Here is a 56610-nt window from a genome sequence, read left to right as displayed (position 1 = left end):
GAGTCGGTGCCGTACCTGTTGGCCCCGCTGACTGACGGAACCGGTGTGTGGTTCGTCGTGAAAAGTGAAGTTGCGGAGAAGGTCACACGCAGTGTGTACGCGAGAGTTCGGGAGAATTCACGCCGGAGTATCAACGGTGGAATCGGTGGCGTCCGGCCGATGAGCGGTGTTGCGGCCAGTCTGCGCGAGGCCGTCTCTGCTGCCAAAGTGGGGCAGGTCGAAGGACACACGCTCGTTCCGTTCTCGGAGCTCGGGACTTTCAGTCTCTTGTTGAGTGTGCAGTCGAGCGAAGTTCTGCAGTCGATCGCGGCCGGTGGTCTCGGTGTGCTGGAAGGCTACGACGCCGAGAACGGTTCCCGTCTGGTGGACTCGATCGAAGCGTTCCTGCACCACAATGGTCAATGGGAATCCGCTGCAGCGCAATTGGGTGTTCACCGGCACACGCTGCGTAACCGCATGGACAAGGCTGCCGAGTTGATCGGCCGAGATCTCGATTCCGCCCACACCCGGTCCGAGTTGTGGATCGCACTCAAAGCTCGTGAACTGCTGCAGGCGGAATCGAATTCAGATCACGCTCGGCCGCCCCTGAGATAGACGGTGGTGGTGTGAGTGAAGAACTCTCGTGCCGCGTCGCCTTGTTCCTTGGGCCCGTATCCACTCCTCTTCGCACCGCCGAAAGGTACGTGGGGATCAGCGCCCGCCGATTCCGAATTGACGTGCAGGATCCCCACGTCCAGATCGTCGACACCGGCAAGTGCACTGGTCAGGTCTTGCGTGAACAATGCTGCGGACAAACCGAATTCGCCCTCGTTCGCCAAGCGGAATGCGTCTGCGGTTGTTGCTGCCCGCTGCACCGCCAGTACCGGGCCGAAGAGTTCCTCGAACCACAGTTCGGTGCTCGACGGTAGTTCCAGCACTGTCGGTTGGACGTAGTAGCCCGACTGCGGCGCTTCGGCGGTGGCCACAACCCTGGCGCCGCCGTCGACGGCTCGATTGATCCCCTCGATGATCGACTGCTGCGCGTATGCGCTGACCACGGGACCTGTCGTGACGTCGGGATCGAGTGGATCTCCGACTCTCAGTTGCTTGACTTCAACGGTCAGCCTGGCCAGGAATTCCTCGGCGATGGATTCATGGAGCACCAGACGTGAAGTGGCCGTGCATTTCTGGCCGCTTGACCGAAATGCGCCCAGCATCACCTGCTCGACCGCAAGCTCGAGATCTGCGTCGGCAAGTACGACGGCTGCGTTCTTTCCACCCATTTCCGCCTGTACCGGAACTCCGCGCGCTGCAGCAGATCCCGCGATCTTTCGGCCGACGCCGGTGGAACCGGTGAAGGTGACGGCGTCGAGGTCCGGGTGATCGACCAGCGCTTCACCGGCCGCGCTGTCGGCGAGGATCATGTTCAGGACTCCGTCGGGTAGGCCCGCTTCGGTCAGTGCCTGCGCGAGACGGAAGGCCAGAAGGGGCACCGCGGCAGCCGGTTTCCAGACGACGGTGTTTCCGTACACCAAGGCAGGCGCAATCTTCCATGCCGGGATCGCGATCGGGAAGTTGAACGGCGTGACGACGCCTACCACGCCGAGAGGTTTGCGAGTGACGAGAATCTGCTCGCTGCTACGTGGGGAGGAATACACCGTTCCGGTCTCGCGGTCGGCGGCGTTGCCGTAGTAACGCAGAATCTGCGCTGCGCGGCGCACCTCTCCGATACCCTCGGCCAGCGTTTTCCCTTCTTCGCGGGTGAGTTCTTCGCCCCAGGCCTCAGCGTTGGATTCGATGATTTCCGCTGCGCGAGTGAGGTATGCGCCGCGTGCGGACATCGGCAGGCGGGCCCAGTCATTCGCGGCGATGCGGGCGACGCGAACACCGGTCGCCATTTCGGAGGCACCGGCGCGGCCTCCGGTGGCGACAACCTCGTCGGGACGGGCCGGGTTGGTGTCCGTCAGTGTGCCGTCGCTGCCCGTGACCCAAGCTCCGCCGATCAAGCTGCGCACTGCGACGCTCATCGGACTGCGGCCACAGCGTCGCGAAGAATACCGAGTCCTTCGGTCAGCAACTCGTCGGAGATGCTCAGCGGCGGGAGGAAACGGACGACGTTTCCATAGGTGCCGGCGGTGAGCAGAAGGAGACCGTGCGTGTGGGCGTAGCTGACGATCTGGGCGACGGCCTCGCGATTCGGAGCCTTGTCCTCGTCGTGGACGAGTTCGATTGCAATCATGGCGCCGCGTCCACGAATGTCGCCGATTATGTCTGTGTCCGAAGCGATTTCGGACAAACCTGTGGTCAGAATGTCGCCGATGTCCTTGGCGCGGTCGAGGAGCCCTTCCATCTCGATCGTCTCGAAAACTGCCAGGGCGGCCTCGCAGGCAACGGGATTGCCGCTGTACGTACCGCCGATACCACCGGGATGCGCGGCGTCCATGACGTCGGCACGGCCGGTCACGGCGGCGAGTGGCATTCCGCCGGCGAGACCTTTTGCGGTTGTGATGATGTCGGGGACGAAGTCCTCACTCTCGCTGGCGAACCAGGATCCGGTTCGTGCGATACCGGTCTGGACCTCGTCCGCGACGACGAGAATGCCGCGCTCACGGCAGAATTCCGAGATTCGCTTCAGGAATCCCGGAGCGGGAACGATGAAACCGCCCTCACCCTGAATCGGTTCCACGACCACAGCGGCTACCGATTCGGCGCCGATCTGAGTGTCGATCGCAAGACGGAACTGGGCGAATGCTTCGTCGGCCGCGTTTTCGGGGCCGCTCGGCCAACGGTAGGGGTATGCCATCGGAACCCGGTAGACCTCTGGTGCGAACGGGCCGAATGTGGCCTTGTACGGCTGGTTCTTGGCTGTCATCGTCATGGTCATCAACGTGCGACCGTGGAATGCGTGGTCGAAGACGACAACTGCCGGGCGACCGGTGGCGGCACGTGCGTATTTCACGGCGTTCTCGAGCGCTTCGCTGCCGGTGTTGAACAGCGCTGTTCGCTTCTCGTGATCTCCCGGGGTCAGGCGGTTGAGCGCTTCGCAGACCTCGAGGTACCCCTCGTAGGGGTTTGCGAGGAAACACGTATGGGTGAACTGACCGAGCTGGCGCGTGGTGCGTTCGACCACGCGCGGCGCACTGTTTCCGACGGTGGTCACGGCGATGCCGCTGCCGAAGTCGATGAACGAGTTGTCGTCGACGTCGACGACAACTCCTCCGCCCGCTGCGGCAACGTAAATGCTGGATCCGCTGGTCAGCCCGGCCGGCAGTGCGGCGCTCCGGCGCTTTGCCAAAGCGCGCGAGTTGGGGCCGGGCACTTCGGTGACGAGGCGTCGTATCTGGGGAAGGGTCGGTCCACCGATGCACGTTTCCGTGCCGTGCTCGAGAATGGTCATCGCAGTGCCTCCAGTCGTTTTCCGAACTGTAGGACGGCGATGAATGATCCGGACATGGCCGGATTGTCGAGTGGCTTCTATCTCATAGGACGCCGCGTCCAGCAGGTTGTCCAGCAGGTTACTGTGCGAAACTGCCGAGGAATCGTTGCAACAGTGGGTTGTACACCTCAGGGGCTTCCCAGAACGCTGCATGCCCCACACCGGGAATCACGTGATACGTGCCCTCCCAGAGATTCGCGAAGGTCAACGACGCGACATACGACGTGTTCACGAACGGGTCCTCGGCGCCGTCGATCACCGCGAGAGGCACAGACGCCGCTGCAACCAGAGCCTTCTGATCCGATTCGCGGCCGGCGCCGAATGCGTCGAACATGATCTTGCGAGCGCGTCCGTCCGTGCGTATTGCGGCGTCGAGGGCAGCCTGCTCGAAGGGAACGGCGGTCATTCGTGCGTAGAGTTCGGCTTCTTGCACGGTGATGACCTCGGTGCCGCCGATGGACAATCCGTCGCCGGCATTGAAGGCGTCGCCGAGCGTCTCGGGATTTGCCGGCGGCGTACCGGTGATGACGATTCCGGTGAGCCCGGGGAATTTCGCGATCAACTCGAGAGCGATGTGTCCGCCGAGCGACCAGCCGACGACAACGGCTCTTTCGACGCCGAGTTCGGTCAGAACATCGACGATGGCGTCGGCGTAACCGTTCTGCGTGTATGCGGCTTCGGGATCGCTCGCGTCCTCGGAGTCGCCGTGGCCGAGTAGGTCCAGAGTGATCATGCGGTAGTCGCCGGCCCAGTCGGCGTCGACCTGATGACGGAAGATGGAGCGGCTGGCCGAGTTCCCGTGGATGAAGACAACCGGAAAACCGTCGGTGGCACTGTCGTCGACTGCCATGACGCCATGCCGGGTTTCGATCTTGGTGGTTGTCATCGGAATCCTCATCGTTCGAAGTGCACGGTCAGCGGGTATCCACGCTACCGGGCATATGCGGCATAGAGTTCACCCGTGGACTTCGCATTGCGCTCGTGCAGTTGGCACGGTCACGAGACCTACGCTCCGGACGAACCTGAGCTGCGGGATCGACTACATGTGGATACTGCGGTGGGTCAGGCGTGGCGGTGCCTACGTTGCGGCAACTTCGTCCCGGGAGCGCCCCGAGCATCGGGACCGGCGGACGCCGCCCCCGAGGTTCCGCGGGGGAGGCTGCTTCGCGACCGGTTGATCATGCGACTTCTCGCCACCGAGAGAATGTTCCGCGCTCTGGGTTTGGTTCTTCTGGCGATCGGTGTGTTCGAACTGAGATCGTCGAAGGGTCGCGCCGAGGACGCCTTCGAGAACGAATTGCCGTTGATCAGGCCACTTGCCCGTCAATTGGGCTGGAACATCGACGATTCCAAACTGGTCCATCACATCGAGCAGGCGTTTTCGTTGTCCGCTACGACGCTCACCTGGATCGCAGTCGGGCTGTTGGTCTACGCCGGCCTTCAAGTGATCGAGGCAGTCGGCCTGTGGATGGTCGAACGCTGGGGCGAGTACTTCGCGGTGGTGGCGACCAGCTTGTTCCTGCCCCTCGAAATCTACGAATTGACCGAGAAGATCACGTGGTTGAGGGCCGGGTTGCTGCTGGTGAACATCGCTGCCGTCGTATGGCTGATCTGGAGCAAGCGACTCTTCGGTGTCCGCGGCGGCGGCGCGGCGTATCACGCCGAACATTCGGAGGAGAGCTTGCTGACGGTGGAGAGGGCCGCGGTCAAGCAGGCTTCGTGAGACCAGCTTTCGACGCGGCAGCACCCGCCAGCGTTGCTGCACCGATCGTGATCATGGCGGCGAGGAGGATGGCTGCGGGTTCACCGTCGCCCATCACCCCCAATTGAGTGCCCACCGTAACTGCGGCAACCGGTACTCCCAGTTGTGCGGCGGACAGCACGCCGAGAGGGAGCGGGAGACCGAGGGCGCGTATCGCGGCGTGAACCACGAGAGTTGCTCCGCCCAAGACCAATCCGAGCCAGATGGCGGACGGATGGGTGACGAGGTCGCGCAGATTGATCGCCGCTCCCAACCAGACGAAGAAGAGGGGAGCGAAGAAGCCGTCGGTGATGGCGAAGAGCTGTTTGGCGAGGCGGCGGGGTTCACCGATCGCGGCAAGAACGAGCCCGAAGGCGAAGCCCGCGAGCATGATCGACACGTGAGTGCTCGACGCCAGCGCTGCCAGAGAAAAGAGGATCACCAGATTGATCCGGAGTTCGAGTGCAAACTTTCGTTTCTCCGAGAATTTGTGGAGCCTTCGCCAATGGCCGGACCGGTGGAAGGCTCGCAGTACGAAGAACAAGGCAACCGCACACGCCGCCACAGCCAGTGCGCCGACACCGGCACGAGGGGCATTGTCCGGATCGATCACCAAAGGCAGCGCAACAATGCAGACGGTGTCCGCGATCGCGACCTGGGCAGTCATCTGCAGAACCGAGGTTCCACCGAGCCCCAGCGAATCGACGATGGGGAGAATCAACGCCGCGGACGACGACGCGATCAGGACCGCGTACAGCGCGGCGTGACCGGTGCCGAATGCCGTCGCCGCACCGTAGCCGGCAACAACCGACAGAAGTCCGACGACAACCGAGCGAACGGCACCCTTGCCGATTGCCGCACGGACTGCCGGATCGCGGACCGGGACGTGTGAGCCGGCCACCATCATCGTGAGCGCGAATCCGATATCGGCCAGGAACGTGAAAGTCTGGTCCGAAGAGTCGAGCAGCCCGAAACCGGTGACACCGAAGACGACGCCCGCGGCAAGTTCGCCGACCACCACGGGGACATGCCAGCTGACGCGAGCGCCGAGCAGCGGGCCGAGAATGCCGGCCAGCGCGACGAGGGCAAGGATGCCGAAGGTCATCGACGACCTACGAGTTAACTGTCGAGGGTGCGATCTTCGCGGGGATGGCGGTGTTCTCGTCCACGTGGTAGCTCGCACAGACACGGTGGTAGCCGTCGGCGATCTGCGCCGGTACTCCGGCGCGGAAGTCTCCCTGCACCAGCAGGATCGGCGACAGCGCGATCCCCTTGCGGATCTTCAACAGGTCGGCAGCCACGTGTGGGTTGTCGACCGGAAGCAGAGGGAGCCCAGCAGCCCGCAGGATGTCTTTGGCCTTCTTCGAGACCAGCGTCGCCGTCTCGAGGGCGTACACGAGAGCTTGGACCTGAACCGGCGTCGCGCCCAACTGGAGGTAATCGCGGGCCGCCGGGTAGTCGTGCTCGTCCGGCAGGTCCTTCCAGAGAACGGCGGGAGCCTTCTCGGCTACCTTCGGCTCTGCTGTCTTGGGAGCCTTCGGCTGGGCTGCCTTCGACGTTTTGCTCTTGGCCATCTGTGCTGTTTCCTTCAGTGTCGGTCCGCGAGTGGAGCTGGTGCAGAAATCGTGCACCATCAGCGCCGCAGGCACCACATCGGAGCTGTTTGGCCCCCTAGGCGGCGGGTAATCAGCAGACTGCGGGGGAACGAGCAGGAGGCGAAGCAATGAAGCGGATTCTCGCAGTGCTCGCAGCGCTGATCCTGGCGGTGTTCGCACTGACCGCGTGCAGTGACAACAACGATTCGTCGGACAACGATTCGGCCGATCACGACGGCATGGCGATGACCAGTATGCCGATGACCAGCATGCCGACCAGTATGTCGATGCCGAGCATGCCTCTGGGTATGTCGACGCCGGGAGCGTCGTCGATGGGAATCGTGATCAGCGGTTTCGAATATTCGACGCCGGAGTCGGTGATGCCCGGACAGGTACTGACCATTCAGAACAACGACACCGTCGAGCACTCGGTCACGTCCGATACCGCGGGGTTGTTCAACGAGGACATCGAAGCGGGTGAGACGGAAACCATCACGGTGCCGAACGAGCCTGGAACGTACACGTTCCACTGCACCTACCACCCGAGCATGCACGGCACCTTGACGGTCAAGTAGAGGTCGGCCCGTCCGGCGTAGCTTTTGCTCCGGAAACTTCGGCGGCGCGCAGCCGATCAGGCTGGTGGAGAACAGATCCGGGTGTACGGTTTTCAGGTGCGCCGGAGAATTGCGATCAGTGTCGTCACGCTCGTGGTTTGCGCCCTCGGCTTTTCGCCGCCGGCGCTCGCGGATTCACCGAACGGCTCGTATTCGTCACAGCTGCTGTACTTCTCGGTCGATGTCGGGCCTGAACTCTCGACGCCGTGCACCGTCGTCGGTGAACTCTTTGTTCCCGATGGTGTCGACGCTGACAACCCAGCTCCCGCGATCCTGACCACCAACGGGTTCGGCGGTTCGTACAAGGACCAGATTCCTGCCCTGCAGAACTTCGCCGAGAACGGGTATGTCGGACTGACGTATTCGGGATTGGGTTTCGGCGGCACGAGTTGCAAGATCACACTCGACTCTCCCGCATACGACGGTGTCGCCGCTTCCCAGTTGGTCAGCTTCCTCGGCGGCCAAGAAGAGATTGCCTTCACGGATCAGGCTCTGACGCAGCCCTATCCGGCGCTCACCGCGGTGGTACAGGACTCCGTCGATCACACCGGTGCACCGTCGACGAACGACCCGCGGGTCGGAATGACGGGTGGCTCTTACGGCGGCGGCATTCAATTCGCCGCCGCGAGTGTCGATCCCCGCATCGACACCATCATCCCCATGATCACCTGGAACGATCTCTCGTATTCCTTGGCGCCCAACAGCACGGGAATCATCTCCGGTGTGTCGACAGCGGAGCCGGGAGCAGCGAAGGTGCTCTTTGCATCGCTGCTCTTCGGCGCGGGCATCGCGAATCCCGGTGTGGACGGTTACATCGCAGATCCCGCACGGCTACCCGGCTGCCCGAACTACGTCCCTTACATGTGCAACGCGATCGCCGAGGCAGTGGTGACCGGCGATATCGGACCGCAAGTAGTGAGTGAGCTCCGAGCGTCGTCGGTCTCGTCGTTCGTCGACCGGATCAACATTCCGGTACTGCTTGCTCAGGGGCAACAGGACACCCTGTTCGATCTGAACGAGGCAACCGCGACTTACGACGCGCTGAAGGATCGTGGCGTCGATGCCAAGATGATCTGGCATTCGTGGGGGCACAGCCACTTGGCCGCGGCGCCGGGCGAGTTCAGCTTCTCCGCACCCGACGAGGATACCCAGTACGAGACCGGTCGCTTCATGGACTGGTTCGATCACTACCTCAAGGACGAGAACACGGAGACCGGACCGGAATTCGCGTATTTCCGCAACTGGATCGACTACGAAGGAAACGCGGCCCCGGCCTACGCGACGTCCGACACCGTCGATGTCGGGACCGCCCGCGCCTTCCATCTGTCCGCTGACGGGGGACTGCTACCGGACGGCGCGCCGGTGATGCCGGGTTCGAAGACGATCGTCACCGCACCGGCTGGGCTGCCGACGGGCGTAGAGCCACTCAATATCAATCCGGCCGGAAACATTCCGAATGCGCAGATTCCGGGAACCGAGGCGCTCTGGACCACTGGGCCGATGACCGAGGCGATGGACGTGGTGGGAGCCCCCACTGTGACGCTGCGTGTTGCGGCGCCCGGACAGCCGGTGGTGTTCGCGAAACTCTACGACGTGGCTCCGGACGGAACTTCCTCGCTGATCAACGGACTCATCGCGCCCATACGCATCAGTGATCCGTCGCAGCCGGTGCCGGTGACGATGCCGGCGATAGTGCATCGATTCGAGCCGGGGCATTCTGTTCGTCTGGCAATCACCGGTGGCGACATCAGTTTCCGTGGGGGATTGCAGGGCATGCCGGTGACGATCTTCGCCGACGGGTCCGGCCCCCTCGAACTTCCCGTCGTGGGCTGAATTTCAGCGGGTGATGGTGCGACTGTCGCCGCGGAACTCGGCCACGACGGTGTCGCCATTGCGAACGGTCACGTCGTAGATCCCACTTCGGCCGCCTCGAGCCTTCTCGGTGGCGACCGCGGTCAAGGTGTCGCCGAGACGGGTCGGACGCAGAAATCTGATGTCCGCGCGCGCTGCAACGGCTGAATCCTCGTAGCCGTTGCAGGCGAGCGCAAACGCGGTGTCCGCGAGCAGGAAAACATAACCGCCGTGTGTGATTCCGTGACCGTTCACCATGGTTTCGCCCACGGTGACGGTCACGGTTGCGCTACCGGGCGCCAGCTCGGAAATCTCGATACCGAGTGCCTGCGATGCCTGGTCCGCGTCGAACATCTCTCTGGCGGTGATGCTTCCTGTACTCACGAGACAACTCCTGTGGGATCGGGAAATTGCAGGGGTCTAGAGGACCGAGACAACTTCCTGGACATACATGTCGACCGTGCCGGTGGCAAAGTTTGCGACATCTTTTCCAGCGGCGCCCATCTCCGGGGACTTCAGGCCGCTCTGCATCGTCTCGAGATCGGGAAACTCGAGGTTGGCGACGGCATAGAAGACGGGATCGGAGCCGTCCAGCGTCGAGCACTTGCTGAACGTGAAGTCCGAGAGCCCTGGCACTGCGCTGGCGAGCGGGACGTGGATCTCGTTGTAGTACTTGTCGAAAGCCTCCGGATCGGTGGGGCGTCCGTAACACACTGCTACTCGATAGGTCATGTGCTTTCAATTCCCTTCGGGGCGAGTCTTGGCTACCAGAGTCAGGACGTCGTATGTCGCGACCGGATCGTTGTCCTGGTTCGTCACCACGGCGTCCCAACGAACCTCACCGTAGTCGGCGCTGCTGCGAGGTGTGATGGTCTTGGCTGTGAGGGTGACCGTCAGGCTGTCTTCGGCTTTGACCGGAGTCAGGAACCTGAGGCTGTCCACGCCGAAGTTCGCGAGAACCGGGCCGGGAGCCGGGTCGACGAACAGGCCCGCAGCGAGTGAGACAACAAGATAGCCGTGCGCGACGATGCCGCCGAAGAGTGGATTCGCCGCAGCGGCCACCGGATCGGTGTGAGCGTAGAAGGTGTCACCGGTGAACTCTGCAAAATGATCGATGTCTGCGAGTGTGACCTGGCGCGGACCGCCGACAACAGTGTCACCGATCTTCAACTCGGCGAGACTCTTTCGGAATGGATGTTCGGATCCGGTCGTGCGCTGCGATCCGGTGAACCAGCGCTCGCCGACTGCGGTGAGGACGTCGGGTGTGCCCTGTACGGCGGTCCGCTGCATGTGGTGCAGAACTCCGCGGATGCCACCCAGCTCCTCACCGCCGCCGGCACGGCCGGGACCGCCGTGTACGAGGACTGGAAGGGGAGAGCCGTGGCCGGTGGATTCCTTGGCGTCGTCGCGGTTCAGCACGAGCACTCTGCCGTGAAAAGCTGCGAGACCCAGCACCAGTCGACGTGCGATGTCGGTGTCGGCAGTGACCACCGAGGCGACGAGGCTTCCCTCGCCACGGGCCGCGAGTTCGATCGCATGATCGATGCCGTCGTATCCGATGACGGTGCTGACGGGTCCGAAGGCCTCCAGTTCGTGTACCTCGTGCGCATTCTCTTCCGCCCGGAGAAGGACTGGGGAAAGGAAGGCTCCTGACTGGCCGTCGGCACCGACCACGTCGACGTTGTCCGGGTCTCCGAATACGATAGTTGCCGACTTCGTCAGACCGCGAATGGATTTCAAGACCTCGTCACGCTGTTCGATGCTGGCGAGAGCTCCCATAGTGACGCCATCAGCATCGGGGTGTCCCACGACCACTTTGTTCAGTCGCTCGGATGCGGCATCGACAACGGCGTCGACCAGCGAGAGCGGGACCAGGGCGCGCCGGATCGCCGTGCACTTCTGGCCCGCCTTGACCGTCATCTCGGTGACGAGTTGTTTGACGTACAAATCGAATTCGGGCGTTCCTGGTACGGCGTCCTCGCCGAGGATCGACGCGTTGAGTGAATCGGCTTCGGCATTGAAATGGACACCCTTGCCGACGACGTTCGGGTGAGCACGCAGCGTTGCTGCGGTGTCGGCGGATCCGGTGAATGCCACTGAGTCCTGCCCGCCGAGGTGATCGAGGAGGCCGCGTGCACTACCGGAGAGCAGTTGGACGGAACCCTCTGGGAGCAAGCCTGACTCGATGATGCGCCGGAAGACGAGTTCGGTGAGATATGCCGTGGAACTGGCAGGTTTGACGATGGACGGCACCCCCGCGATGAATGCCGGTGCCAGCTTCTCCAGGAACCCCCACACCGGGAAATTGAAGGCGTTGATCTGCACGGCGACGCCGCGACGTGATGTATAGATGTGTTGCCCGAGGAAGGTTCCGCCCTTGCCGAGAGGCTCGACGTTTCCGTCCAGAAAGACTGTGCTGTCGGGCAATTCGCGCCGAGCCTTGCTCGCGTAGCTCAGCAGGGTCCCGAATCCGCCGTCGATGTCCACCCCGGAATCTCGCGTCGTCGCGCCGGTGGCAGTGGAGAGTGTGTAGAACTCGGCTTTTCCTGCCATCAACGTGAGGGCGAGAGCCTTGAGCGCGCCGGCACGTTCGTGGAAGGTCATCGCGGACAGTGCAGGCCCGCCGACCTCGCGGGCGTACGTAACCATCTCGGCGAGGTCGATGCCGGTTGCGGAGATCCGGGCCACCTCCGATCCGTCCACTGCGCTCGGCAACGGGGTACCTGCGTCCGGTGCGGCGTACCACTGACCGGCCACATAGCTTTCCAACAGTCTGCTCACGACAACTCCATCTCACCGTACGTTCGGTCGGTAATTACGATCGCCCGGTAACGCCGCGTTGTCAAGGATTCGGCAGAACTGCCTGGAGTCAGGCCTTGCGAAGTCCGTCGAAAGTGACGGCGACGACCGCGTCGGCGATGTCGGAGACGGACTCACCCGCTCGGGGTTTGTACCACTCGATCAGTGAGTTGACGGTGCCGAACATCAGCTTGCTGGCGAGGGCTGGTTCGATGTCCGGGCGCAAGTCTCCCTCCGCTGCGGCGGACGCGACGAGACCTCCGACGAAGTTGTCGAATTCGCGTCGACGAGCTAGCGCGGCGCGCTCGACCGTCGTGTTGCCGCGGACGCGCAGGAGCAGGGTGACGTATGGAAGCTCTGCGACCAGCACCTCTACGCTGCGCCGGACCAGGTATTCGAGCCGGTCGATGTACGGACCGGTGGTGGCGCCCTCTTCGGTCGTGACCGCAAACAGGGCGTTGAGTGCACGCGAAAGGGCGAGTTCGAGAAGTTCTGACTTTCCGGACACATGGTGGTAGATCGAGGACTTCGTGATGCCGAGTTTCTTGGCGAGCACCTCCATGCTGGCGCCGTCGTAGCCCTTGTCGTTGAACACCTTCACGGCCACGGCCAGGAGCGAATCGAGGTCGTAGCCGGGACGTCCGGGGAGGCCGGTGCGTCGAGTGGGGCGTGCCGTAGTCATGTCCCCATCTTCTCAGTTCGGGCAAAGCTGTGCACCATCCTCGTTCTCTCCCTTGCCAAACGACCGAATGTTCGGTTACTAATGGAGAAGAGCGAGAAGGAGCGAATGTGAACACCCTGCACGTGGACGAGCGCGAGGATCGCGTCGTGGTCACCCTCGACAGGCCCGCGCAACGCAATGCGATCAACGCGGAAATGATCGACGAACTGCATCAGGTTTGTGGACGCCTCGAACGGGATCCGAAGCTGCTCCTGCTTGCGGGGCGCGGCGACCACTTCGCAGGCGGCGCTGACATCGCGGAGCTCCGAGAGCGCGGACGAGAGGAAGCGTTCGCGGGTATCAACCGCACGCTGTTCGACCGAATCGGAAAGCTCCCGCTTCCCACCGTGGCCGCCGTGAGCGGCTACGCGCTCGGCGGTGGGGCAGAGTTGACCTACGCCTGCGACATTCGCATCGCGACAACGACGGCGGTCTTCGGGAATCCGGAGCCCAATCTCGGCATAATGGCAGCCGCCGGCGCCAGCTATCGATTGCCGAAGCTCGTCGGCGTCTCGATCGCGAAGCAGGTGCTCCTCGGTGCCAGGAACCTCGACGCCGAGCAGGCGCTACGAGCGGGCCTGGTTGTCGAGGTAACCGAACCGAACTGCCACGTCGACGCAGCGCATCGGCTGCTCGACCGCATTTCCCGACTGTCCCCGCTGGCACTGCGATTGACCAAGATCATCGTCGATGCGCCGGGATCGCATCCGTTTGCCGACGACATCGCCCAGGCCGTCCTGTTCGAGAGTTCGGACAAGCGCGATCGCATGACGGCCTTCCTGGAGAAGAAATCATGACTGAAGCAGTTGCACCGAAGACCGTCGGAGTCATCGGCGGTGGACGCATGGGTGCGGGTATCGCCCAGGTGTTCGCCAGTCTCGGCGGGGCGGTCACCATCGCGGAGAGTGGCGACACCGCGGCCGCGTTGCAGCGTGTTTCCGCCGGCCTCGACAGAGCTCACGAGCGAGGGAAACTCGACGACCAGGACCCCGCGACGGTGCTGGCGCGCGTGAGCACCGTGGACGCAGTGACCTCGTTGCCACCGTCGCTCGACCTGATCGTCGAGGCGGTCCCGGAAATTGCGGCCCTCAAGGTCGAGGTGCTCGCCGCTGCGGAAACCGTTGCCGGAGAAAGCACCGTGATCGCCAGCAACACCAGTTCCATGTCGATCGCCGAACTCGGCGCAGCGCTGACGGATCCGGGCCGGTTCATCGGTATGCACTTCTTCAATCCAGTCCCGGCGTCGCTGTTGGTCGAGATCGTCCGGGCGCCTCAGACCCGCCCCGAGGTTGTCGACTCGGTACGAGCATGGGTGTCGATGCTCGGCAAAGCCGAGGTGCTCGTCAACGACTCACCTGGTTTTGCAACCAGCCGGCTTGGTGTCGGTCTCGGGCTCGAAGCCATCCGCATGCTCGAAGAGGGTGTGGCGGACGCGGAATCGATCGACCGAGCAATGGAATTGGGGTATCGGCATCCGATGGGCCCGCTGCGTTCGACAGATCTGGTCGGGTTGGATGTGCGCCTGGCGATCGCCGAACACCTCGCGAGCACGCTCGGTGATCGATTTGCACCTCCAGCACTGCTGCGAGAGAAGGTGGCTCGCGGCGAGTTGGGGCGCAAGACGGGACAGGGTTTTCACACATGGAGCTGAACCGAACTTCCTGCGAAAGGAACATCGATGACTGACGTGATTCGCTTGGAGATCGAGCGAGGTTTGGCGACAATCACTCTCGACCGACCCAAGGCCGCCAATGCCGTCAACGGCGAAATGAAGTCTCAGATGCTCGAAGCGTTGCTGCAGGTCCACGCGGACGCAGAGGTTCGAGCGGTGTTGATTCTCGCCGAAGGCAAGAACTTCTGCGTCGGTCAGGATCTGGGCGAGCACGCCGCAGCGTTGGATGCTGATCCGGCGCACGCGATGGATACCGTCGAGGCGCACTACAACCCCATCGTCACGGCGCTGTCGACGCTCTCTGTCCCGGTGGTGGTGGGTATCGGCGGAGCCTGCGTCGGGGCCGGGTTGGGAATCGCGTTGGCCGGAGACATCCGTGTCGTGGGGGCTCGCGCGAGCTTTGCGACGGCATTCACCGGCATCGGTCTGGCCAGTGACTCCGGGCTCAGTCATGCGCTCGTGCACGCGCTCGGACCTAGCCGCGCCAGTGGCCTGATGTTGCTCGGCGACAAGTTCGACGCGCAGAGCGCGCTGGAGTGGGGCTTGGTTCATCGCGTGGTGGCCGACGAGGACGTCGCCGCTGAGGCTCGGGTACTCGCGCGTCGGCTTGCCGACGGACCCACCGCGGCCTTCGCCCACGTGAAATCGCTGATCCGTGCCGTTGCTCCTGGGCTTTCCCAGACGCTGGCGGCCGAGGCGAACGCACAGGTGGAGCTGGGTTCCACGGCAGATCATCGAGGCGCAGTCACGGCTTTCCTGTCGAAGCAGAAGCCGGTTTTCGAGGGCCGCTGATTTCTGGTGCGGCGAAAGATTCTCTTGTGTGCTGGGACACCTCGGTGCATACTAGTTACCAACCGATCATTCGGTAATAAAAGGTAGGTACGATGACCAACGTGGAAGCTCCACAAGATCTGCAGAACCTGTTCGACGAGACGATCGCGGCAGACCAGCGCATCGAGCCTCGCGACTGGATGCCGGACGGCTACCGCAAGACTCTGATCCGTCAGGTTGCCCAGCATGCGCACTCCGAAATCATCGGAATGCAGCCCGAGGGAAACTGGCTCACCCGTGCGCCTTCGTTGCGACGCAAGGCGATCTTGATGGCGAAGGTCCAGGACGAAGCCGGGCACGGTCTGTATCTCTACTCCGCGGCCGAGACGCTCGGTGCCGATCGTGGCGATCTGACCACCAAACTGATCGAGGGAAAGCAGAAGTACTCCTCGATCTTCAACTATCCGACGCTGACATACGCCGACGTGGGAGTGATCGGCTGGCTGGTCGACGGAGCTGCTATCTGCAATCAGGTTCCGCTGTGCCGCAGCTCCTTCGGGCCGTATGCGCGCGCGATGATCCGTGTGTGCAAGGAGGAATCGTTCCATCAGCGGCAAGGCTTCGAGCTGTTGGCGACGATGATGCGCGGCACGGAAGCTCAACGGGCAATGGTGCAGGAAGCCGTCGACCGATGGTGGTGGCCCGCTCTGATGATGTTCGGACCGCCGGACGACGAATCGCCGAACACCGAGCAGTCGATGAAGTGGCGCATCAAGCGGCACACGAACGACGAACTGCGGCAACGATTCGTGGACATGTCGATACCGCAGGCCGAGATACTCGGTGTGACCTTCCCTGATCCCGACCTGCGCTGGAACCCCGAGCGTGGCGCACACGATTTCGGCGAGCCGGACTGGAGCGAATTCATGGACGTGGTCCGCGGCAACGGAGCGGCGAGCGTCGAGCGGATCACCAATCGGAAAGCCGCACACGACAACGGGGCCTGGGTTCGCGAGGCCGCGTACGCCTTTGCACAGCGCGAGAGACTCGCGCACGATCGCACGACTGGGGAAACATCATGAGCGAGAACGATCAGGTACAGCGCGATCAGGTGCGGGGCGAATGGCCTTTGTACGAGGTATTTCTGAGGGGAAAGCGCGGACTGAACCACGTGCATGTCGGATCCCTGCGCGCGGCAGACGATCAGATGGCCCTACGCCACGCGCGCGACGTCTACACCAGACGTAACGAAGGCGTGAGCATCTGGGTCGTGCCGTCAGCGAACATCGTGGCTTCGAGTCCGGCAGAAAAGGATCCGTTCTTCGCGCCGAGCGGCGACAAGGTCTACCGGCACCCGACTTTCTACGACATCCCGGACTCCGTTCCGCACATGTGAGAATCACTTCGACTTCGAGGACCAACAGATGAACGATCACGACAGTGCCTACGACGGCCTGGTCGACGGCGACGGCCACGGTCAGTGGGCGTTCGGAACCAGCTTCGACGACCCCCTCGCCGGAGTCGACACCACGGTGCCGGATGACGTCGATCTCGGTGCGCTGGCGCGCTACTGCCTCATGCTCGGCGACGACGCGCTCGTCAGTTCGCAGCGCCTCGCCGAATGGTCGACGCGGGCACCGGAACTCGAAGAAGAGGTAGCTCTCGCGAATGTCGGTCTGGATCTGATCGGACAGGCCAGGCTGCTGCTGGCTCGCGCGGCAGCAGCCGATTCCACTGTCGTTCCGTTCATCTCGGACACGTCGCCGGTGCCGGCTGAAGATGCGCTTGCCTTCTTTCGTGATCAGTTCGGTTTCCGCAACGTGAGACTGGTGGAGCTCGCCAACGGCGACTTCGCGCACACGGTCGTTCGGCTACTCGTGTTCTCGACCTGGCGGCTGGCGCTGTTCGATCGGCTCCGCACATCGCGGGACCCGGTCCTCGCGGCCGTGGCGAACAAAGGCGTCAAAGAACTGACCTACCACCGCGACTACGCGGCAAGATGGGTCGTCACGTTGGGCGCCGGCACGGCAGAATCCAAGCGTCGGACTGCCGCGGCCCTGCTCGAGATCTTCCCGTTCGTGGACGAACTCTTTGTTCCCACCCAGGACGAACTCGTTTTGGCAGAAGTTGGCGTCGGAGTGGATCCGCGTACTGTTCGGCCGGAGTTCGACGCTGTTCTTGCCCAGGTCCTCCATGCAGCCGAAATGGAAGAGCCCCCTTCGCGTTTCTCCGGTTTCGTCGGCGGCCGCGGCGGGCGTGCCGGACTGCACACCGGGGCACTGGGGCTACTTCTCGCCGAAATGCAGAGCGTCGCTCGGGAGCATCCGGAAGGGGTGTGGTGACCGTGACTGCCGCTACCGTCTCTTCCGCTACTGTCTCTTCGGCGCAGGAGATCGTCGCCTCGGTGATGGATCCGGAGATGCCACTGTTGACCTTGGCCGATCTCGGCGTCATCCGATCGGTCGACGTCGAAGCGAACTTGGTCTATGTGACAATCACTCCCACCTATTCCGGGTGTCCGGCGATGGCGACGATGCGAGACGACATCGAGCACAAGCTGACCGACGCGGGGTACGGCAGCGTCCAGATCAAGACTCAACTGTCGCCGCCTTGGAGTTCGGATTGGATCAGCGAAGAGGGGCTCGCGAAACTTCGGACGGCCGGGTACTCGGTGCCGGGGGCCGCGCCGCGTCGCACCTCCGGCCCGATCGCCTTGACCTTGACGGCCAAGCCGCGCGACATCCTGTGCCCCCAGTGCGGTTCGGCAAACACCAGACTGAGTTCGGAATTCGGTGCGACCCTGTGCAAAGCGCTCTATCGCTGCCTCGACTGCCTCGAGCCGTTCGATCACGTGAAGGAGATCTGAACAGATGAGTACCGCAACGACGAACCGGAACAAACCATTTCACCCGTTGACGGTCGCCGGTGTCGAATCACTGTGCGACGACGCAGTTGCCGTCACCTTCGACGTGCCTGCCGATATCGCCGATCAATTCGACTTCGGCGCCGGGCAGTCACTGACACTGCGGCGGATGATCGACGGCGTCGAACACCGTCGCTCCTACTCGATCTGTGCACCGGTAGGGGCGTCTCCACGGGTGGGGGTTCGCGAGGTGGCAGACGGACTCTTCTCCTCCTGGTTGGTGCGAGACGTCAAGGCCGGGGATCGAATCGACGCCCAGGGCCCATCTGGCAATTTTGTCGCCGATCCGGCATTGGGTGGACGGCATGTTCTGATCGCGGCGGGCTCCGGAATCACGCCCATGTTGTCCATCGCTGCAACACTGCTGGTGAACCCCGAGGCCGATGTCACCCTGCTGTACGGGAACAGGCGCACCCGTTCGGTCATGTTCGCCGAAGAGATCGCCGACCTAAAGGACCGGTACGGTGCGCGCCTGGACGTTATTCATGTCCTCTCTCGCGAGCCGCGCGAGGTCGAGTTGTTCTCGGGCCGTCTCGACGCCGACCGGTTGCGTGAGATCTTCACCTCTCTCGTTCCGTGCGACCAGGTCGACGGCTTCTGGTTGTGTGGTCCGTTCGGGATGGTCAACGACGCCCAGGAAGTACTGGCCGGCTTGGGAATTGCCAAGGATCGCATCCATCACGAGCTGTTCTACGTCGACGACGTCGCTCCGCCGGTTGCAGTGCATCGTGAGCCCGGAATTGTGGGACCAGGCAGCGAGGTCACCATCACGCTCGACGGTCGATCGACCACCGCGACACTTCCGCGAGACCAGTCGATTCTCGATGCAGCGGAACAGTACCGATCGGATCTGCCCTTCGCGTGCAAGGGCGGGGTCTGTGGAACGTGTCGCGCCAAGGTCACCTGCGGTGACGTCGAGATGCGCAGGAACTACGCACTCGAAGACTACGAAGTCGACGCGGGTTTTGTACTGACCTGCCAGACCTTCCCTGTCGGTGAACAGATAACAGTCGATTTCGACGCCTGACCGCCCGCACAGCGCCCTCACTGAGCCCACCGGAGACAATCATGACCGAACTCGTCACTGCTACTTCGCAAGAAATCGAATTTGCCAGTCGGGACCGCATTTCGACGCTCCAACTCGAGCGGATGCAATGGTCCCTGATGCACGCGTACACCAATGTTCCGCACTACCGCAAAGCTTTCGACGACGCCGGCGTCCACCCGAGCGACTTGAAGGATCTGAGCGATCTCGCGAAGTTTCCCTTCACCACCAAAGCGGATCTACGTGAGAACTATCCGTTCAAGATGTTTGCGGTGCCCCAGGACCGGGTCTCGCGAATTCACGCGTCTTCGGGGACCACCGGTCGCCCGACGGTGGTGGGGTACACGAGCAACGACCTGAACAACTGGGCCGATCTCATCGCGCGCAGTCTCTCGGCCGGCGGCGTGCGGTCTTCGGACAAGGTTCACGTGGCTTACGGGTACGGTCTGTTCACCGGTGGGTTGGGAGCACACTACGGTGCGGAGCGCTTGGGCTGCACGGTCATTCCCATGTCCGGTGGCATGACCGAGCGGCAGATTCAACTGATCGAGGACTTCGAGCCCGACGCCATCATGGTGACTCCGTCGTACATGTTGACCATCGTGGATGCGATGATCAAGAAAGGCATCGATCCCGCGAAGACCTCACTGAGGGTGGGAGTTTTCGGAGCGGAGCCGTGGACCGAACAGATGCGTACCGAGCTGGAACAGCAACTCGACATGCATGCGGTCGACATCTACGGACTCTCCGAGATCATGGGCCCGGGTGTGGCAATGGAATGTGTGGAAACCAAAGACGGGCTGCATATCTGGGAAGACCACTTCTACCCGGAGATCATCGATCCGGTCACGGGCGAAGTGCTGCCGGACGGTGAAGAAGGTGAGCTGGTTTTCACCTCTCTCACCAAGGAAGCGCTGCCCATCATTCGCTACCGAACCAGGGACCTGACCCGACTGTTGCCGGGTACGGCGCGCTCGATGCGTCGGATGCAGAAGGTCACCGGCCGGACCGACGACATGATCATCCTGCGTGGGGTCAATCTGTTCCCCACACAGATCGAAGAGCTGATCTTGACCGTCCCCGCCCTGGCACCCCAATTCCAGTGTGTGCTGGAGCGTCCGGACCGGATGGATACTCTGACAGTGCGCGTCGAGGCTCGCCCTGACGCGGCAATTTCCGATCATGCGGCAGCGTCTTCGGCGTTGCAGAAGCTGGTGAAGAACAAGATCGGTGTCACGGTCGAGGTGAGCGTTCTCGAACCCGGCGGACTCGAACGCTCGATCGGCAAAGCGCGTCGTCTGATCGACCAACGTCCGAAGGACTGAAACTACTCCAGGGCCATGCGGGTGGCGAAGATTCCGAGAATGCCACCAGCTAGCCATTTCTGAGCCCGCATCCACACCGGACGCGCCATGAGGAAGGTCGACACGGCTGCCGCACAGCACACGATCAACGCGTTGACGGTGACTGCGACCAGGATCTGCACGCCGCCGAGTACGAGTGCCTGTTGCCAGACCGGACCCGCAGTGGGATCGACGAACTGGGGGATCAGGGCCGCGTACATCAGCGCAATCTTGGGATTGAGCAGATTGGTGGTCAACCCCATCCCGAACAGACGGCCGCTACCGTGGCGGTCGACCTCGCCCACCTCGAAAGCGGACTTCCCACCTGGTCGGAGTGTCGACCAGGCGAGATAGGCCAGGTACAGGGCACCACCGATTTTCACCGCGGTGAACACCGTTGGTACGGCGAAGAGAACCGCCGTCAGCCCTGCACACGTGGCGGTGAGGTAGACCAGGAAACCGGTTGCGACTCCGCCGAGCGAGATCAAACCCGCCCGGCGGCCCTGGCTGATGCTGCGGGACACCAGATAGATCATGTTGGGGCCCGGTGTCAGAACCATCGCCAGGGCGATCAGCGCGACTCCCGTCATCGACGCTGACGTGATCATGTCGGTCTCCCACTACTCGATGCGTATGTTTCGTCGAGTACACAAGGGTTTGCAGTCGCGCGCCAAGGTCCAGTTCGCAGGCAGTGGTCCGCTCAGGTGTTGGCCCAGCTGTCGGGCCCGAAGACCTCGTAGTGGATATTCTGTGCCGGGACGTCCCTTTCGAGCAACGATGCGCGCATCGCCAACATGAACGGCATCGGCCCGCAAAGGAAGGCTTGGGTATCGGGCTCCACTGCAATACCTTGCAAATCCGCCCGTCCTTCGTGAACCGATCCGAACGCAACGTGCGTGCCGAGATCCTCGTACCAACGGTGCAGGGTTGCGGCGGGGATCTGGTCGACGAGTGTGCTGAGTTCTGCGCGGTGCGCGTGATCCGCAATGGATCGATCCGCATGGATGACAGATACCGAACGGTCAGCGCCGGTGTCCACGAGATGATTGAGCATCCCGATCATCGGTGTGCAACCGATTCCGGCCGACGCGAGCAGGAGCGGTGAGTTGTCGTCCGGCATGGTGAGATCGCCGAAAGGTGTGGTGACGGAGAGTTCTTGACCTTCGAATACGTTGTTGTAGAGGAAGTTCGACACTTCGCCATCGGGAGTTCCGGAGATTCGCTTGACGCTGATCCGCCAGTCTGCGCTGCTCGGTATCGAACACAGGCTGTATTGACGGATCTGGCGGGCGCCGTCGGGCAGCGTAACCCCGACCGAAAGGTACTGTCCGGGAGCGAAGGTGGGGAGTGCGCTACCGTCGAGCGACGTGAGTGTCAGTGAGACGGTGTCGGCGGACTGAAGAACTCGTTCACTGATCCTTACCGTGCGCCAGACGTCACCGGCGTCCACGCCGGCGAGTTGGTAGAGGCCACGCTCCATCGTGATGAGGGTTTCCGCCATCAGCCAGTAGACCTCGTCCCAGGCTGCTGCGACGTCGGGAGTGACTGCATCGCCGAGTATTTCGACGATCGCGGCAAAGAGGTGTTCGTGCACGATTGCGTACTGGTCGGGTGTGATTCCCAGCGACGCATGCTTGTGGGCGATACGTGAAAGTATGAGATCGACCTTGGCGCTGTCCGGCTCGAGCTGAAGCGTCGCGAATGCCGCGATGGCGCCGGCGAGAGCCTTCTGCTGTTCGCCCTGCTTCTGATTGCCGCGATTGAACAAATCGCGTTCGAGTTCAGGATGCGCGTCGAACATCCTGCGGTAGAACAGGGTTGTGATATCGCCGATGGCAGCGCCGACCACGGGAAGGGTGGCGCGAATGACCTCGGTTGACTGTGGGGAAAGCATGAGCTGCTCCGTTCGGTCGAAATTCGATTGATCAGCCTGCTTCGTCGCTCCGGGTGGTGAGGCGTAGCAGGACAGTTTTGGACGGCTGCCGGATGACGTCTTCGATCGTGACCGCGTCGAGTGAAACGAAGAACGCTTCCTGTGCTTCGCGCAAAGCGCTCCGAAGGAGGCAACCTCCGCGCAGTGGGCACGGTTTGTCGCCTTCGCAGTCGACGACTTCACCCGGGCCTTCGAGGCGTCTGGCCAGCCAGCCGATGGTGGCGGTGCGGCCGAGTTCGGTGATGGAAAGCCCACCGCCGCGGCCGCGCCTGGTTGTCACGATGCCGAGCTCACCGAGCCGTGTAACCACCTTGGTGGCATGGGAATACGACACGTTGAGCTGCTGCGCAACATCCCGAGTGCTGGGGGAGGCATCCGCGTCGAGTAAGGCCAACCGCATGACGACGCGCAATCCCAGATCGGTGAACTGCGTCAGTTGCATGATCTGAACCTACATAATTCGCATCTGAGATGACTATTTATGTGAGGGGGATCTCGAGGTGCCCCAACCAGGGCGAACGGTACGTTCGGCGCCTCCAGTGCGCTGAACGTGCCGTTCGCTCAGAGACGGGCGGCCGAACCCCCGGCAACGACGCCGAGAAAGTGTGGTGCTCGCCAACCTCGCGCCGCAAAGTCGCGGCTCACCGACGCGATGACCTCCGCTCCGCTTCCTTCCGGAACCAGCGCGATGGCTGAGCCTCCGAATCCGCCGCCGGTCATCCGCGCACCGATCGCGCCGCCGCGTCGTGCTGCGGCAACGGCGACGTCGAGTTCATCGCACGAGACCTCGAAGTCGTCGCGCAACGAGGCGTGCGAGTTGTCGAACAGTTCGCCGACGTCACTGAATCTGCTGCTGCGCAGAAGTTCTGCGGTCTTCCGCGTCCTCTCGATCTCGGTCACGACGTGCCGTGCCCGCGCCCGGAGGATCGGGTCTCGCACTGTCTCGGCCTGGTCTGCTGTAGCCTCTCGCAAGCTGCCGACGCCGAGAGCTGCTGCTGCAGCGACGCATTGAGAGCGCCGCATTCCGTACTGTCCGTCTGCGAGCGAGTGTTTGACCCGGGTGTCGATGGCGATCAGTTCGTACCCTGCACCGTGGAGTTCGAAAGGTATGGGTTCGGTGGATCCGTCCTGGCAGTCCAGCAGGAGCGCGGTCGAGGGCTGAGCAAAGAGGGCAATGGTTTGATCCATCCCTCCGGTCGGTGCGCCGACGCCGTCGTTCTCGGCCTGGATGCACACCTGTACCAGCTCATCGCGGGCGAAAGGTGAATCATGAAGTTCATTGACGGCCAACGCAACCGAACAGGTGAGGGCAGCGGAACTCGACAGTCCGGCCCCGACCGGTACCGACGAGTCGACGGCAAGATCGATTCCTCCGATCGGGAGGCCTCTGCGCGCAAGAGACCACAGAACGGCTGTGGGGTAGGCGGCCCACCCTGTGGCGATGTCGCCGAGGGGTCCGGTGTACGTCTCGGCGGATTGCCGACTGTGCACGCGGACGACCCCGTCGCTGCGCAGTGCGACGGCAACCAGTGTTCGCTGCTCGAGAGCGACCGGTAGGCACAATCCACCGTTGTAGTCCGTGTGTTCACCGATCAGGTTGACTCGACCGGGTGCCGCCCACACTCCGGTTGCCGGATAGCCGTAGGTGGCGTGAAACTGTTGGAGCACAGAATTGTTCGAGACCGTATCCACTATTTCAACTCCCGTAGGCGGGCCGCGACTGCCTCGGGAACGGTGTCGTTCACCCAGGCGCCCATGGCGGACTCGGACCCGGCGAGGTATTTGAGTTTGCCCGGTGCGCGCAAGATCGAGAACAGCTGAAGATGCAGTCGGCCCAGAGGTCGGTTGATGCGGACGGGAGCTTGGTGCCAAGCCGCGATGTACGGTACCCGGTCGACGCCCGGATAGAAGCGATCGATACGGCGTAGGAGATCTTGGTAGACGACCGCAAGCTCGTCGCGCTCTTGGTCGTTCAGCGAGGGAAGGTCCGGGACGTCTCGGTGCGGTGCCAGGTGAATCTCGATGGGCCATCGTGCGGCGGTCGGGACGTAGGCGCTCCAGTGATCGCCGTCGTAGATCAACCGGGCCTTGTCCTCGCGCTCGAACGCCAGAACATCGGCGAGTAGTGAGCGACCGGTGCGCTCGAAGTGTTTGTGCGCCTGCGTCAGCATCGATCGGGTGCGTGGCGTGACATACGGGTATGCGTAGATCTGTCCGTGTGGATGGGTGAGTGTCACCCCGATTTCTTCGCCGCGGTTCTCGAAGCAGAACACTTGTTCCACAAGCGGATCCGCCGACAACTCTTCGGTCCGAGAAATCCAGGCGCCCACAATCGTGCGCATGCGTTCGAGTGGAAGCTCGGCGACGGACGCCGTGTGATCGCTCGAGAAGCACATCACTTCGCAGTGACCGGCCGCTGGGCGATCGCCCGCACCGTCTCCGGGACTGTCAATGGCTTCCTCAGGCGCCGCGGCAAAGCTCGGAAACCGATTCTCGAACACCGCGACGTCGTAGTCTCCGTCGGGTATCTCTGTGGGCGTGCGTGTTTCGTCGGTCGGGCACAATGGACATTCGGCGGCGGAGGGGAGATGTGTCCGTGTCATGCGATGCGAAGCCATGGTGATCCACTCCCCGGTGAGAACGTCGAATCTCATCCGAGACGAGTGGTCGAGAGCCGGCAATTCGCGGGAATCTCGCGCAGAGTGGGCGCGGGCACTGCCGGCATCGTCGAAGTAGAAGATCTGACGCCCGTCGGCGAGGGTGCGACGGGTCGGATCCTGCTTGGGTGTCATGCGTCGACTTCCCATTCCAGAACACCCTTGCTGACAACGGGTTTCCACACTCCGATCGTTGATCCTGTTTCCAGCGCTACGGCATGGGCGGCCAGCATTACCGAGATGGACGCCCAGATCGGACCGCCGTTGTCAGTGGCGTCCGACGCATACTCGGTCACACAATGGTGGAGTGCGCCGCTGCGGGTGTCCACGAAGTAGTGGTACTCGTCCAGTCCGGCAAAGGGAACGAACGAGGGGATGAACATGGTTGCGGCAGTGCCTGCGTCGCGTTGATCGTGTCGATCCATCTCGTCATCGGCGTAGAGGTCTGGATTCTCGTAGATCGTCTCATCCCACGTTTCGAGCAGAGTGAGACGAACTTCTGTTGCGACGTCGATGGGGTAGAAGAATTTGTCCGGGAGCACGCTGCCGAGAAAGAGGCCGGTCCGGTCGTCGTGGGTCAGGCTGCCGTTGTGGACCCGATACAGGTCGCGAAGTTCCTGGGGCCACGTGACGCCGGTCGAGGCTTCGAATTCCTCGATAACGGCGTCACCAAGTCCTGGTTGAAACGCTGCAGCCGTCACCGGTGCGTGTGTACGGCACCACGCTTCGATTCGGCTCCATTCGTTTGCAACGCTCATGGGCTTTACGATACGTCCGAGTCAGGACCCGTGAATCAGGTACTGCAGTGTGTCCACGAGCTTTCGGTCCGAAGCCTCGGACTTTCGGCCGGTGATTCCCGATCGGAGAATTGCGGAACCCTCGAGCAGGCTCACGATGGTCTGCGCTGTCGCGCCAAGTTCCGCCGCATCCAGCTCCGGTTGTGCACACGCGACTGCGCGCTCTACGTGTGCGATGTACTGGGCGTAGAAGTCTCGAAGCACGACCGCGACTTCTTGGTCCGCCGCTGCAATGGCCCATACTTCGACGTACAGACGCACCGTGGCCTGGTCGTCCTGTTCTCCGAGCAGGACTCCGATGAAGTGTTCGGATTCCTCGCGGGAAAGGCTCTGATCCGTATCGGGGACGACGGCAAGGCGATCCAGTGAGCGGGTCAATGCACGTGACATCACTGCGCGTATCAGATCTGCACGGGTGGGGTAGTAGTGCTGCAGATGTCCTACCCGCACTCCGGCCGCGGCTGCGAAATCGCGCATTGCCGAGTTGGCATTGCCCTGAGTAGTGAGGACCTGTTCTGCTGCGTCGAGAAGTGCTGCCGCACGGGCGGCGCCCTTGGAGAGGGTCATGGTCGCAATACTGCCACCCCGAAGCTCTCCAACTCGGAGACGGTGCGGCGAGGGTTCGGAAGCGATTCGGGGAAAGTGACTCCAGGCCGGGCATCGTCGGCCAAGGCTCGTCTGACGGCCAGCGCGCCGCCCACCGCGGTGAGGTGAGCCTGGCCCTGCCGGTCGACGATTGTCGCGCTTGTCGTGCCGCTCGGGCCGGTGACATCGATGCGTACTTGCGCGCTCCCGCCCTTGCCCGGCGAGTACAGGAGTCCGCGTCGTAGCGGTGTGAAGCGGTCGCCGCGACCCCAACGGAACAGACCCACCTTCTTGGCGGCGAGCAGCGCAGTTGTGGATGCATTCGAACTGAAACCTATTCGAGTGCTGGCAGTTTCGGCGCCCAAGGTCATGGGTAACGTGAATTGTTCCGGAGTGTCGATTCTTCCGACCTTGGTGCGCGATCCGGGGAAGTCGACCCAGCGTGTATCCGTCAACGGGCTGACGGTGATCGGGTTTCCTTGCTGCATCACCTCGAAATCCTGCCCGAGCCGATCGATGAAGTCGACGGAGTCCAGCCCGGCAATGTCGTTGACGTCGTAGCGAATCGAGACGTCGATCGTGCTCGCGCCACCCAGTTCCTCGGCCAGCGCTGCGGCGACGATATTGGTGACTCCGCCCATCCATCCGGACGACAGGTACACCGGTGCGCTCGGCGACTTCTGACCCGCCAGAGTGGCGGCGCGAGCGACGCGGGTTGTCCAGCGGGTGATGTCCACGTACGGAATGCCGGCCTCGACGGCGGCGGACAAGACACGATCGTGGGGATCGTTGACCGTCGACACGACCGCGCGTACGGACGCGTCGAAGGGTGTCGGGTCGAGGAGGTCCCAGCGGCGGACGGAAGCGCCGTGACGGCCGGCCAGTTCGTTGCCTCGCTCGGGGGTGCGTCCGGTGAGGAGTAGTGGGAAGTCGGGGGCGAGCAACGCAGTCAGGGCGCTGCCCACGGTTCCGTATCCGCCGGCCACGAGGATCGGGCCGTCGGCTGAATACTGCAATGAATCGGTCATGCACGTAACTCTAGGTCAAATGACCTAAAACGTCGAATGGGGTTCTTTTCGCTGCTCAGTCCCGGTGTCGCACGATGTTGACGACGTTGCCATCGGGTGCCCGGACGAGGAATCGGCGAACACCCCACTCTTCGGTCGTTATGGGGTGCACGATTTCGTAGCCGAGCCTGCGGGCCTCTTCGTAGGCGCCGTCGATGTCGTCCGTGTGGACTGAGATGACGGAGTCCTCGGCCGCAGTGGCGTCGTGCGTGACGAGCTGTACGTTCGCGCCGGTGTCGGGAGAGGTGTAGCGAGCGACCCACCCCATGTTGAACTCTTCGGTGCTCAGGCCGAGAAAGTCGGAGTAGAAGCTCTTGGCGGTTCCGATATCGGCGACTTTGAGATTGGCGGTGATGCGTCGAGCGCGCATGTGGTTCTCCTACCTTCGGCAATAGATGCGCTCGATGATCGTCCGAAAGCGGATCCATGTCGACTGTGCCGTCCGAAGATGCAGGCCGCCTGGTTGATTCGATCTGTCACTGCGGATCGAACGAGCTCACAGTTCCCCACCGTGAGAAGGGAAGGACGATCAATTGAACCTTGCCGATGACATTGTCGATCGGCACCGTTCCACTGTGTTCGTCATCGAGATGGAAACGTGAATCCTTCGAATGGGCGCGGTTGTCGCCCATCACCCACAGGTTCCCGTCGGGAACCGTGACCGGCCCGAAATACCTTCCTTGGCAAGAGGTACCGTTGCCCGGAATGCGCTTGTCGATGTACGGCTCGGTCAGCGGCTTGCCGTTCACTCGAAGCCCCTCTTCCTCGGACAGGCACTGTACGGTTTGGCCACCGACCGCGACTACCCGCTTCACGAGGTCGTTTTCGTCCGGCGGGACCAAGCCGACGATGGACCCGAGTCCCTGAAATGCGCGAACAATCGAATTGTCGGATCGAATGGATTTGTACTCGTCGTTCCAGGACTCGGGTCCCTTGAACACGACCACATCCCCAGGTTGCGGATCCCCGAATCGATAGCTGATTCTGTCGACGAGGATCTTGTCTCCCGTGCAGCCGGTGCATCCGTGAAGTGTCGGTTCCATGGACTCCGACGGGATCAGAAAGATGCGTCCGACGAAGTTCTGAATGACAACACTCAGGACAAGTGCGACGACAACGAGGATCAGAATCTCACGCCACAGTGGACGTTTTCTCGGGTGATCGGCCACTGCCGATTCAGTGGAGTCGGTCGAGTCCTCGTGGGCGTCGGATTCCGTCACACTCCCGACAATAGATGGCGCAACCAGTCGTCGGTCCGATACGAATCTTCTCGGTTCGTGGGTCTGTCTGTCGGCTGACATGCTTCGGAATTGGATCACATCACGCGCGAAGATCCGGTCGAGGTCGGCAATCCGCGCAGTCCTGACCCAAACATCGTGCCGACGAATACCTTTCGCAGAAGCAGGTTGAACAACTCTCCGAGATTCAAGCGTGCAGCACGCCGGAGCCTTGTTGATCGATTGGCACAATCTTTTGCGAGAGATGGGCATCCTCCCACTGAAGCGTCGGTGCGAGACAGCGCCTCGTAAGGACGACTGTACTTCCGGGCATTTTCTCTCGAACTTGGATTGACCGCACGAAAACCTGATGTTTGGGGGACAATCATCTGGGGCGATCACCTGGGGCGACAAGTCGAGGAGATGCAAATGTCCGAGGCCAAATCCGAAAGCACTGAGTCTTTTTCTGAGACGACACCGCCGGCGGAGCCGTCGAAACAATCGGTGCTCAGGCGGTACTACCCGGCTGCGGTGCCCGTCATCCTCGGCTTGATCATCTATTTCATGCCTGTTCCGGACGGTGTGGATCCCAAGGGCATGCACATGCTCGGAATTTTCGTCGGCACCATCGTGGCGTTGATCTTGCAGCCTCTGCCGACGGGTTCTGTGGCGCTGGTAGGCCTGTCGATCGCCATGATCACCCAGACCGAGACGCCGACGGAAGCGTTGTCCGGCTTCAGTAACACCACGATCTGGCTGATTGTCGCATCGTTCTTCATTGCCGAGGGCTTTCTGGTCACCGGACTCGGCAAACGGGTTGCGCTCATGTTCGTGACCAAACTCGGCAAGTCGAGTCTCGGATTGTCCTACGGAATGGCGTTGACGGACTTGATACTTGCTCCGGCGACGCCGTCGAACACCGCCCGTGCGGGTGGCGTCGTCTATCCGATCATCGTCTCGCTGAGCAAGTTGGAGGACTCCAATCCCGAGCCCGAGGACTCTCGCAAGAAGCTCGGAGCATATCTGCTGCTCACGTCGCTGCAAGTCAACGTCGTGACCTCCGCGATGTTCATCACCGCCATGGCGGGTAACCCTGTGGCCGTCGATGCGGCTGCCAAGATCGGCATCGACATCTCGTGGGGCAAATGGGCGCTGGCAGCATCGGTTCCGGGAATTGCGAGTCTCATCGCGATCCCGTGGGTGATGTCGAAGATCTTCCCGCCCACGATGTTGAAGACTCCGAAAGCACCCGAGCAAGCCAGGGAGGAACTGCGCAAGGCAGGTCCGATCAGCCGCAACGAGAAGATCATGGCCGCCACCTTCGTTCTGCTGCTGGTGCTCTGGTGCCTGGGCTCGCAGCTCAACGTCAATGCCACTACAACAGCATTCGTCGGAATCGGCATCCTGTTGGTGACCAAGGTGCTGACGTGGAACAACCTGGTCCACGACACCGGGGCGTGGCAGACGCTCGTGTTCTTTGCCGTTCTGGTCGGTATGGCAAGCCATCTCGAAGAACTCGGCGTGATCTCGTGGATCGGAACCCAGGTCTCCTCGAGCGTCGACGGTTTGCCGTGGATCTGGGCTTTTGCGATCCTGACCTTGGTGTACTTCTACGCGCACTATCTGTTTGCGTCGAACACCGCGCAGATCGTCGCGATGTACGCGGTGTTTCTCGGCGCGGCGGTGGCAACCGGTGCACCGCCGCTGTTCTCGGCCCTGGTGTTCGGCTTCATCGGCAGCCTGTTCGGCGGTATCTCGCACTACGCGTCCGGTCCGGCCGGAGTGATCTACGGTTCCGGATACATCAAGACCTCGGAATGGTTCCGAATCGGTTTCGTGATGAGCGTCGTGATCATCCTGATCTGGACGATCATCGGCGGCGCGTGGATGAAGCTGATCGGCGCCTGGTGACGATCAGTTGTCCTTGCGCCGCAATCCGAATCGCATCGATTCCTTGTTGACAGCGGCAATCGCGGTCAGCGGTATCTCCGCGGGACACACCTGCGCACATTCACCGTAGGTCGAGCACGGCCCGAAATCGGCCTCCATCTGGTGCGACATCGCTCGGGCCCGCTTGCCACGTTCGTTGCGGCCCTGCGTGACGAGAGACAGGTGGGTCAGTTTGGACCCGGTGAAGAGGTGCGCGGCACCGTTCGGGCAGGCTGCCACGCAAGCGCCGCAGCCGATGCACGCGGCGAAGTCCAGTGCAGCTTCGGCACTTTGATGCGAGAGCGGCTGACTGTCTGCGTCCGGCGCGGTTCCTGCATTGACCGAAACGTATCCACCGGCTTCGAGCACCCGGTCGAGCGCAGAGCGATCGACGACGAGGTCGCGGACCACTGGAAAGGCTGCGGAGCGGAACGGCTCCAGTTTGATTCGGTCACCGTCGGAGAAGCTACGCAGGTGCTGACGGCACGTGGGAGTGTTCGCAACCGGTCCATGGGGAACATTGTCGACCGTGATGCCGCAGGACCCGCAGATCCCTTCTCGGCAGTCGGAATCGAAGGCGATGGGTTCGTTGCCGCTCTCCACGAGTTGGTCGTTGAGTCGGTCGAGGAGCTCCAGCAGCGACATCTCCACCGTCGCGTCGTCTATTTGGTAGGTGTCGAATGCGCCGGACGACTCAGGTCCGGATTGGCGCCACACGTCCACGGTGATTTTCATACGTAGTTCCTCGTCTGCAGTGGAACAGCGGTGAAGGACAACGGCTCGTCGTGTCGAACGTGTCTGCCGTCCTGGGCGGTTTCCCACGCGGAGACGAAGCACCAGTCCTGATCGTTTCGCTGCGCTTCGCCGTCGGGAGTCTGATGTTCGGCACGAAAGTGCGCTCCACAGGACTCGTCACGATCGAGAGCATCGACGCACATCAGTTCGGCGAGCTCGAGGAAATCGGCTACCCTGCCGGCCCTTTCCAACTCCTGGTTGAACTGGTTTCCGCTGCCGGCAACTCGCAGGTTCGACCAGAAATCGGTTCGCAGTGCGCGGATTTCGGCGATCGCCTTGGTCAAGCCCTCGGCCGTTCGGGTGACACCGCAACCCGCATAGAGGATCTCTCCCAGTTGTCGATGGAACCTGTCGGGGCCGTGTGTTCCGCCGACCGAGAGCAGCAGGTCCACCCGACCCCTCACGTCAGTGAGCGTCGACGTCACAGCGGGATCGGACAGTTCGAGTGGAGTGGATCCGAGTAGCGGTGCAAGATAATTCGGAATCGCGTACGGGAGGGTGAACCAGCCGTCGACGCATGCCGAGAGCAACGAATTGGCGCCGAGGCGGTTGGCCCCGTGGTATCCCCAGCCTGCCTCACCACCGACGAACAAGCCGGGGATGGAGGTCATCTGGTCGTAGTCGTTCCACAGTCCTCCCATGGTGAAGTGGGCTCCGGGGGCGATGCGCATCGGCACCGTATAGGGGTCTTCGCTGGTGGCGTCGCGATACATCGAGAACAGATTTCCGTATCGCTCCTCGATGGTCTTGCGGCCGAGCCGTGCCAACGCATCGCGGAAATCCAGGTACACACTGTTTTTCAGAGGGCCGACGCCGTGACCGGAGTCGATTTGCTCGCGGGCGGCCCGTGAAGAGACGTCGCGGGGAGAGAGGTTCCCGAACGCCGGATATTTGCGCTCGAGGTAGTAGTCGCGTTCGTTTTCGGGAATGTCGCCGGGCTCACGATCGTCTCCGGGCTTGGCCGGTACCCAGATCCGGCCGTCGTTGCGCAGGGATTCGCTCATCAGAATGGTTTTCGACTGCCACTCGGAGTTGACGGGAAGTGCCGTCGGATGGAATTGGATGAACGAGGGTGAAGCCATCAACGCACCGCGTCGGTGCGCTCGCCAGGCGGCCGTGGCGTTGGAATTCTTCGCAAGTGTGGACTTGTGGAATACGGTTCCGTAGCCACCGGAGGCCAGTACGACGGCATGGCCTGTGGTGGCGCCGATCTCACCGGTCACGAGATCGCGTGTGACTATCCCTTGTGCTCGGCCGTCCGAAACGATGAGATCGAGCATCTCGGTTCGGGTGTGGAGGTTGACCGTTCCGGCTGCGATCTGACGTTGCAGTGCCTGCGACGACGCTATCTGCAACTGCTGGCCTGTCTGCCCGCGCGTGTAGTACGTGCGCGACACCTGTACGCCGCCGAAGGATCGGGTAGCGAGAGTGCCGCCGTACTCACGGGCGAACGGTGCTCCGATGGCATTCATGTGATCGATGACGCGTACGGATTCCTCTGCGAGTCGGAAGCAGTCGGCCTCGCGGCCGCGGAAATCGCCGCCCTTGACGGTGTCCTTCACGAAGCGGGCGAGACTGTCGTTGTCCACCTTTCGGGCACGAGCGGCGTTGATGCCGCCCTGCGCGGCGACGCTGTGTGCACGGCGCGGTGCATCGTGGAAGGTGAAGGATTCGACGTGGTAGCCCAGTTCACCAAGTGAGGCGGCGCAGGCCGCGCCGGCGAGTCCGGTACCGACGACGATGACCGTGAACTTGCGCCGGTTGAGCGGGCTGACGAGCTTGTAGTCGAGTTTGCGAGTGGGCCAGGCTGTCTCCGGATCGCCGGCCGGGACCTTACCGTCCACCGGCGTCCCGATGCTGCGCAGATCGTCGAGTTCGAAGCTGTTCACTTATGACGCTCCTGTCTTCGAGATGACGCCGGTCATCACCGCGATGGGGATCGACATGTTTCCGACCATCACGACGAGCGCAAAGATTCCGGAGAGTGCAACGGCAATCTGGCGCAGCCGTTGGCCGGTCACGCCGAGATCGTTGACCGCACTCCAGAGTCCGTGCGCGAGATGCATTGCCAGCAGAGCCATCGCGACGATGTAGAACGACGCCACCAGTGGACGCTCGAAGCTGGCGATCAGGTTGTCGTATGCGTAACTCTGCGTGCGCGTGGCTGCTTCGTACTCGGCGCTGCCGATGGGTCGGGTTCCGGTCGTGAGGTCGAGTATGTGGAAGATGACGAACAGCAGCAGCACTGCTCCGGTGACGGGCATTGTGCGCGCGGTAAAGGACTTGATTCCCAAGCCTTTACGTCGAAACTTCCCTCGAGCTCGGCGGCCACGGACGGTGAGCAACCAGGCGCACCAGACGTGTGCGACCAATGACGCGAGCAAGACGATGCGAAGAATCCACAGAAGTCCCTCGTATGGCAGGAAGGGTTCGAACACTGTGCGTAGCCAGTGTGCGTAGTCGTCGAAGTGATCGGCACCGGTGTAGACCTTCAGGTTTCCGATCATGTGGACGAGAACGAAAGCGGCGAAGATCAGTCCTGTCACGGCCATCAGAATCTTGCACGTGATGTTGGACGGCCGCGGTCGAGCTTGGAGTGAATCGCCGGTAGCTCGCGATACACGGGTCGGAGCACTCACAGACAAACCTCCCACGCCAGACTTGCCGGACAGGTGCCGTCAGCCTAAGCCCGATCGAGGTTTTCGGCCAACGGATGGGTGCCCGACTTGTCTGTTAATGCAGGTGAATGGGAGTGTAGGGGTGCTCATTACCCGAAAGTAAGGAACTCGTGAACGATGTTTGACTCGACGTGGCGACGGTGGTCATGGCGCGCCGGAACGGCATCGGCCCTGGCAGTGGCCTTGTTTGCGGTGGGGTCGCCGGCTGGTGCGCAGGAGACCGTCGACCTGGCCGACGTGTTCAACCCGTTGGTCGTGAAGGCACTCCAAGGCGCTGACATTTCCACCGAATTGACTCCACTCGGGCTCTCGTCCGATGATCCGTGGTTCGACGAACCTGAAATCGAGCCGGGTACCGCCCCCGGCACACTTCTCAAAGCGCGTCCGGTCAGCGTGCAGGTCTACCAGGTCCGTCCCGACGTGGTCTCGGCTCACCAACTCATGTACACCACCACTGATCACTTCGGTCGGCAGGTGATCAGCACCGGAATTCTGATGATTCCCGAGGACGGAACTGCGCCAGGTGATCGCAAGATCATCGGATACGCCGAGGCGAACGACAGCCTCGGCGCGAACTGCGCACCAAGTCACCAGTGGACCGGCGGCAATCAGAGCGACCCGGCGATGTTCTCGGCGCTCGGCCCGGTGGCTCAGATGTTCGGCCACGGCTGGGCAGTGATGATGAGCGACGTCGGCAACGACGGCGACACTGCTCCCCATCCGTTCTCGATCGGACAGTTCTCAGGGAAGGCAACGCTCGACGGCGTTCGGGCAGCACTCGCGCTTCCGGAAGGCGGCCTCGAATCAGACACCCCTGTCGGCATCTACGGTGTCGCCGGAGGCGGTGTCGCAGCGGGCTTTGCCGCGGAACAAGCCCATGAATATGCGCCGGAACTGAACGTCCAGGCCAGTGCCATTCAGGCGATGATGATCGACCCGGCCACGTTCGAGGAAACAGCGGCCGGTGGGATCGGTTCCGGATTCGTCTTCTCGAGCATTCTCGGATTCGACGCGGGCTACCCCGACGTTCGGCTCGACGACCATCTGACTCCGATCGGTCACAACGTCGCCGCAGCCTTCCGCGCGTCCTGCCAGGCGCTCTACCTCGGACTCCCATTCGTTCCGTTCGACGTCCTACTCACCAACCCTTCGCCCCGAACGATCCCTGCGCTGGCCGCGGCGTACGCGGACAACACGTTGGGAAAGCAGGCGCCGGCTTCCAAGCTTCTGATTTCTTCCTGTGAGGACGACTTTCTCGTTCCCTTCAGTGAGGCAGAGCAATTGGCGCAGACATATCGAGCAGACGGCGGCAACGTGGACCTGCTCCCGTCGCAGTGCGGGCCGCTCGATTACGTGACCAACCTGTACAAGACGGTGACCGATCAGCTGGGTATGCAGGACATCGCCTGGCTGGCAAAGACGTTCGACGAAGCCGAGGGACGATGAGCTTGCGGAAGTCTCTGACGCGCAGGGATTTTGCGCGCACGGTTCTCGTTGCTTCGGCAGGTATCGGCGGTGCCGTCGTACTGGGAGGCAGGGCGTCCGCGGGTACTGGTGAGCTCGACAGGTACCTCGACCTGGAAGCAGTGAACGCAAACGCCGAAGCCACGGGCGGTCTGCATCCTTCTCTGCCATCGGATTCCGCGACGCTGCGGTCTTTGGTGGATACCGCCCGAGCCTCGGGAGTGGATCCGCATCGCTATCAGACACTGCTCAAGCAGTACTGGCTCGCGGTCGGGACGGAGTCGGCAGGTATCGATCTCGCTTCGTGGACTCCGTTCGACGGTGTGCACGCGAATCTCGGAAACCTCACCAACACTTTCCAATTCTACGAGCGACTCCAGCTCGAGCATCGAGAGCTGCAGTGGGCAGGTATGGGAGGAATGGTCGGGCCCGCTTTCGCCGGTGGACTCCTCGACTTGGACTACGGGCGGGTTGTGCTGGAAGTCCAAGCGATCAGCGAGGCGATGGCACTGGTGTGGCGAGAGATCGACCGCATCGGGGCGCCGGTTGCATCGTCGATGGGAGCGCCCGAGGACATTGCGGCACTTCTCCAGGTCGGCCACGAGATTCGCCCCGAGGACGTGATGTGGTTCCAGGGGAAAGTGATTGCAATGAGCAAACACATCTTCTCGGACCTGATTCCCATGCACATGGCGTGGGTTCACGACGGTGTCGACGGCATCGCCGAACTCGATCGCGCAGGGCTGCTCGACGAGAACGCCCGTATCGCGTGGAACAACATTGCTTCGGGGACACCGGAATCGGTCTTCGACGGCAATGTGCGTCTGCTGCGAAGGGAGCAGTACCAGTCGGTGGGTGATCAGTGGGACGAGGCGAAGGCCTACCGCGGTAGCGTTGGTCGCTCGTTGACTTACCTGACCACCTTCGCCGCATCACCGTCGATGCCTGGCGTCGTGCCGCCACGCGAGTCGAACCCGCTCTCGTTCGAGGTGGGCAATGCTGTTGTGCAAACGCCGCTTCCGGACTTCAACTGGGCGGACCGGGATGGTCGTTGGACCTACATCAACGATCAGTTGCTCCCGGTCTACAACAACCTGATGAAGAATCAACCGGAACTGTGGCGAGCGACGCTGGCCGCGCCCGTCTCCGTTCGGATAACCGAGCAGCGAATGATCGCTCGCTTGCCGGACATGTTGCGGTCCATGTTGTCGACTCTGGCGATTACGGTCAACTGAACTCGGCGGTGGCGGGGCCTCAGGGTCCCGCCACCGCCCGTGAACTTGTCGGTCAGGCCTGGCTCAGCTCCGCTTGCATGCGCGCGGAGTCCTTGCCGACAGTGCGGGTAGCCAGGTAGATGAATACCGCGGTGAGTGCCAACATGATCGGCACGAGATACATGGCCGAGTTCAACCCGTCGCCGGCGTACTGAGCCAACTTCCCGGTACCGGCATCTGCAAGTGCACGCTTGGCGAACCAGTCCGAGATCGCTCCAACGGCAACCGGTCCGGAGAATCCGCCGAGAAGGTACATGGCAGCGAAGAACAACGCAGTCGCAGTGCCGCGGAGCCTGGGAACCACGACGTCGTGAATGGCAGGGTAGACGCTGATGTAGAAGCCGTAGGCCAGAAGCCACCCGGCCGAGAACAAGAGCGTGAACATCACGACGTTTCCGCCGTGTTGCAACAGTGCCAGCGCCGTCAAAGGTGCCGCCAATGCCGAGGTTCCGACACCGATCATCAACCGTGCGCGTGGTGAGCGTGCGCTGGCCTTGTCAGCGTAGCGAGCGCCGAGAAGCAATCCGATCAGGCCCGTGATTCCGACGATGATGCCGGTGACCGATGCCGCCGCAGTCAGTTTCAGGTGGTACTGGCGCATGAGCAGCGGGACGACAAACGAATTCACTGCGTAGGCGGCGAAGTTGAACGTCAGCCCGGCAAGGATGAGCCAACGAAGCGTGGGAATTGCGAGCAGACGACGGATCGGGCGGGTGATCGGTGCCTGTGAAACAGCGGCTGCGCGGGCCTCCGGACTTTCGGAACCACCACGAACCGGATCTGCCATGCGGTAGAGCACGACTGCAAGCAGGACACCGGGAATCGCCGCGAGGAAGAACGGTGCACGCCAGCTGTCGAATGCCTCGGCGATCTTGCCGACGGTGAAGTAGGCGAGCATGAGGCCAATTGGCAAACCGAGCATGAAGACACCAAGTGCGCGTGAGCGTCGTTCTGCCGGGTAGATATCACCGATCATCGAGTTGGCTGCAGGTGTGAAGGTCGCTTCGCCCACACCGACGCCGAGACGCGCGAGGATGAACAGCACATAGCTGCCGGCGGCACCGGTTGCTGCCGTCAGTCCGCTCCACACCAGGAGTCCGATCCCGATGATCTTGGGACGGTTCTTCGTGTCGGCCAACCGGCCCAGAGGCAGTCCTGCGACTGCGTAGACGAGGGTGAATGCAGAGGTGATCAATCCCAATTGCAAGTCGCTGAGCGAAAACTCGTTCTTGATCGGCTCGGCAACGACTGAGGGGATCGCCCGGTCGAAGAAGTTGAGCATGTTCGCGAGAAACAGGGCGACGAGTGTGCCGCCGAGAAGTTTGTCACGTGTTCCGACAGGGGCGCCGTCGACGGACGGCAGCGGCGGAGCGTCTCGTTGAATTGACATGATTGTTCCACCCTTTTCGCGAGTGCTGAATGAATTGTGCTGGGGGAGAAGCTCAGGACAGAGCGTCGGCGACCGCTTTCCCGATCGCCTGCATCCCGGCCGCAGTGGGATGCAGTGGAACCGCCGGCTGGGTAGGGACGATTCCCGTGTAGTAAGCAGTGGCAGGGTCCGTGCAGATGTCATGCCCGGCAGTGGTTTCGGTGATGTCGATGTACTCGACGCCGTGACGGGCCGCAGTTGCTGCCATGACCGTGTTGCCGTAGTCGATCACACTCTGGAGATAGTCGGCGTCGCGCGGCCAGAACGGCTGAGTGCCGGGGCAGCCGCCACCACGGATGTATGTTCCGTATCCGACCACGACGATGCGCGCCGACGGTGCTCGATCCTGCGCGACTTCGATCATGGAACTCCAACCTGTGGACGCATTTTCGATCATCTGTCGCTGTTGATCGACGCCACCGGAGGTGAACTTGTCACGGCAGGACGTTCCGGTGGGTTCGGGGAGTGGATTGACGCAGCTCAGAACTGTCGGGAACAACGAGATGTCGTTGGCACCGATGGTGATGGTGACGAGGTCGGTATCAGGCCCCAATGCTGTTGCCTGCGGTGATACTTGACCGGAGAACGTCGATTGTGCGGTGTCCGTGACGTTGGCGGATCGCGCCGACGAGCAGGTCATATCCGTGAGTTGAGCGCCGAGTTCTCGCGCCACCACGGACGGGTAGTTGTCGAGTGATCGTAGACAGCCCGGTGACGACGAGTCCTGCGCGGTGACCAGTGGGCCGGCCGCCGCGGAATCGCCGAGCGCGACGTACTGGATAGTGCTGACCGCTGTCTCGGCACTCGACACACCGGTCCCGAGAGCCGCGATCGAACCGGCAGCCACGACGCCTGCCAGAATGGCTGCGCTGCGCGTTTTCCACGTCACTCGAGGCTCCTCTTGGTCGAAGGTGGGACTTCCAGTTACGCCGCTGATTGTGAATTCGTGAGTGGCGTGGGTTACATAGTGATAGGAAAAAGGCAGGTCGGCCTTGTGGTGGCAATTCAATTCTGTGGAGGGTTTTGTGTCAGGAAACAAAGATCTGCCGTTCGAGCCGATCCTGGTTGGTGGCAGATCTCTGGCCGACCGACTGGCGCAACGCACCCATCCACTGGTCATTGAGACAGTCGATCTGGTCCACCGCGACGTCACCTTCTACCGGTTGCTCCCTGACGAGGCATTGCGTAACGACGTCACCACCATCGTGAGGCGCAATCTGGAACTGTTCATTTCGATGCTGCGGACCGGCGCCGATCTGGCGCCCGAGTTGCTCGCCGACATCAGCGAATCGGCTCGCCAACGGGCTCAGGAATTGGTTCCGCTCGGTGAGGTGCTGCGGGCATATCACTTGGCAGCCGGGCTGTGGTGGGAGACCATCAGCGAATGGGCGGTCCCGGAAGACGGTGTCGCACTTGCCCGCACCGGACGACTCTTGAATGCATACACCGCGGCTTCCGCGTCGGCGGTTCTTGCCGGCTACGGTTCCGACCATGTCACCCAGACGGACGAGGATTCTGCGCGAAGGTCATTGTTCGTAGCACTTTCGACGGGTGTCGATGTTGATCGGGTCTCCGACGATGTGGGCATCAGGTTGGCGCGCCTGTACTGGGTGGTGGCGCTGCACGTCGAACGGAATGACGACGAGTCCTCGACCGAGGTGGACACTGCCGTCGCCGAGCGGAGAAAGGTGCGCCACCTGCAACGAGAGCTTGATCAGGTGGGGCGTGACAAAGCGCTCGGGGTGCTCGGGAGCAGTGGCGGAGCCGTACTGATTCCTATTGTGGAATCGGAACCCGCTGAGGGGAACTGGGCGTCGAGTCCGCAGTATCTTTCATTGTGTCGACGATTGGGTGATCTCGAGAAGGTCATCGGTGCATCGACGGTTGCCGCCGTACATGTCGCGGCACCGCCGGCAATTCCCGCAGCGGTGTCGCAGGCGCGCGAGGTGCTGAACGTTGCCCGAAAGTACGGCCGTACAAGTGGGGTCGTGCGTCTCGAGGATCTTGCAGTCGAGTATCAACTGACCCGCCCGAGCGCTGCGCTGCCGATCCTCGCAGATGTGTTGTCGCGGTTGGAGTCCGATCCTGCCGTGCTCGAGACGCTCGAATCTTTCATCGACTCCGGATTCGATCGAGCTACCACCGCTCGGCAGTTGCACGTACACCCGAACACGGTCGTGTACCGCCTGCGTAAAGCGAGTTCCCTGACGGGACTTGACCTGTCGTCACCGAAAGATCTTGTACAGGTCACCATGGCGCTGGGAGCGCGTCGCGCGCTCGGAATGGAGGCGGACTCTTCCCAAACGTGATGCGTCTGTGGTTCTCTGTGAACGTGTCTGATTCTCGGATTGGCAATCCGGCCGGGAGACATGGCCAGACTGGGTCAGCTGATGGTGCAACGAGGCGCGTGGCGTGATCAGACGTTGATCGACTCCGCCTACCTCGACGAGTTGTCCGCGCCCTCTCCGTCCAATGGGGGGTACGGCTTCTTGACCTGGGTGAACGCGGGCGAGGACTTCTACTCCGTGAATGCGCCGGTGAGCAAGTATGTTTCGCATCCGGTGTGGCAGAACGCGCCTCGGGATCTCTATCTCCAGGAGTTCTTGCGGCTTGTCGTCGCTTCGATCGTGGACGTTCCACCGCCGCCGTACGTCGGGCCTCCCGTGCATGGGTCGGGTGGTCCGCTCATCGACGATCCGTCACAGCTCGTCGGCTTCGCGAACCCCGAATTGATCTTCGACACGATGGTCGGGACGGGGCGAGCAGGAACACCCGGATGCAACATCGTGATCTGCAACAACGAATTGTTGCCGTTCAGTGTCGCCGGCCTGCTCGGGGATGCTGCAGCTCAGATCGGTAACGCGGCAGGCGCGTCGATTCGAGATGCTGGTAGATGACGGTTTCGAACCCGAATTGTTGCCCAATATTTATGTTTAATCTGTGTGACGGTCAGTGAACAGTAAATTTGAGTCAAATGATGCAATCGCGACGAAATGTTCGTTACCGTGGGCTGGACAATCGACAATCTGGGGGTTCGGCTACATGGCAAATGTTCGTAGGTCTCTGACGAAGGGATTGATTGCTGCTTCGGTAATCGCCGCAGCCGGAGTGGGATTGTCGCCGGCGACAGCGAGTGCCGACATCACTCCGACGACGGTCGTCAACGGCATCCTGTCGACGGTGGGCGGCTGCCAAACACCGGTGCGGTCTCTCATTCTTGCGTGCACGAGTGCTGAGACGCTGACACGCCAGTCGCCCGTGCTGCTCGACCTCAACCCCGTGGGCACGAACATCGTCGTCTTGGGTGCCGGCCTCTTCGACGACGGCACGATGCGTCCGATGTTGGTCGACCGGCTTCAGGCGGCGCTCCAGCTGGCCCGTCAGTACCCGCAGTCTCCGATCATCACAAGCGGTGGGGCTCCGAAGGCCGGAGTAACGGAAGCCAGGGCAATGCGCGAATGGCTCGTTGCCAACGGCGTCAACCCGGGCCGGATCACCGAAGAGGGAACTTCGTGGTCGACAGTCGAGAATGCGATCAACTCTGCGCGGATTCTCGCCGATCGAGGCGCGACCGGCGTGGTTGTGGTCTCGAGCGCCAATCACGTGGAGCGCGCGATGGTGGACTTCCGCGTTGCAGTTCTCGGCCGGATCCCGGTCGCAGGCGTAATCGCTGCAACCTGACGTCAGTGATTGTGGGAGTTGGACTTTCGCCAGTTCAACGGCGAGGCGTCGAATCGTCGACGGAAGGCGCGGCTGAACGCTGCATCGGATTCGTAGCCGACAGTTATCGCAATGGTTCCGACCGGCTCGGTGGTTTGCACGAGTAGTTCGGCGGCACGGTCGAGTCGGCGCTCGGTGATGTAAGCGCCGGGCGTCTGGCCGACCAGTCGCGAGAAGCGCTCCGCAAAAGACGATCTCGACAGGGTGGACAGCGTCGCCAGTTCGTCGATGGTCCAGTTGCGTGACGGGTCGTTGTGGACGGCCTCGAGGGCCTGCCCGATTCGTGGATCCATTGCTGCGGTCAACCATCCGCCGTTCGATCCGTCCGCTCGAGCCCACGCTCTGAGGATCTGGACGAAGAGAAGGTCGAGAATCCGGGAAACCATCACGGAGGAACCAGGTTTCGGATCGTCCACCTCGGCGCCCAACAGTCGGCTGCTCACCTCGAGCCACTCGACCGGGGTTCCTTGTGTCGCGCGCAGTTCGACGAAGTCCGGCAGAACGGACAGCAGTCGCTGCGCTGCGACGTCGTCGAGTGTGAAAGTACCGAAAAGCCAACATGTTTCGTTTTTCGTGTGCATCGGCATCGCATTCTCGATCGTATGAGCAAGCCCATGGGGTAACAGTACGAGTTCCCCGGGGCCGAGTTCGATCGGGGCTTTGCCCTGCGTTCTGATCACGATGTCACCGTGCTCGGCAATGTGAAGTGCTCGCACCCCCGTGGGTACCTCCACGGTGAAGTTCTCGCCGTGGACGCAGCGATGAATCTGATCACCGCGAAGGTGGACGACTTCGAGAACGTGCGAGAGGGTGTCCCGGGTTCGAGTCTCGTCGGTGGTGGGTACGTACCGCTGTGATGATGTTGTCCTCATGGATCGATCACTCCGATGTCTCGAGCATTCGGCGTTTCTGCACAAAAACTTGGCAATCTGGTCATGGTTATTGATCCAGGATCCCCTTAACGTGGGTAACAGGCAAGGTCTGGGTTTCGAAGGCTTGCCGATCGTCGGAGTATTCGTCGCACTGCGTATCTGGAGGAGTTGGTCATGACAGAGAAGGTAAACATCGTTCTGGTGCATGGAGCCTGGGGAGACGGTTCTTCATTGGCGTCACGTCATACCCACCCTGCACAACGCCGGGCATCGAGTGGTTGCGGTCCAGAATCCGCTTACTTCGCTCGCCGACGACGTGGACCGGACCAGGAAGTTGGCCGAATCGATGGACGGCCCGACCCTGCTGGTCGGACACTCGTACGGCGGCGCGGTGATCACAGGCGCGGGTCATGCGGAAAACGTTGTGGGACTAATATATATCGCTGCCTTTGCGCCGGACGAGGGTGACAGCCTGGGAAGTATCTTCGCCCGCACGGATCAGCCGGCGGGCGCGGCGAACATCGCGCCGGACGCCGAGGGCTTCTTGTGGATCGCCCCGGACAAGTTTCAGGAGAGTTTCAGTCAGGATCGCGACGACACCGAAGCATTGGTCATGGCGCTGACGCAGAAACCCATTGCGGGTCAGTGCTTCTCGGACCCGTCAGGGCCGCCGGCATGGCGTGGGAAGCCCAGTTGGTATCTGGTTTCAGGGCAGGACCGAATGATTCCGCCGGAAACCGAGCGATGGATGGCAGAGCGTATCGGTGCCCGCGAGATCGAGGAACTCGACGCAGGCCATGCATCCTTGGCGTCCCACCCGCACGAGGTCACCCAGTTGATCCTGCGTGCTGCTGCAGAATTGTCGTGACGGCGTAAATCGTCCGGCTGTTCGAGTGGGCTGCCCATCACGACTAATTTGTCGTCAGTCCTCGGAACTGCCCAGTCGGTGAAGCAGCGCTGTCAGCGTGGTGATGTCGTCCGTATCCCATTTCGCGAGTCGAGCGCGCCAGCGATCTATCTGGTGATTGCGGATGGTCGTGAGCTTCGTTCGCGCCTCAGGGGTCAGAGCTACCAACTTGGCGCGAGCGTCGTCGGGATCGGGGATTCGTTCCACCAGGCCGAGTCGAGCTGCGGCGTCGATTTGCCTGGTCAAGGTGGACTTCTCGATATCGAGGGTGCAGATCAGGTCGGACATCCGCACCGCATCCGAACGGTTCAGGATGACCAGAACCGGGTAGAGCGCCGGATCGAGTTTGGGATGAATTGCGCGCGCATAGGTGCGCGCCTGGGCGCGTCCTCGTTGCCACATGTCGGCAAGTTCCATCTCCAGGCCCGTGATCGGATCTGAAACCACTGTCGTTTCCCCTTTGGTGCGATTCGTTCGGTGTTCATCAAACCAGAAGGGGGGCCGAAGTGATTTGGGTGAAGTCACGCTGAGCGAAAGGTACGTTCGGCGTACTGAAGGCGCCGGGCGTACCTTTCGCTCGCAAAAGTGCGTGGGTCAAGCCACCGCATACGCCCGCACGCACGTGTTCAGGTCGCGGGTGAGATCGGCCGCGGTACTGGTCGGAGAACCGAATTTCACGACGGACCCGTCGCTCCCGTGGAACAACAGCGTCGGAAACGAAGTGGCGCCGAGCCTGCGTGCTCGGACGAAATCAGCGCGGGCGGCATCCTTCGAGGCGTCGGTGAACAGGGAAGACACCGCGGCAGATGGGTCGAGTTCGAGGGATTCCGCGATGGATCGGTACGTCTCGGTATCGGAAAGGCTGCGCCCGTCTCGGTAGAACGCGATCTGCATGGCCTCCGCGATGTCGAGGGCGCGTGTCGGATCTTGCGCGCGCAGTGCGGCGAGTCCGATCGCTGCATCCGTCGAATCCATGACGAACCGCCCATCAGTCACCAGTTGTGAATATCCGTCACCGAAGACAGCGCCGGTCTGGGCGGCGATGGTGGCGTTGGCTGATTTCAGGTACGGAGCCGAAGACATGGGCGCGACGCGCTCACCGGTGAACAGTCCGCCGCTGACCACGGACAAGTCGATGGAATCGGCATTTTGACGGACGAACTCCGTCAACGCAGGGCCGAAGCCGAAACACCACCCGCAATAGGCGTCGAAGACGTAGGTGAGTTGCGTCTTGCCTGCTGTTTCCGAGCGTGATGTCTGCACTGGAAGATTCCTATCCGAGCGTGAACTGATTGATACCCTGACGATATGTCGCATTCGGGTATTCGGTCACGGTGAAGATGAGTCCCGAACTAGTGAAAAACAGACAAGTACCCGTCCGGGACGTCGGGTACGCATCGTCGGTGGCTGACGCGACCGAGATCGAAGTACTCAGCCTGGACACCATTCGCATCAACGGGGGAAGCGCAGAGTTCGTCGGCCCCCAACGTCCGCAATTTCACTTGCTCGCGTTGGTGACCGAGGGCTCGGCGCTACACACCATCGACTTCGTGAACTACGCGGTGAGCCCGGGGACCGTGTTCTGGGTCAGACCGGGGCAGGTGCAACAGTGGGGGCGAATCCAGGACTTCGAGGCGACGGTTGTTCTGTTCACGCCCTCGTCGCTCGATGCCGTCAGCCAGCAGTTGTTGGACGGGAACGCTCGCAGTCGGCAGGCAGCGTGGCAGTTGTCCGGCGAGAACCTCGAGACCATCAGCACGGGTATGAAACACCTGAACCTGAACTACGGCTGCCCGGATACTTCCGCGCCGGTCGTTCGCGCGGCCATTCTGCGGCACACGCTGACAGCAATTCTGTTGAAACTGACCCATCTCGGTGGACAGGAACAGAGTTCCGTGCTGGCGCACAATGACGTGTTCGAAAGGTTTCATGCCGTTGTCGAACGTGACTTCGCCACGGTCCGTTCGGTTTCGGAGTACGCCAACAAGATCGGGTACTCCGAGAAGACTGTGCTGCGGGCCACCCGAGCCGCTGCCGGGATGACGGCAAAGCAGTACATCGATCAGCGTGTGGTTCTCGAAGCGAAACGTCTGCTGTCTTTCGGCACGGACACGGTCACCCAGGTGGCGTCGAAGTTGGGGTTCGACGATTCTGCGAACTTCACGAAGTTCTTCGCCACCCGGGTGGGTGTTTCTCCGCTGACCTTCCGTCAGGACGTCAGAGCGCGCTGAATGCCGCCCATCGCGCGTCGGCGCTGTCGAGGGTTCCGATACTGTTCTGCCCCTTGCCATGTGCGATGCCGTCCAGATCCTGGATGATCCAGTAGATGGCAAAAGGATGGCTGCCGAACCAGAGATCACCGCTGACGTCCAGAGCGTGCGCCGGATCGGGTGTCAGGTTGTCGAACAGTGGAGTGTTTCGCACGATGGATGCGTCGTACTGCTGCCCGGAAAGTACGGCGACGGTCTGCGCCGCATGCTCGGGTAGGAGTTCCGGCGAGACGGGGGAAATCGTGCCGGTGTCTTGATTGTTGGTCGCGTTGACTTCCGATGCCGGCCTGGTGAATCCGGCCTCGGTGACCAGTGTGGAGATGGGAGTGGTCGGTGGCACGGTGAACAGGTTTCCGCTGTAGCCGAGAAGGATCGCAAGGCTCTGGCCGGCAGCCGCGGACTTGACGCCTTCGAGGCCGGATTCCAGCTTTCCGATCATGGCGGTAGCTTCGCTGCCTCGATCGAGCTGTGCCCCAGCTTGTTCGAGCACATCACGCCACGGCGCCGAGTACGGGAGGACCAAGGTTGGCGCCACGGAATTGATCTGCGCGAACAGGCTCGGTAGTGGACCGGCATTGCTCATCAAGATCTCGTCGGGTTCGACGGACGCGATCTCCTCGACGGCGGGGTTGGCGAAGAAGGTTGGTTTGTCGAGAACTTCGACGCCCTGCTCGCGCAGAATCGACTTGGCGACGTCCGATCGCAGGGTGCTGTAGACGACGGTGGGCTTCACGCCGAGTGCGAGTGCACTCAACCCCGCGTACTCGTCGAGCGCGAGAATGCGCTGCGGTGAGGCCGGAACTTCGACGGTGCCGAGTTCGTGGGTGACGGAGCGAGTTGCAGAGGCGGTGTCGGACTCGGCGGAGCTGCTGCACGCGCTTGCGCCGGCGACGGTCAGGAGAAGCGCCGAGACGATGCCGAATGCGGTTCGGGTGGTGAACATCTGAGGTCAACGATCCATTCGTGGGAAGAAGAAGGACAGGAGGGTACCGGCCAGCAGTAGGCCGGAGCAGACGAAGAGGGCTTGGGAGTATCCGGAAACCAGTGCTTCGGTCGGCGCGCTGTCCGAACGTGCCGTCGAGGAAGCGGCGACGCTCACGAGAACGGCTAGTCCGAGTGAACCGCCGATCTGACGCGATGTACTCAGTAGCCCGGATGCCATGCCGACTTCTTCGGGGGGAGCGTCGGCGGTGGCGACGTTACTGAGCGGCATGAACGACAGACCGATGCCGATGCTCGCCAGAAGCGAAGGCACCAGGATGACGGCCCAGAAGGGACTGTCGAGGTTCATGGTCGAAAACATGAAAGTTCCGATTGCGGCGACTGCTGTCCCGACTACGAGCAGCGGTCGAACTCCGTAGCGCGGAAGGAGTTTGGTGGACGCGAGGATGCCGATCACCAGGCCGAAGCAGAAGGGTAGGAAAGCCAGACCGGTGGTGGTCGGTGAATAGCCCAGCCCGCGTTGCAGGAAGAGTGAGACGAAGAAGAACGCGCTGAACTGTGCCGCGCACACCAGGCACATGATGGCGTTGGCCAGTCCGATTCGGGGTCGAAGCAGGGTGGACAGTCGTACCAGTGGTGTGGCGCAGCGGCTTTCGACCACAACGAAAGCAGTGAGCAGCGCGATCGTGAGCGCGAATCCACCCAGCACGTAACCCGAAGTCCAGGAATGTGATTCCGTGGCGATCACTGTGCCGACAAGGGCGGTGATTCCGGCCGTCGCCAAGATGGCTCCGGGGAGATCGAGGGAGCCGCCTCTGGCGGCTTGGCCGGCCGGCAGGCCACGGGCACCGGCAACTGCGGCGATCAGGGCCACTGGTGCGCCGGCGAACATCACCCATCGCCAACTGAGCCCTTCGGTCAAAATGCCGCTCAGGACGACACCGAGTGCGCCGCCCAGTGCTGACGACATTGCGCCGATGCCGAATGCCTTGGCCCTGGCGCGTCCGGTGGGAAAGGCCTGACTGAGTGCGGCGAGCCCGGCCGGCGCGATCAGTGCAGCGCCGACGCCTTGAAGCGCCCGAGCTCCGACAAGCATTTCGGCGGACACGGAGAAGGTGCCGACGATGCTGACGAGGGCGAACAGCAGAAGCCCGGAAACCAGAACTCGACGAGTGCCCATCACGTCGCACAGACGACCGCCGAGAAGCAGCAGTCCGCCGAAGGCGAGGGCGTACGCGTTGACGACCCAGGACAACCCGGCGTCGGAAAAGTTCAGCGATTCCTGAATGTCGGGCAGTGCGACGTTGATGACCGACATGTCGAAGGCCACCAGGAACTGCGCTGCCGCGGCGGCTGTGAGGACCAGAGCCGGTGCGGCTACCGCTCGAGTTGTTGTTGTCATTGCAGGTACCTAATTTGTATACGCGTTCTCATAAGTAGTTAGGTTTACCTTGCTGGCGACTGAGATGCAAGGGGTTCCCCGGGCGAGAGCGTCGTAGCAGGGGCGCGCACAATCGACGGATGGCCGAAAAGATGGAACCGAGATCACCGCGGCTCGGACGTCCCCCGACGATCACGTCGGAGCAGATAGTCGACGAGGCGAAACGGCAGCTACAGACCGGCGGCGCCGACGCGTTGAGCATGCGAGCGTTGGCGAAGTCGCTCGGCACCACGCCGATGGCGCTGTACCGGCACGTGGGCGACAAGGAACAGCTGATCAGCGCGGTGCTCGATGTGTACTCACAAGATCTCGGCGCGCTGGTCCTGCCGCAGGATCAGGTCGAACGGCTTCGCACGATCTTCACCGCGATCTTCGAAAAGCTGGCGTCGGAGCGCTGGATCATTGAGTTGCTTCAGCGCGGTGGCCGTGGTGGGAGCGGCGCTGTGGTCTTGGTCGATCGGGCGATGGCTGCGTGTGTCGAACTCGGTACGTCACCTCGTCGCGCACTGTTGGTCTATCGAGCGCTGTGGAACTACACACTCGGCGCATTGCTCAACATCTACGACACCACTACGCGACCGGAAGGCAGCGTGTCACCTCTCGCGGTCAAGATCCGAGAAATCGGGCCCGAGAAACTGCCGGTGCTCAGTGAGGTGCTCGAGGACTGGCCTGGAGGGACGACGACTGAGAGCTACTTGGAAGGACTGGAAGTCTTGATCAGCGGATATATGAACTCCGACTGAGTGTGTTCACAGCAGCCCGTGCCGCGGTGGGATTGTCCCGGACAGTGTCCACCGGCCGATGTGCTGGACCTTCCACCTCGTCGGATCGTGCAGGGTGTGCGTGCGCGCGTCACGCCAGAACCGCGAGAGGTTCGCCGATTCGCCTGCGCTTCTGGTGCCACCGATCTCGAACAGCGTGCTCGTGGCCGCCAATGACGCCCTGGCGCCGACCACTTTGGCAGTTGCAGCGTCGATGGATGCTCGGGCCGTGGAGTCCTCGGTGGGATCACGACGCGCCACGTCGATCGATCGCGCTGCTTCCGCCAAGAGGGATCTGGCAGCGCGAACCTCGATTGCCGCTTCGCCGGCGAGTTGAACGAGCAGTGGATCCTCCACCGCTGTATCGACTTTCGCCTCGAAGAAGGGACGCGCCTTTGCCGCGAGTTTCACGGATTCACGCAGTGCAGCCGACGCGATGCCGGTGTCGATCGCGGCGTGCAGGATCTGGGCCTGTGCTCCGAAGGTGGTCGGGTGAGTGAAGAGCGACGTGAAGGGTACGACATTGAACTGCGGTACCGAAACGGATTCCAGGGTCACGGTTCCGCTTGCAGTTGTCTTCTGTCCCATGCCGTCCCAGTCGTCGACGATCGACAGTCCGGGAGTATTCCGGGGTAGGTAGACCGCGGACTTCACCTGTGCGCCGGTCTCGGTGAATTGATCCGCATTGGCGGCACGCACCACGATCCAATCTGCGAAAAGCGCTCCGGTGCAATAGAATTTTCGACCTTCGAGCACAAAGTCTTCCCCGTCGGGGGTGAGAGTGGTGCCGTCGATGTCGATGGTCTGGTTGCCGCGCTCGCTCTGGGCGTTGGCGAACTGCTTGCCCGACAATGCTTCGGCGTAGAAGAACTGCTTCTGCTCGTTAGACCCCTGGTACCGGAGCGCTTCCAGGAAAGTGAAGTGGCTGTGCGGAATCTGCGCGATGCTGGGATCGCCCTCGGCGAGTAGGCGGAAGACCTCGGCCAACGTCTCGGTGCTTGCGTCGATGCCACCGAACTCCTTCGGCACCGAGAGTCCGAGCAAGCCGGACCGCGCCAGGGTGCGAACCTCGTCGTGGGGAAGGAGGCGCTGCGCATCGCGGACTCCGGCACCTGCCGCGAACTCGTCGGACAGCTGTGACGCCACCGAGAGCGCCTCGTCCTCGCTGGTGATGCGGTGCGCGATCTCCTGAATGTCCACAGCAGTCATGCTGCCACCGTTTCACAGTCGCAGCACCCACCCAACACTTACAACCTGTGTGATCGCTACCCTGGAAACCACTGGGAACTGCATGTTTGCTGGGTTTCATGTCTACTGAACGTATCGCCGACGAGATCAAGTTCGCCTACTGGGTGCCCAATGTCAGTGGTGGTCTGGTCACCTCCGACATCGAGCAGCGGACCAGCTGGGACTACGAGTACAACAAGAAGCTGGCACAGACCGCCGAGAACAACGGCTTCGAGTACGCCCTGAGCCAGGTACGTTACGAGGCGAGCTACGGGGCCGAATTCCAGCACGAATCCACGAGCTTCAGCCTTGCGCTTCTCCTGGCCACCGAGAAGCTCAAGGTGATCGCCGCGGTGCATCCGGGACTCTGGCAGCCGGCCGTGTTGGCGAAACTGGGCGCTACCGCCGATCACTTGTCGAACGGTCGATTTGCCGTCAACGTCGTCAGTGGTTGGTTCAAGGACGAGTTCACACATCTAGGCGAGCCGTGGCTCGAGCACGACGAGCGTTATCGGCGTAGCGCCGAGTTCCTTCAGGTTCTTCGGAAGATCTGGACGGAGGACGACGTCGATTTCCGCGGCGACTTCTACCGCATCCACGACTTCGCGTTGAAGCCGAAGCCTCTCAACACTCCGGAGCGCCCCAATCCCGAACTGTTCCAAGGTGGTAACTCGGCGGCAGCCCGTGAGAACGCGGGCCGGTATTCGGATTGGTACTTCAGTAACGGCAAGGACTACGACGGCGTCACCGAACAGTTGGTCGACGTTCGCCGTGTTGCTCGTGAGAACGATCGGGAGGTCAAGTTCGGGCTCAACGGATTCATCATCGCCCGCGACACCGAGGCGGAAGCAAAGGACACACTGCGCGAGATCATCGCCAAGGCCAACCGCCCTGCGGTCGAGGGATTCAAGAATGCAGTCCAACAGGCCGGCGCATCGACCGCGTCCAAGGACGGGATGTGGGCGGATTCGACGTTCGAGGACTTGGTTCAGTACAACGACGGTTTCCGCTCACAACTGATCGGCACGCCGGAACAAATCGCGCATCGGATCGTCGAATATCGCCGTCGCGGTGTCGATCTGATTCTCGGCGGATTCCTGCATTTCCAGGAGGAGATCGAATACTTCGGGGCCAAGGTGCTTCCGCTGGTTCGTGAACTCGAAGCAGCCGACAGCGACGAGCAGGTGCTCGTCACCGCCGGCTGATCGCCTGATCTCTCAGGACTTCGCGTGGCGTTTCGCCAGCATCCAACGTGAGATCTTCATGTCCCTGGCTTTTCGCTCGATGGTCAGCAGGTCCAGTGGAGCGCTGAACTTCTGAACGGCCAGTGATTTCACACTGCTGAACTCACGCAGCCCATCGGCTCCGTGGATACGGCCGAATCCGGAATCGCCGACCCCGCCGAACGGCAGGGCGGCGATTCCGGCGAAACCGAGAACCGAATTAACCGTGACGACACCGCATTCGAGCTTTTCGGCAATCGCTCGGCCCTTCGACGAACTCTTGGTGAACACCGAGGCGCCCAAGCCGTACTTCGACGCATTGGCGCGTTCGATCCCCTCGTTCATGTCGGAGACCTTGTTCACCACGACGCTCGGCCCGAACGTCTCCTCGGTGATCGCCGTGGAATCCTCCGGAACATCCGTCAGGATGATCGGATCGATGAACGGACCGTTGAACGAATCAAGTCCGCCGAGTACAGCTTTCGCGCCGCGACTGAGAGCGTCTTCGATCTGGCCCCGGACTATCCCAGTCTGCTTTCCCAGCGTCATCGGCCCGTAGGTCGAGCTGTCGGTGGCGCCGGCGTGGGCGTCTCGTAGCGCGGCGGTGAGCTTGGACAGGAAGGCGTCGTACACGGGCGCTGCGACGTAGATTCGTTCGACGCCGGCACAGGTTTGTCCGCCGTTGCCCACTGCCCCGAATGCCGCGAAGCTCACGGCCGCATCGAGGTTGGCATCGGAGTCCACCAGCATGGCGTCCTTGCCACCGCATTCGGCGACCAGGGGAGTGAGGGTGTCCGCGCAGGCGGCCATTACGCGCTTTGCGGTAGCGGTCGAACCGGTGAATGCGATCTTGTCGACGCCGGACGAACACAGAAGTGCTCCGGTTTTGCCGTCGCCGGTAATGGTCTGCAGGACAGGGTGTCCGGGTGTCGCGATGTCCCACAGCCGGGCCAATTCGACGCCGACGCCTGGTGAGAGTTCGCTCGGTTTGAACACGACGGCGTTACCGGCGGCCAGTGCGTAGCCGATCGACCCCATCGGTGTGTACAGCGGATAGTTCCAGGGGCCGATCACGCCGACGACGCCCATCGGCCGGTAGCCAACGGATGCAGACTGGTTGGCGCTGATCAGTCCTGCACCGACGCGTCTGCGGCGTAACACTTTCTGTGCGTTGCGTGCCGCCCAGTCGAGATGTTCGACGGCCAGCATGACTTCGAGTAGTGCGTCGTCGCTGGGTTTTCCGGTCTCGGCGGAAATGATCGCCGCCATCGATTCGGCGTGAGTGGCGATCGCGGCGCGGAAATTGCCGAGCACCTTCCGGCGGCCTTGGAATCCGAGTTGATCCCACCACTTCGACGCCGTGCGTGCTGCGGCGACCGCTTTCTCGATCTCCTGCTGGTCTGCAATGGGGTGCTGCGCGACCACGGAATCATTGCGAGGGTCGAGGCTCGCGAAAGTGTGATCGTCCGATCTCGGATCTGTCGACGTGGACGTGCTCTGGCGGCCGAGCTGTTCTGTCATGTTCTTCAGATCCTCCACATGTCGGTGCATCACATATATGTGATGTGATTTACTGTGCTGGTAGTCACAGTATGCGTCGGACCGAGCTCCGACAAGCCTCCAGCCTCATCTCACTCGGGAGTTTTCGATGTACATGGATTTCACGCAGGAGCAGTCTGATTTCGCCAAGTCGGTAGCGTCGTTCTGCAAGAAGGAAAGTGGTACCCGTGAGCAGCGAGACCTGCTGACCGATCATGGCGCCCATAACCACAACCAGGCGTTCTACGAGAAGATGGCGGAATTGGGATGGCTCGGGCTGACTGTCCCGGAGGAATACGGCGGATCCGCCGGAAGCACGGTCGACCTGTGCATCTTTCTGGAGGAAGCCGCCAAGGGCATGGCGCCGATCGGTGGACTCGGCCCGACCGTCATCACCGGGGCTGCATACGAGAAGTTCGGCAGTCCGGCCCAGAAGGAGGCAGTGCTCGGCGGGATCGTCCGTGGCGCGTCTCAGTCGATCTCGATGTCCGAACCCGAAGCGGGCTCCGACGTGGGAAATCTGAGTTGCCGCGCCGAGAAGGTCGACGGTGGGTGGCTGATCAACGGCCAGAAGACGTGGTGTTCCAACGCGCACTTCGCCGAGAACGTCCTTCTGGTGGCTCGCACATCCCGAGGTGAAGGCAAGCATGAGGGCCTGACGATGTTCCATGTCCCGGCCGACATCTCCGGATTGAAGATCAGTGGAATCGACACCATGGGCGGCAAGGAGGTCAACGATCTCTACTTCACCGACACATTTCTGCCCGAGGACGCGGTGGTTGGGGAAGTAGGCAACGGCTGGCGTCAACTCATGGCCGGACTCAACATAGAACGCCTCATCCTCGCGGCGATGATGCTCGGGACCGCGCAGCGCGCTTTCGACGACACCCTCGAATTCGTAACCACGCGTAAGCAGTTCGGCCGTCCGGTCGGATCGTTTCAGGCGCTTCGCCATCGGATCGCGGATCTCGCCACGGAGATCGAATGCGGCCGTCTGCTGGTCTACAGCGTGGCCAGGATGGTCGACGCCAACCCGACCAAGATGTTCCCGCGGGAAGCGTCGATGGCCAAGCTCAAGCTGACCGAGACCGCCAAGAAGGTCGCGCTCGAGGGGATGCAGATGATGGGTGGGTACGGTTACGCGACTGAGTTCGACATGGAGCACCATGTGCGAAAGACTCTTGTGTCCTCCATTTATGGTGGTACCAACGAGATTCAGCGAGACATCATCGGCAAAACGTACGGACTGTGAGGATCGGTTGTGGCAACGTCTGCACGCACTCGGAGAGCGACATCTGAGCTGAGGAGACGGCCACAGTTGTCGGAGGACGTGGCCAACCACGTTCGCAACCTGATCATGTCCGGCTCGGTCCGTCCGGGCGAGTTCGTCAGGCTGGACGAAACCGCGGCCGACCTCGGGGTCAGCGTCACGCCGGTGCGAGAAGCCCTCGTCGCATTACGCGGCGAGGGGATGGTCGAGTTGGTTCCGCATCGCGGCTATCTCGTCTCGCCCCTCAGTCGCCAGGACATCGAAGACATCTTCTGGTTGCAGGGGCAGATCGCGGTCAAGCTGGCGTTGCGGGCGATGGACAACATCACCGCTGATCAACTCGCGGAACTCGCGGAACTCAATGCCGATTTGCGAGCGGCGGTCGACGCTTCGGATGCAGCTGCGATCGAGCAGTGCGAATTCGAGTTCCATCGCCTGATCAATCGCGCTGCGGGTGGTGCGAAGTTGGCATGGTTCCTGTTCGGCGCGATTCGGTACACCCCTGCTCGTCTCTACGCGACGGATCCAGGCTGGGGTGAGCTTGCGGTATCGAGCCACGATGCTTTGATCGCGGCGTTCGAGAAGCACGATCGAGAACAGGTGGACGCGCAGATGAGTCTGCAGTTCTCCGACGGCGCTGCTCGACTTCTCGCTCACCTCGACAACATCGGGATCTGGGACTGAATGCAGGGGCTCAAGACGGCGGCAGGGCGGGTGCGAGCAGGATCGCCGCACATTCGGCGACCAGTTCTTCTTCCGTCACGTCGATGTACCCGTCGAGCCATGCACTGAGGGTCTGCGCCAGGCCGCCGACCAGGAACGTGGCCGTCAGGGTCAGATGACCGCTGTCGTTCAATCGGTAGAAGGTCTTCGCGTTGGCGGCCAGGAGACCGATGAATATCGTCGTCGACGCTTGGCGCTTCTCGGCCAGGACAGGGCTCGTCAGGGCGCTGGAGAACAGTAGACGTCCGCGACGGGGATCGTTCGCGATAGTGCGGACGATATTCGCGATTCCAGCGAGCGCCTTGCCGCGTTCGGTCTCGGCGGCGTCCACTGCAGCCTGGGTTGAAACGGCGATGTCCGTGATGACGGTGTCGTAGACGGCCGACATCAGAGCATCACGATCGGTGAAGCTCTCGTAGAAGTACCGCGCCGCGACACCGGCCTTCTTGCACACTCCGCGGACCGTCAGTTCGGGCTCGGCGGAGCCCATGAGTTCCAGACCGGCCTCGATCAGCGCACCCCGTCGTTGGGCTACGCGGAGCGCGCCGTCGACGCCACCGTACGAACGCGGTTGGTCATTCATGAAGACCATCTTTGCATCCCGAGATTGCTTGACATCTCGGCATTTCAGCGTTTCACTCATCTGAGAACATGCGTTCGCAGATATGACTTCGAAGGGGTTCTGCCATGACGGTGAGTAGGGATTCGACGGGCGGGCGCGAGGAAGCGGTGGCAGGCGGCCTCGGAGCGGTCGGCGTCCAGGCGGTCGACATCGACGCCGAGGTTGAAAAGGCGATGTCCGGGCTCGGACTGTTGGCAGCCGGCGCCAACGTCATCATGCAGTTGGCGCGCCCGGCGGTGGGTTACGGCGTGTATGAGAGCAAGGTCGAGACGGGTCGGTTGGATCGGCATCCGGTGAAGCGAACCCGGACGACGCTGACGTATCTCGCCGTCGCAAGCCTGGCGACGGACGAAGAAAAGAAGCTGTACCGACGCGCAGTCAACGGCTCTCACAAGCACGTTCGCTCCGATGAGAACAGCGCGGTCGAATACAACGCGTTCGATCCCGAACTGCAGTTGTGGGTAGCCGCCTGCCTGTACCGAGGCTTCGAGGACGTCTACAAAATCTTGTACGGGGATCTCGATCCGGTCACCCGGGATGCGTTCTATCAGCGCAGCGCCACGTTCGGTACAACCCTTCAGATGCGACGCGACATGTGGCCGGCGGACCGGGATGCGTTCGAGGTCTACTGGAACGAGAACCTCGACAAGGTGGCGATCGACGAGACGATTCGTGAGCATCTCTACGGGATCGCGTCGGCGACCTTCACACCGAAGTTGTTGCATCCCGTGGTCGGTCCGCTCAACCGATTTGTCACCACCGGGTTCCTGCCCCAAGC

The 56610-nt window shown here is 62.1% G+C and carries 57 protein-coding genes and 1 pseudogene (2 of these 58 only partly in view); 26 read left to right on the top strand and 32 right to left on the bottom strand.

What is annotated here, in order from left to right; translation table 11 throughout:
* On the top strand, window positions 1-594 hold the 3' portion of the coding sequence (locus RA302_RS27100; protein WP_230793203.1) for a PucR family transcriptional regulator. The gene continues 939 nt to the left of window position 1, outside the view; only the last 594 of its 1533 coding nucleotides appear in the window; its start codon lies beyond the left edge, outside the window; it ends in the stop codon at window positions 592-594.
* Here RA302_RS27100 and RA302_RS27095 read toward each other — a convergent pair.
* The 3 genes from RA302_RS27095 to RA302_RS27085 form a co-directional block, all read right to left on the bottom strand.
* Complete coding sequence (locus RA302_RS27095) at window positions 570-2006, bottom strand: aldehyde dehydrogenase family protein (protein WP_007730582.1); 1437 nt, start codon at window positions 2004-2006, stop codon at window positions 570-572. The genes RA302_RS27100 and RA302_RS27095 overlap by 25 nt on opposite strands.
* Window positions 2003-3376, bottom strand: coding sequence for a 4-aminobutyrate--2-oxoglutarate transaminase (gene gabT, locus RA302_RS27090; protein ID WP_030536079.1), 1374 nt, complete (start codon window positions 3374-3376; stop codon window positions 2003-2005). The genes RA302_RS27095 and gabT overlap by 4 nt, the downstream gene beginning before the upstream one ends.
* Before the next feature lie 118 nt (window positions 3377-3494).
* Window positions 3495-4301, bottom strand: coding sequence for an alpha/beta hydrolase (locus RA302_RS27085; RefSeq protein WP_030536078.1), 807 nt, complete (start codon window positions 4299-4301; stop codon window positions 3495-3497).
* Between the two features lie 75 nt (window positions 4302-4376).
* Here RA302_RS27085 and RA302_RS27080 point away from each other — a divergent pair, with 75 nt between their 5' ends.
* Window positions 4377-5138 (top strand): DUF2127 domain-containing protein, encoded by a 762-nt coding sequence (locus RA302_RS27080; RefSeq protein ID WP_003943067.1) that lies wholly within the window; start codon window positions 4377-4379, stop codon window positions 5136-5138.
* Here RA302_RS27080 and RA302_RS27075 read toward each other — a convergent pair.
* Both RA302_RS27075 and RA302_RS27070 read right to left on the bottom strand, forming a co-directional pair.
* Complete coding sequence (locus RA302_RS27075) at window positions 5122-6261, bottom strand: cation:proton antiporter (protein ID WP_030536077.1); 1140 nt, start codon at window positions 6259-6261, stop codon at window positions 5122-5124. The two genes, RA302_RS27080 and RA302_RS27075, sit on opposite strands and share 17 nt — an antisense overlap.
* A 7-nt stretch (window positions 6262-6268) precedes the next feature.
* Complete coding sequence (locus RA302_RS27070) at window positions 6269-6730, bottom strand: hypothetical protein (protein ID WP_230359176.1); 462 nt, start codon at window positions 6728-6730, stop codon at window positions 6269-6271.
* Window positions 6731-6879: 149 nt separating this feature from the next.
* Between RA302_RS27070 and RA302_RS27065 the strand changes: the two genes are divergently transcribed.
* Together RA302_RS27065 and RA302_RS27060 are read left to right on the top strand one after the other, a co-directional pair.
* Window positions 6880-7326 carry a cupredoxin domain-containing protein gene (locus tag RA302_RS27065; protein ID WP_003943263.1) on the top strand — a complete coding sequence of 149 codons (447 nt, stop codon included), beginning with the start codon at window positions 6880-6882 and terminating at the stop codon, window positions 7324-7326.
* A 96-nt stretch (window positions 7327-7422) separates the two neighbouring features.
* A complete protein-coding gene (locus RA302_RS27060; protein ID WP_230587522.1) occupies window positions 7423-9198 on the top strand; it encodes a CocE/NonD family hydrolase in 1776 nt (591 codons plus the stop codon).
* A gap of 3 nt (window positions 9199-9201) precedes the next feature.
* On the opposite strand, the gene paaI is transcribed toward RA302_RS27060, so the two are convergent.
* The 4 genes from paaI to RA302_RS27040 all read right to left on the bottom strand — a co-directional run bounded on the left by paaI (window position 9202) and on the right by RA302_RS27040 (window position 12697).
* A complete protein-coding gene (gene paaI / locus RA302_RS27055; protein WP_046380079.1) occupies window positions 9202-9570 on the bottom strand; it encodes a hydroxyphenylacetyl-CoA thioesterase PaaI in 369 nt (122 codons plus the stop codon).
* A 66-nt stretch (window positions 9571-9636) separates the two neighbouring features.
* Window positions 9637-9948 (bottom strand): EthD family reductase, encoded by a 312-nt coding sequence (locus RA302_RS27050; protein WP_007730606.1) that lies wholly within the window; start codon window positions 9946-9948, stop codon window positions 9637-9639.
* Window positions 9949-9954: 6 nt separating this feature from the next.
* On the bottom strand, window positions 9955-11997 hold the full coding sequence (gene paaZ / locus RA302_RS27045) for a phenylacetic acid degradation bifunctional protein PaaZ (protein WP_030536074.1): 2043 nt from the start codon (window positions 11995-11997) through the stop codon (window positions 9955-9957).
* A gap of 88 nt (window positions 11998-12085) precedes the next feature.
* Window positions 12086-12697: a TetR/AcrR family transcriptional regulator gene (locus tag RA302_RS27040; protein ID WP_007730612.1), complete on the bottom strand. Its 612-nt coding sequence runs from the start codon at window positions 12695-12697 to the stop codon at window positions 12086-12088.
* Window positions 12698-12804: 107 nt separating this feature from the next.
* Between RA302_RS27040 and RA302_RS27035 the strand changes: the two genes are divergently transcribed.
* From RA302_RS27035 to paaK, 9 genes are all read left to right on the top strand, one after another.
* Window positions 12805-13533, top strand: a complete 729-nt coding sequence (locus RA302_RS27035; RefSeq protein WP_007730615.1) for an enoyl-CoA hydratase/isomerase family protein — start codon at window positions 12805-12807, stop codon at window positions 13531-13533.
* Window positions 13530-14387, top strand: coding sequence for a 3-hydroxyacyl-CoA dehydrogenase family protein (locus RA302_RS27030; protein ID WP_007730617.1), 858 nt, complete (start codon window positions 13530-13532; stop codon window positions 14385-14387). The genes RA302_RS27035 and RA302_RS27030 overlap by 4 nt, the downstream gene beginning before the upstream one ends.
* Window positions 14388-14414: 27 nt before the next feature.
* Window positions 14415-15200 carry an enoyl-CoA hydratase-related protein gene (locus tag RA302_RS27025; protein ID WP_030536073.1) on the top strand — a complete coding sequence of 262 codons (786 nt, stop codon included), beginning with the start codon at window positions 14415-14417 and terminating at the stop codon, window positions 15198-15200.
* A 92-nt stretch (window positions 15201-15292) separates the two neighbouring features.
* Window positions 15293-16261 (top strand): 1,2-phenylacetyl-CoA epoxidase subunit PaaA, encoded by a 969-nt coding sequence (paaA, locus tag RA302_RS27020; protein ID WP_029256502.1) that lies wholly within the window; start codon window positions 15293-15295, stop codon window positions 16259-16261.
* Window positions 16258-16575: a 1,2-phenylacetyl-CoA epoxidase subunit PaaB gene (gene paaB / locus RA302_RS27015; RefSeq protein ID WP_007730622.1), complete on the top strand. Its 318-nt coding sequence runs from the start codon at window positions 16258-16260 to the stop codon at window positions 16573-16575. The genes paaA and paaB overlap by 4 nt, the downstream gene beginning before the upstream one ends.
* A gap of 28 nt (window positions 16576-16603) precedes the next feature.
* A complete protein-coding gene (gene paaC, locus RA302_RS27010; RefSeq protein ID WP_029256501.1) occupies window positions 16604-17521 on the top strand; it encodes a 1,2-phenylacetyl-CoA epoxidase subunit PaaC in 918 nt (305 codons plus the stop codon).
* A 65-nt stretch (window positions 17522-17586) separates the two neighbouring features.
* Window positions 17587-18045, top strand: coding sequence for a 1,2-phenylacetyl-CoA epoxidase subunit PaaD (gene paaD, locus RA302_RS27005; protein WP_051636608.1), 459 nt, complete (start codon window positions 17587-17589; stop codon window positions 18043-18045).
* 4 nt (window positions 18046-18049) lie between these two features.
* Entirely contained in the window at window positions 18050-19129 is a 1080-nt protein-coding gene (gene paaE, locus RA302_RS27000) for a 1,2-phenylacetyl-CoA epoxidase subunit PaaE (protein WP_030536072.1), read from the top strand.
* 41 nt (window positions 19130-19170) lie between these two features.
* A complete protein-coding gene (paaK, locus tag RA302_RS26995) occupies window positions 19171-20472 on the top strand; it encodes a phenylacetate--CoA ligase PaaK (protein ID WP_030536071.1) in 1302 nt (433 codons plus the stop codon).
* 2 nt (window positions 20473-20474) lie between these two features.
* On the opposite strand, the gene RA302_RS26990 is transcribed toward paaK, so the two are convergent.
* The 10 genes from RA302_RS26990 to lepB all read right to left on the bottom strand — a co-directional run bounded on the left by RA302_RS26990 (window position 20475) and on the right by lepB (window position 28749).
* Window positions 20475-21098: a LysE family translocator gene (locus tag RA302_RS26990; RefSeq protein WP_007730629.1), complete on the bottom strand. Its 624-nt coding sequence runs from the start codon at window positions 21096-21098 to the stop codon at window positions 20475-20477.
* Window positions 21099-21190: 92 nt separating this feature from the next.
* Window positions 21191-22384 (bottom strand): globin domain-containing protein, encoded by a 1194-nt coding sequence (locus RA302_RS26985; protein ID WP_003942968.1) that lies wholly within the window; start codon window positions 22382-22384, stop codon window positions 21191-21193.
* 31 nt (window positions 22385-22415) lie between these two features.
* On the bottom strand, window positions 22416-22865 hold the full coding sequence (locus tag RA302_RS26980) for an Rrf2 family transcriptional regulator (RefSeq protein ID WP_338478575.1): 450 nt from the start codon (window positions 22863-22865) through the stop codon (window positions 22416-22418).
* Between the two features lie 119 nt (window positions 22866-22984).
* Window positions 22985-24115 (bottom strand): galactokinase, encoded by a 1131-nt coding sequence (gene galK / locus RA302_RS26975; RefSeq protein WP_030536070.1) that lies wholly within the window; start codon window positions 24113-24115, stop codon window positions 22985-22987.
* Window positions 24115-25215: a galactose-1-phosphate uridylyltransferase gene (gene galT, locus RA302_RS26970; protein WP_030536069.1), complete on the bottom strand. Its 1101-nt coding sequence runs from the start codon at window positions 25213-25215 to the stop codon at window positions 24115-24117. Before galT ends, galK begins: the two co-directional genes overlap by 1 nt.
* Entirely contained in the window at window positions 25212-25838 is a 627-nt protein-coding gene (locus RA302_RS26965; protein WP_030536068.1) for an SMI1/KNR4 family protein, read from the bottom strand. Before RA302_RS26965 ends, galT begins: the two co-directional genes overlap by 4 nt.
* 21 nt (window positions 25839-25859) lie before the next feature.
* Window positions 25860-26444 carry a TetR/AcrR family transcriptional regulator gene (locus RA302_RS26960; RefSeq protein ID WP_003943180.1) on the bottom strand — a complete coding sequence of 195 codons (585 nt, stop codon included), beginning with the start codon at window positions 26442-26444 and terminating at the stop codon, window positions 25860-25862.
* Window positions 26441-27490 (bottom strand): saccharopine dehydrogenase, encoded by a 1050-nt coding sequence (locus RA302_RS26955; RefSeq protein WP_030536067.1) that lies wholly within the window; start codon window positions 27488-27490, stop codon window positions 26441-26443. The genes RA302_RS26960 and RA302_RS26955 overlap by 4 nt, the downstream gene beginning before the upstream one ends.
* Before the next feature lie 55 nt (window positions 27491-27545).
* Window positions 27546-27899 (bottom strand): glyoxalase superfamily protein, encoded by a 354-nt coding sequence (locus RA302_RS26950; protein WP_030536066.1) that lies wholly within the window; start codon window positions 27897-27899, stop codon window positions 27546-27548.
* Window positions 27900-28005: 106 nt separating this feature from the next.
* Window positions 28006-28749: a signal peptidase I gene (gene lepB / locus RA302_RS26945; RefSeq protein ID WP_003942848.1), complete on the bottom strand. Its 744-nt coding sequence runs from the start codon at window positions 28747-28749 to the stop codon at window positions 28006-28008.
* 426 nt (window positions 28750-29175) lie between these two features.
* Here lepB and RA302_RS26940 point away from each other — a divergent pair, with 426 nt between their 5' ends.
* Entirely contained in the window at window positions 29176-30657 is a 1482-nt protein-coding gene (locus tag RA302_RS26940) for an anion permease (RefSeq protein ID WP_030536065.1), read from the top strand.
* A 3-nt stretch (window positions 30658-30660) separates the two neighbouring features.
* Here the strand turns inward: RA302_RS26940 and RA302_RS26935 are convergent, their stop codons facing one another.
* The 3 genes from RA302_RS26935 to RA302_RS26925 are packed head-to-tail and all read right to left on the bottom strand — an operon-like array spanning window position 30661 to window position 34109.
* A complete protein-coding gene (locus RA302_RS26935; RefSeq protein ID WP_003943253.1) occupies window positions 30661-31410 on the bottom strand; it encodes a succinate dehydrogenase/fumarate reductase iron-sulfur subunit in 750 nt (249 codons plus the stop codon).
* On the bottom strand, window positions 31407-33359 hold the full coding sequence (locus tag RA302_RS26930) for a fumarate reductase/succinate dehydrogenase flavoprotein subunit (protein WP_030536064.1): 1953 nt from the start codon (window positions 33357-33359) through the stop codon (window positions 31407-31409). The genes RA302_RS26935 and RA302_RS26930 overlap by 4 nt, the downstream gene beginning before the upstream one ends.
* Window positions 33360-34109, bottom strand: coding sequence for a succinate dehydrogenase cytochrome b subunit (locus tag RA302_RS26925; RefSeq protein WP_030536063.1), 750 nt, complete (start codon window positions 34107-34109; stop codon window positions 33360-33362).
* 156 nt (window positions 34110-34265) lie between these two features.
* Between RA302_RS26925 and RA302_RS26920 the strand changes: the two genes are divergently transcribed.
* Window positions 34266-35594: a lipase family protein gene (locus tag RA302_RS26920; RefSeq protein ID WP_030536062.1), complete on the top strand. Its 1329-nt coding sequence runs from the start codon at window positions 34266-34268 to the stop codon at window positions 35592-35594.
* Entirely contained in the window at window positions 35591-36847 is a 1257-nt protein-coding gene (locus RA302_RS26915) for a Tat pathway signal protein (protein WP_030536061.1), read from the top strand. Before RA302_RS26920 ends, RA302_RS26915 begins: the two co-directional genes overlap by 4 nt.
* A gap of 52 nt (window positions 36848-36899) precedes the next feature.
* Here the strand turns inward: RA302_RS26915 and RA302_RS26910 are convergent, their stop codons facing one another.
* Together RA302_RS26910 and RA302_RS26905 are read right to left on the bottom strand one after the other, a co-directional pair.
* Complete coding sequence (locus RA302_RS26910) at window positions 36900-38276, bottom strand: MFS transporter (RefSeq protein WP_003942962.1); 1377 nt, start codon at window positions 38274-38276, stop codon at window positions 36900-36902.
* 52 nt (window positions 38277-38328) lie between these two features.
* Window positions 38329-39204, bottom strand: coding sequence for an SGNH/GDSL hydrolase family protein (locus RA302_RS26905; protein WP_030536060.1), 876 nt, complete (start codon window positions 39202-39204; stop codon window positions 38329-38331).
* 136 nt (window positions 39205-39340) lie between these two features.
* Between RA302_RS26905 and RA302_RS26900 the strand changes: the two genes are divergently transcribed.
* The 3 genes from RA302_RS26900 to RA302_RS26890 are packed head-to-tail and all read left to right on the top strand — an operon-like array spanning window position 39341 to window position 41996.
* Window positions 39341-40624, top strand: a complete 1284-nt coding sequence (locus RA302_RS26900) for a PucR family transcriptional regulator (protein WP_007730774.1) — start codon at window positions 39341-39343, stop codon at window positions 40622-40624.
* Window positions 40625-40684: 60 nt separating this feature from the next.
* Window positions 40685-41212 carry a hypothetical protein gene (locus RA302_RS26895; protein WP_007730781.1) on the top strand — a complete coding sequence of 176 codons (528 nt, stop codon included), beginning with the start codon at window positions 40685-40687 and terminating at the stop codon, window positions 41210-41212.
* Window positions 41213-41267: 55 nt separating this feature from the next.
* Window positions 41268-41996 carry a YdcF family protein gene (locus tag RA302_RS26890; protein ID WP_030536059.1) on the top strand — a complete coding sequence of 243 codons (729 nt, stop codon included), beginning with the start codon at window positions 41268-41270 and terminating at the stop codon, window positions 41994-41996.
* 2 nt (window positions 41997-41998) lie between these two features.
* Here RA302_RS26890 and RA302_RS26885 read toward each other — a convergent pair whose 3' ends face one another.
* The gene (locus tag RA302_RS26885) at window positions 41999-42907 is read right to left on the bottom strand and encodes an AraC family transcriptional regulator (protein WP_007730783.1); all 909 of its coding nucleotides are present in this window, start codon (window positions 42905-42907) and stop codon (window positions 41999-42001) included.
* 174 nt (window positions 42908-43081) lie between these two features.
* On the opposite strand from RA302_RS26885, the pseudogene RA302_RS26880 reads away from it, so the two are divergent.
* A pseudogene (locus RA302_RS26880) lies at window positions 43082-43775 on the top strand (alpha/beta hydrolase).
* 54 nt (window positions 43776-43829) lie between these two features.
* Here RA302_RS26880 and RA302_RS26875 read toward each other — a convergent pair.
* Together RA302_RS26875 and RA302_RS26870 are read right to left on the bottom strand one after the other, a co-directional pair.
* Window positions 43830-44261: a MarR family transcriptional regulator gene (locus tag RA302_RS26875; RefSeq protein ID WP_003942924.1), complete on the bottom strand. Its 432-nt coding sequence runs from the start codon at window positions 44259-44261 to the stop codon at window positions 43830-43832.
* A gap of 147 nt (window positions 44262-44408) precedes the next feature.
* Window positions 44409-45077, bottom strand: coding sequence for a DsbA family protein (locus tag RA302_RS26870; RefSeq protein WP_030536058.1), 669 nt, complete (start codon window positions 45075-45077; stop codon window positions 44409-44411).
* A gap of 140 nt (window positions 45078-45217) precedes the next feature.
* Here RA302_RS26870 and RA302_RS26865 point away from each other — a divergent pair, with 140 nt between their 5' ends.
* Window positions 45218-46045 (top strand): AraC family transcriptional regulator, encoded by an 828-nt coding sequence (locus tag RA302_RS26865; RefSeq protein WP_030536057.1) that lies wholly within the window; start codon window positions 45218-45220, stop codon window positions 46043-46045.
* On the opposite strand, the gene RA302_RS26860 is transcribed toward RA302_RS26865, so the two are convergent.
* Window positions 46032-47027: an ABC transporter substrate-binding protein gene (locus tag RA302_RS26860; RefSeq protein ID WP_003943156.1), complete on the bottom strand. Its 996-nt coding sequence runs from the start codon at window positions 47025-47027 to the stop codon at window positions 46032-46034. The two genes, RA302_RS26865 and RA302_RS26860, sit on opposite strands and share 14 nt — an antisense overlap.
* A 6-nt stretch (window positions 47028-47033) precedes the next feature.
* The gene (locus RA302_RS26855; protein ID WP_003942889.1) at window positions 47034-48428 is read right to left on the bottom strand and encodes an MFS transporter; all 1395 of its coding nucleotides are present in this window, start codon (window positions 48426-48428) and stop codon (window positions 47034-47036) included.
* A 119-nt stretch (window positions 48429-48547) separates the two neighbouring features.
* On the opposite strand from RA302_RS26855, the gene RA302_RS26850 reads away from it, so the two are divergent.
* Window positions 48548-49210, top strand: coding sequence for a TetR/AcrR family transcriptional regulator (locus RA302_RS26850; protein WP_030536056.1), 663 nt, complete (start codon window positions 48548-48550; stop codon window positions 49208-49210).
* Window positions 49211-49216: 6 nt separating this feature from the next.
* Here the strand turns inward: RA302_RS26850 and RA302_RS26845 are convergent, their stop codons facing one another.
* A complete protein-coding gene (locus RA302_RS26845) occupies window positions 49217-50437 on the bottom strand; it encodes an SfnB family sulfur acquisition oxidoreductase (protein WP_030536055.1) in 1221 nt (406 codons plus the stop codon).
* Window positions 50438-50535: 98 nt separating this feature from the next.
* On the opposite strand from RA302_RS26845, the gene sfnG reads away from it, so the two are divergent.
* Window positions 50536-51660: a dimethylsulfone monooxygenase SfnG gene (sfnG, locus tag RA302_RS26840; RefSeq protein ID WP_030536054.1), complete on the top strand. Its 1125-nt coding sequence runs from the start codon at window positions 50536-50538 to the stop codon at window positions 51658-51660.
* Between the two features lie 12 nt (window positions 51661-51672).
* Here the strand turns inward: sfnG and RA302_RS26835 are convergent, their stop codons facing one another.
* Window positions 51673-53199 (bottom strand): aldehyde dehydrogenase family protein, encoded by a 1527-nt coding sequence (locus RA302_RS26835; RefSeq protein ID WP_030536053.1) that lies wholly within the window; start codon window positions 53197-53199, stop codon window positions 51673-51675.
* Between the two features lie 127 nt (window positions 53200-53326).
* Here RA302_RS26835 and RA302_RS26830 point away from each other — a divergent pair, with 127 nt between their 5' ends.
* Together RA302_RS26830 and RA302_RS26825 are read left to right on the top strand one after the other, a co-directional pair.
* Window positions 53327-54469: an acyl-CoA dehydrogenase family protein gene (locus tag RA302_RS26830; protein WP_030536052.1), complete on the top strand. Its 1143-nt coding sequence runs from the start codon at window positions 53327-53329 to the stop codon at window positions 54467-54469.
* A 9-nt stretch (window positions 54470-54478) separates the two neighbouring features.
* A complete protein-coding gene (locus tag RA302_RS26825; protein WP_030536051.1) occupies window positions 54479-55171 on the top strand; it encodes a GntR family transcriptional regulator in 693 nt (230 codons plus the stop codon).
* A gap of 10 nt (window positions 55172-55181) precedes the next feature.
* On the opposite strand, the gene RA302_RS26820 is transcribed toward RA302_RS26825, so the two are convergent.
* Window positions 55182-55853 carry a TetR family transcriptional regulator gene (locus RA302_RS26820; RefSeq protein ID WP_080712722.1) on the bottom strand — a complete coding sequence of 224 codons (672 nt, stop codon included), beginning with the start codon at window positions 55851-55853 and terminating at the stop codon, window positions 55182-55184.
* A gap of 44 nt (window positions 55854-55897) precedes the next feature.
* Here RA302_RS26820 and RA302_RS26815 point away from each other — a divergent pair, with 44 nt between their 5' ends.
* Window positions 55898-56610 carry the 5' portion of an oxygenase MpaB family protein gene (locus tag RA302_RS26815; RefSeq protein ID WP_230587520.1) on the top strand. Its footprint extends 178 nt past the window's final position, so the window shows 713 of its 891 coding nt (coding positions 1-713); the start codon lies at window positions 55898-55900; its stop codon lies beyond the right edge, outside the window.

The sequence above is a fragment of the Rhodococcus sp. DN22 genome, from assembly GCF_036669995.1.
Taxonomy (GTDB): Bacteria; Actinomycetota; Actinomycetes; order Mycobacteriales; family Mycobacteriaceae; genus Rhodococcus_F; species Rhodococcus_F erythropolis.
This window is presented reverse-complemented; position numbering and strand designations above follow the sequence as displayed.

Coding starts and splice junctions, on each gene's coding strand:
- RA302_RS27095 (WP_007730582.1), bottom strand. CDS start 2,006: ATGAGCGTCGCAGTGCGCAGCTTGATCGGCGGAGCTTGGGTCACGGGC.
- gabT (WP_030536079.1), bottom strand. CDS start 3,376: ATGACCATTCTCGAGCACGGCACGGAAACGTGCATCGGTGGACCGACC.
- RA302_RS27085 (WP_030536078.1), bottom strand. CDS start 4,301: ATGACAACCACCAAGATCGAAACCCGGCATGGCGTCATGGCAGTCGAC.
- RA302_RS27075 (WP_030536077.1), bottom strand. CDS start 6,261: ATGACCTTCGGCATCCTTGCCCTCGTCGCGCTGGCCGGCATTCTCGGC.
- RA302_RS27070 (WP_230359176.1), bottom strand. CDS start 6,730: ATGGCCAAGAGCAAAACGTCGAAGGCAGCCCAGCCGAAGGCTCCCAAG.
- RA302_RS27065 (WP_003943263.1), top strand. CDS start 6,880: ATGAAGCGGATTCTCGCAGTGCTCGCAGCGCTGATCCTGGCGGTGTTC.
- paaI (WP_046380079.1), bottom strand. CDS start 9,570: ATGTTCGACGCGGACCAGGCATCGCAGGCACTCGGTATCGAGATTTCC.
- RA302_RS27050 (WP_007730606.1), bottom strand. CDS start 9,948: ATGACCTATCGAGTAGCAGTGTGTTACGGACGCCCCACCGATCCGGAG.
- RA302_RS27040 (WP_007730612.1), bottom strand. CDS start 12,697: ATGACTACGGCACGCCCCACTCGACGCACCGGCCTCCCCGGACGTCCC.
- RA302_RS27030 (WP_007730617.1), top strand. CDS start 13,530: ATGACTGAAGCAGTTGCACCGAAGACCGTCGGAGTCATCGGCGGTGGA.
- RA302_RS27025 (WP_030536073.1), top strand. CDS start 14,415: ATGACTGACGTGATTCGCTTGGAGATCGAGCGAGGTTTGGCGACAATC.
- paaA (WP_029256502.1), top strand. CDS start 15,293: ATGACCAACGTGGAAGCTCCACAAGATCTGCAGAACCTGTTCGACGAG.
- paaB (WP_007730622.1), top strand. CDS start 16,258: ATGAGCGAGAACGATCAGGTACAGCGCGATCAGGTGCGGGGCGAATGG.
- paaC (WP_029256501.1), top strand. CDS start 16,604: ATGAACGATCACGACAGTGCCTACGACGGCCTGGTCGACGGCGACGGC.
- paaD (WP_051636608.1), top strand. CDS start 17,587: ATGGATCCGGAGATGCCACTGTTGACCTTGGCCGATCTCGGCGTCATC.
- paaE (WP_030536072.1), top strand. CDS start 18,050: ATGAGTACCGCAACGACGAACCGGAACAAACCATTTCACCCGTTGACG.
- paaK (WP_030536071.1), top strand. CDS start 19,171: ATGACCGAACTCGTCACTGCTACTTCGCAAGAAATCGAATTTGCCAGT.
- RA302_RS26990 (WP_007730629.1), bottom strand. CDS start 21,098: ATGATCACGTCAGCGTCGATGACGGGAGTCGCGCTGATCGCCCTGGCG.
- RA302_RS26985 (WP_003942968.1), bottom strand. CDS start 22,384: ATGCTTTCCCCACAGTCAACCGAGGTCATTCGCGCCACCCTTCCCGTG.
- RA302_RS26980 (WP_338478575.1), bottom strand. CDS start 22,865: ATGCAACTGACGCAGTTCACCGATCTGGGATTGCGCGTCGTCATGCGG.
- galT (WP_030536069.1), bottom strand. CDS start 25,215: ATGACACCCAAGCAGGATCCGACCCGTCGCACCCTCGCCGACGGGCGT.
- RA302_RS26965 (WP_030536068.1), bottom strand. CDS start 25,838: ATGAGCGTTGCAAACGAATGGAGCCGAATCGAAGCGTGGTGCCGTACA.
- RA302_RS26960 (WP_003943180.1), bottom strand. CDS start 26,444: ATGACCCTCTCCAAGGGCGCCGCCCGTGCGGCAGCACTTCTCGACGCA.
- RA302_RS26955 (WP_030536067.1), bottom strand. CDS start 27,490: ATGACCGATTCATTGCAGTATTCAGCCGACGGCCCGATCCTCGTGGCC.
- RA302_RS26950 (WP_030536066.1), bottom strand. CDS start 27,899: ATGCGCGCTCGACGCATCACCGCCAATCTCAAAGTCGCCGATATCGGA.
- RA302_RS26940 (WP_030536065.1), top strand. CDS start 29,176: ATGTCCGAGGCCAAATCCGAAAGCACTGAGTCTTTTTCTGAGACGACA.
- RA302_RS26935 (WP_003943253.1), bottom strand. CDS start 31,410: ATGAAAATCACCGTGGACGTGTGGCGCCAATCCGGACCTGAGTCGTCC.
- RA302_RS26920 (WP_030536062.1), top strand. CDS start 34,266: ATGTTTGACTCGACGTGGCGACGGTGGTCATGGCGCGCCGGAACGGCA.
- RA302_RS26915 (WP_030536061.1), top strand. CDS start 35,591: ATGAGCTTGCGGAAGTCTCTGACGCGCAGGGATTTTGCGCGCACGGTT.
- RA302_RS26910 (WP_003942962.1), bottom strand. CDS start 38,276: ATGTCAATTCAACGAGACGCTCCGCCGCTGCCGTCCGTCGACGGCGCC.
- RA302_RS26895 (WP_007730781.1), top strand. CDS start 40,685: ATGGCCAGACTGGGTCAGCTGATGGTGCAACGAGGCGCGTGGCGTGAT.
- RA302_RS26885 (WP_007730783.1), bottom strand. CDS start 42,907: ATGAGGACAACATCATCACAGCGGTACGTACCCACCACCGACGAGACT.
- RA302_RS26860 (WP_003943156.1), bottom strand. CDS start 47,027: ATGTTCACCACCCGAACCGCATTCGGCATCGTCTCGGCGCTTCTCCTG.
- RA302_RS26855 (WP_003942889.1), bottom strand. CDS start 48,428: ATGACAACAACAACTCGAGCGGTAGCCGCACCGGCTCTGGTCCTCACA.
- RA302_RS26850 (WP_030536056.1), top strand. CDS start 48,548: ATGGCCGAAAAGATGGAACCGAGATCACCGCGGCTCGGACGTCCCCCG.
- RA302_RS26845 (WP_030536055.1), bottom strand. CDS start 50,437: ATGACTGCTGTGGACATTCAGGAGATCGCGCACCGCATCACCAGCGAG.
- sfnG (WP_030536054.1), top strand. CDS start 50,536: ATGTCTACTGAACGTATCGCCGACGAGATCAAGTTCGCCTACTGGGTG.
- RA302_RS26835 (WP_030536053.1), bottom strand. CDS start 53,199: ATGACAGAACAGCTCGGCCGCCAGAGCACGTCCACGTCGACAGATCCG.
- RA302_RS26830 (WP_030536052.1), top strand. CDS start 53,327: ATGTACATGGATTTCACGCAGGAGCAGTCTGATTTCGCCAAGTCGGTA.
- RA302_RS26820 (WP_080712722.1), bottom strand. CDS start 55,853: ATGAGTGAAACGCTGAAATGCCGAGATGTCAAGCAATCTCGGGATGCA.